Annotated in this window: 60 protein-coding genes and 1 tRNA gene; 36 read left to right on the top strand and 25 right to left on the bottom strand. The window is 67.4% G+C overall.

The annotated features are described in order from the left end of the window. The coding region (locus MK181_06335; GenBank protein ID MCH2419417.1) for a dienelactone hydrolase family protein at positions 1 to 638 on the top strand (638 nt) is incomplete at its 5' end. Between the two features lie 8 nt (positions 639 to 646). On the opposite strand, the gene MK181_06340 is transcribed toward MK181_06335, so the two are convergent. After that, entirely contained in the window at positions 647 to 1306 is a 660-nt protein-coding gene (locus MK181_06340; protein MCH2419418.1) for a Crp/Fnr family transcriptional regulator, read from the bottom strand. 99 nt (positions 1307 to 1405) lie between these two features. Here MK181_06340 and MK181_06345 point away from each other — a divergent pair, with 99 nt between their 5' ends. The 3 genes from MK181_06345 (at position 1406) to rlmB (ending at position 3493) form a co-directional block, all read left to right on the top strand. After that, positions 1406 to 2089 carry a 2-C-methyl-D-erythritol 4-phosphate cytidylyltransferase gene (locus MK181_06345; protein MCH2419419.1) on the top strand — a complete coding sequence of 228 codons (684 nt, stop codon included), beginning with the start codon at positions 1406 to 1408 and terminating at the stop codon, positions 2087 to 2089. Beyond that, positions 2082 to 2570, top strand: a complete 489-nt coding sequence (ispF, locus tag MK181_06350) for a 2-C-methyl-D-erythritol 2,4-cyclodiphosphate synthase (GenBank protein MCH2419420.1) — start codon at positions 2082 to 2084, stop codon at positions 2568 to 2570. Before MK181_06345 ends, ispF begins: the two co-directional genes overlap by 8 nt. 149 nt (positions 2571 to 2719) lie before the next feature. Next, the gene (rlmB, locus tag MK181_06355; GenBank protein ID MCH2419421.1) at positions 2720 to 3493 is read left to right on the top strand and encodes a 23S rRNA (guanosine(2251)-2'-O)-methyltransferase RlmB; all 774 of its coding nucleotides are present in this window, start codon (positions 2720 to 2722) and stop codon (positions 3491 to 3493) included. Here rlmB and MK181_06360 read toward each other — a convergent pair. Next, positions 3493 to 3566 (bottom strand) — tRNA-Thr (locus tag MK181_06360). The two genes, rlmB and MK181_06360, sit on opposite strands and share 1 nt — an antisense overlap. A gap of 138 nt (positions 3567 to 3704) precedes the next feature. On the opposite strand from MK181_06360, the gene MK181_06365 reads away from it, so the two are divergent. The 11 genes from MK181_06365 (at position 3705) to MK181_06415 (ending at position 13615) form a co-directional block, all read left to right on the top strand. Beyond that, positions 3705 to 3965, top strand: coding sequence for a DUF3263 domain-containing protein (locus MK181_06365; GenBank protein ID MCH2419422.1), 261 nt, complete (start codon positions 3705 to 3707; stop codon positions 3963 to 3965). Continuing rightward, positions 3962 to 4606, top strand: a complete 645-nt coding sequence (locus MK181_06370; GenBank protein MCH2419423.1) for a LytR C-terminal domain-containing protein — start codon at positions 3962 to 3964, stop codon at positions 4604 to 4606. The genes MK181_06365 and MK181_06370 overlap by 4 nt, the downstream gene beginning before the upstream one ends. Before the next feature lie 9 nt (positions 4607 to 4615). After that, positions 4616 to 5602, top strand: a complete 987-nt coding sequence (locus tag MK181_06375) for a glycerate kinase (GenBank protein ID MCH2419424.1) — start codon at positions 4616 to 4618, stop codon at positions 5600 to 5602. A gap of 50 nt (positions 5603 to 5652) precedes the next feature. Continuing rightward, positions 5653 to 5928: a MoaD/ThiS family protein gene (locus tag MK181_06380; protein ID MCH2419425.1), complete on the top strand. Its 276-nt coding sequence runs from the start codon at positions 5653 to 5655 to the stop codon at positions 5926 to 5928. A gap of 172 nt (positions 5929 to 6100) precedes the next feature. Then, positions 6101 to 7720, top strand: coding sequence for a chaperonin GroEL (groL, locus tag MK181_06385; GenBank protein ID MCH2419426.1), 1620 nt, complete (start codon positions 6101 to 6103; stop codon positions 7718 to 7720). Between the two features lie 132 nt (positions 7721 to 7852). Beyond that, complete coding sequence (locus MK181_06390; protein MCH2419427.1) at positions 7853 to 8638, top strand: formate dehydrogenase accessory sulfurtransferase FdhD; 786 nt, start codon at positions 7853 to 7855, stop codon at positions 8636 to 8638. Between the two features lie 35 nt (positions 8639 to 8673). Further along, positions 8674 to 9360 (top strand): chlorite dismutase family protein, encoded by a 687-nt coding sequence (locus MK181_06395; GenBank protein ID MCH2419428.1) that lies wholly within the window; start codon positions 8674 to 8676, stop codon positions 9358 to 9360. A gap of 2 nt (positions 9361 to 9362) precedes the next feature. Then, complete coding sequence (gene larE, locus MK181_06400; GenBank protein MCH2419429.1) at positions 9363 to 10181, top strand: ATP-dependent sacrificial sulfur transferase LarE; 819 nt, start codon at positions 9363 to 9365, stop codon at positions 10179 to 10181. Positions 10182 to 10247: 66 nt separating this feature from the next. Further along, positions 10248 to 10544, top strand: a complete 297-nt coding sequence (locus MK181_06405; protein MCH2419430.1) for a hypothetical protein — start codon at positions 10248 to 10250, stop codon at positions 10542 to 10544. Between the two features lie 22 nt (positions 10545 to 10566). Next, on the top strand, positions 10567 to 12867 hold the full coding sequence (locus MK181_06410; protein MCH2419431.1) for a [protein-PII] uridylyltransferase: 2301 nt from the start codon (positions 10567 to 10569) through the stop codon (positions 12865 to 12867). 43 nt (positions 12868 to 12910) lie between these two features. Next, complete coding sequence (locus tag MK181_06415) at positions 12911 to 13615, top strand: NUDIX hydrolase N-terminal domain-containing protein (GenBank protein MCH2419432.1); 705 nt, start codon at positions 12911 to 12913, stop codon at positions 13613 to 13615. A gap of 13 nt (positions 13616 to 13628) precedes the next feature. Here MK181_06415 and MK181_06420 read toward each other — a convergent pair whose 3' ends face one another. After that, the gene (locus MK181_06420) at positions 13629 to 14498 is read right to left on the bottom strand and encodes a PAC2 family protein (GenBank protein ID MCH2419433.1); all 870 of its coding nucleotides are present in this window, start codon (positions 14496 to 14498) and stop codon (positions 13629 to 13631) included. 74 nt (positions 14499 to 14572) lie between these two features. Here MK181_06420 and MK181_06425 point away from each other — a divergent pair, with 74 nt between their 5' ends. The 8 genes from MK181_06425 to MK181_06460 all read left to right on the top strand — a co-directional run bounded on the left by MK181_06425 (position 14573) and on the right by MK181_06460 (position 22360). Continuing rightward, on the top strand, positions 14573 to 15028 hold the full coding sequence (locus tag MK181_06425; protein MCH2419434.1) for a GNAT family N-acetyltransferase: 456 nt from the start codon (positions 14573 to 14575) through the stop codon (positions 15026 to 15028). 31 nt (positions 15029 to 15059) lie between these two features. Further along, positions 15060 to 16205, top strand: coding sequence for a M20 family metallopeptidase (locus tag MK181_06430; protein MCH2419435.1), 1146 nt, complete (start codon positions 15060 to 15062; stop codon positions 16203 to 16205). Between the two features lie 10 nt (positions 16206 to 16215). Next, the gene (locus MK181_06435; protein ID MCH2419436.1) at positions 16216 to 17217 is read left to right on the top strand and encodes an ABC transporter ATP-binding protein; all 1002 of its coding nucleotides are present in this window, start codon (positions 16216 to 16218) and stop codon (positions 17215 to 17217) included. Continuing rightward, positions 17207 to 18244: an ATP-binding cassette domain-containing protein gene (locus MK181_06440; GenBank protein ID MCH2419437.1), complete on the top strand. Its 1038-nt coding sequence runs from the start codon at positions 17207 to 17209 to the stop codon at positions 18242 to 18244. The genes MK181_06435 and MK181_06440 overlap by 11 nt, the downstream gene beginning before the upstream one ends. A 186-nt stretch (positions 18245 to 18430) precedes the next feature. After that, complete coding sequence (locus MK181_06445) at positions 18431 to 18616, top strand: hypothetical protein (GenBank protein MCH2419438.1); 186 nt, start codon at positions 18431 to 18433, stop codon at positions 18614 to 18616. Then, a complete protein-coding gene (locus tag MK181_06450; GenBank protein MCH2419439.1) occupies positions 18613 to 20241 on the top strand; it encodes a peptide ABC transporter substrate-binding protein in 1629 nt (542 codons plus the stop codon). Before MK181_06445 ends, MK181_06450 begins: the two co-directional genes overlap by 4 nt. A gap of 152 nt (positions 20242 to 20393) precedes the next feature. Then, complete coding sequence (locus tag MK181_06455) at positions 20394 to 21404, top strand: ABC transporter permease (protein ID MCH2419440.1); 1011 nt, start codon at positions 20394 to 20396, stop codon at positions 21402 to 21404. Between the two features lie 14 nt (positions 21405 to 21418). After that, positions 21419 to 22360, top strand: coding sequence for an ABC transporter permease (locus MK181_06460; GenBank protein MCH2419441.1), 942 nt, complete (start codon positions 21419 to 21421; stop codon positions 22358 to 22360). Between the two features lie 145 nt (positions 22361 to 22505). Here MK181_06460 and mnhG read toward each other — a convergent pair whose 3' ends face one another. The 7 genes from mnhG to MK181_06495 are packed head-to-tail and all read right to left on the bottom strand — an operon-like array spanning position 22506 to position 28485. Beyond that, positions 22506 to 22859, bottom strand: a complete 354-nt coding sequence (gene mnhG, locus MK181_06465; GenBank protein ID MCH2419442.1) for a monovalent cation/H(+) antiporter subunit G — start codon at positions 22857 to 22859, stop codon at positions 22506 to 22508. Continuing rightward, on the bottom strand, positions 22860 to 23156 hold the full coding sequence (locus tag MK181_06470; GenBank protein MCH2419443.1) for a monovalent cation/H+ antiporter complex subunit F: 297 nt from the start codon (positions 23154 to 23156) through the stop codon (positions 22860 to 22862). Continuing rightward, positions 23150 to 23629, bottom strand: a complete 480-nt coding sequence (locus MK181_06475; protein ID MCH2419444.1) for a Na+/H+ antiporter subunit E — start codon at positions 23627 to 23629, stop codon at positions 23150 to 23152. The genes MK181_06470 and MK181_06475 overlap by 7 nt, the downstream gene beginning before the upstream one ends. Next, positions 23626 to 25182 (bottom strand): Na+/H+ antiporter subunit D, encoded by a 1557-nt coding sequence (locus MK181_06480; protein ID MCH2419445.1) that lies wholly within the window; start codon positions 25180 to 25182, stop codon positions 23626 to 23628. The genes MK181_06475 and MK181_06480 overlap by 4 nt, the downstream gene beginning before the upstream one ends. Continuing rightward, a complete protein-coding gene (locus MK181_06485; protein ID MCH2419446.1) occupies positions 25179 to 25556 on the bottom strand; it encodes an NADH-quinone oxidoreductase subunit K in 378 nt (125 codons plus the stop codon). Before MK181_06485 ends, MK181_06480 begins: the two co-directional genes overlap by 4 nt. Next, positions 25553 to 25972 carry an MnhB domain-containing protein gene (locus MK181_06490; GenBank protein MCH2419447.1) on the bottom strand — a complete coding sequence of 140 codons (420 nt, stop codon included), beginning with the start codon at positions 25970 to 25972 and terminating at the stop codon, positions 25553 to 25555. Before MK181_06490 ends, MK181_06485 begins: the two co-directional genes overlap by 4 nt. 50 nt (positions 25973 to 26022) lie before the next feature. Beyond that, positions 26023 to 28485, bottom strand: a complete 2463-nt coding sequence (locus MK181_06495; protein ID MCH2419448.1) for a DUF4040 domain-containing protein — start codon at positions 28483 to 28485, stop codon at positions 26023 to 26025. A gap of 107 nt (positions 28486 to 28592) precedes the next feature. Between MK181_06495 and MK181_06500 the strand changes: the two genes are divergently transcribed. The 3 genes from MK181_06500 to MK181_06510 are packed head-to-tail and all read left to right on the top strand — an operon-like array spanning position 28593 to position 30586. Then, the gene (locus MK181_06500) at positions 28593 to 29348 is read left to right on the top strand and encodes a class II aldolase/adducin family protein (protein ID MCH2419449.1); all 756 of its coding nucleotides are present in this window, start codon (positions 28593 to 28595) and stop codon (positions 29346 to 29348) included. A gap of 6 nt (positions 29349 to 29354) precedes the next feature. Next, positions 29355 to 29813, top strand: coding sequence for a nuclear transport factor 2 family protein (locus tag MK181_06505; GenBank protein ID MCH2419450.1), 459 nt, complete (start codon positions 29355 to 29357; stop codon positions 29811 to 29813). Beyond that, positions 29810 to 30586 (top strand): Rieske 2Fe-2S domain-containing protein, encoded by a 777-nt coding sequence (locus tag MK181_06510; protein MCH2419451.1) that lies wholly within the window; start codon positions 29810 to 29812, stop codon positions 30584 to 30586. The genes MK181_06505 and MK181_06510 overlap by 4 nt, the downstream gene beginning before the upstream one ends. Before the next feature lie 6 nt (positions 30587 to 30592). On the opposite strand, the gene MK181_06515 is transcribed toward MK181_06510, so the two are convergent. The 4 genes from MK181_06515 to MK181_06530 all read right to left on the bottom strand — a co-directional run bounded on the left by MK181_06515 (position 30593) and on the right by MK181_06530 (position 33331). After that, positions 30593 to 31723 (bottom strand): hypothetical protein, encoded by a 1131-nt coding sequence (locus MK181_06515; protein ID MCH2419452.1) that lies wholly within the window; start codon positions 31721 to 31723, stop codon positions 30593 to 30595. A gap of 28 nt (positions 31724 to 31751) precedes the next feature. Further along, positions 31752 to 32522: an acetoacetate decarboxylase family protein gene (locus MK181_06520; protein ID MCH2419453.1), complete on the bottom strand. Its 771-nt coding sequence runs from the start codon at positions 32520 to 32522 to the stop codon at positions 31752 to 31754. An 85-nt stretch (positions 32523 to 32607) separates the two neighbouring features. Then, on the bottom strand, positions 32608 to 32805 hold the full coding sequence (locus tag MK181_06525; protein MCH2419454.1) for a hypothetical protein: 198 nt from the start codon (positions 32803 to 32805) through the stop codon (positions 32608 to 32610). Between the two features lie 34 nt (positions 32806 to 32839). Beyond that, on the bottom strand, positions 32840 to 33331 hold the full coding sequence (locus MK181_06530; protein MCH2419455.1) for a MarR family transcriptional regulator: 492 nt from the start codon (positions 33329 to 33331) through the stop codon (positions 32840 to 32842). 62 nt (positions 33332 to 33393) lie between these two features. On the opposite strand from MK181_06530, the gene MK181_06535 reads away from it, so the two are divergent. From MK181_06535 to MK181_06555, 5 genes are read left to right on the top strand one after another with little or no spacing between them, the layout of a single operon-like run. Then, complete coding sequence (locus MK181_06535; GenBank protein ID MCH2419456.1) at positions 33394 to 34974, top strand: methylmalonyl-CoA mutase family protein; 1581 nt, start codon at positions 33394 to 33396, stop codon at positions 34972 to 34974. After that, the gene (locus tag MK181_06540; GenBank protein ID MCH2419457.1) at positions 34974 to 35381 is read left to right on the top strand and encodes a cobalamin B12-binding domain-containing protein; all 408 of its coding nucleotides are present in this window, start codon (positions 34974 to 34976) and stop codon (positions 35379 to 35381) included. The genes MK181_06535 and MK181_06540 overlap by 1 nt, the downstream gene beginning before the upstream one ends. A 26-nt stretch (positions 35382 to 35407) precedes the next feature. Then, a complete protein-coding gene (gene meaB / locus MK181_06545; GenBank protein MCH2419458.1) occupies positions 35408 to 36382 on the top strand; it encodes a methylmalonyl Co-A mutase-associated GTPase MeaB in 975 nt (324 codons plus the stop codon). 51 nt (positions 36383 to 36433) lie between these two features. Further along, complete coding sequence (locus tag MK181_06550) at positions 36434 to 36901, top strand: GtrA family protein (GenBank protein MCH2419459.1); 468 nt, start codon at positions 36434 to 36436, stop codon at positions 36899 to 36901. A 3-nt stretch (positions 36902 to 36904) separates the two neighbouring features. Further along, positions 36905 to 37573, top strand: coding sequence for a class I SAM-dependent methyltransferase (locus MK181_06555; GenBank protein ID MCH2419460.1), 669 nt, complete (start codon positions 36905 to 36907; stop codon positions 37571 to 37573). A gap of 21 nt (positions 37574 to 37594) precedes the next feature. Here MK181_06555 and MK181_06560 read toward each other — a convergent pair whose 3' ends face one another. From MK181_06560 to MK181_06570, 3 genes are read right to left on the bottom strand one after another with little or no spacing between them, the layout of a single operon-like run. Next, positions 37595 to 38659 (bottom strand): hypothetical protein, encoded by a 1065-nt coding sequence (locus MK181_06560; protein ID MCH2419461.1) that lies wholly within the window; start codon positions 38657 to 38659, stop codon positions 37595 to 37597. Continuing rightward, positions 38646 to 39422 carry a class I SAM-dependent methyltransferase gene (locus MK181_06565; protein ID MCH2419462.1) on the bottom strand — a complete coding sequence of 259 codons (777 nt, stop codon included), beginning with the start codon at positions 39420 to 39422 and terminating at the stop codon, positions 38646 to 38648. Before MK181_06565 ends, MK181_06560 begins: the two co-directional genes overlap by 14 nt. A gap of 10 nt (positions 39423 to 39432) precedes the next feature. Continuing rightward, positions 39433 to 40740, bottom strand: a complete 1308-nt coding sequence (locus MK181_06570; protein ID MCH2419463.1) for a glycosyltransferase family 4 protein — start codon at positions 40738 to 40740, stop codon at positions 39433 to 39435. An 81-nt stretch (positions 40741 to 40821) separates the two neighbouring features. On the opposite strand from MK181_06570, the gene dtd reads away from it, so the two are divergent. Then, positions 40822 to 41259 carry a D-aminoacyl-tRNA deacylase gene (gene dtd / locus MK181_06575; protein MCH2419464.1) on the top strand — a complete coding sequence of 146 codons (438 nt, stop codon included), beginning with the start codon at positions 40822 to 40824 and terminating at the stop codon, positions 41257 to 41259. A 5-nt stretch (positions 41260 to 41264) separates the two neighbouring features. Next, on the top strand, positions 41265 to 42047 hold the full coding sequence (locus MK181_06580; protein ID MCH2419465.1) for a class I SAM-dependent methyltransferase: 783 nt from the start codon (positions 41265 to 41267) through the stop codon (positions 42045 to 42047). Here MK181_06580 and lnt read toward each other — a convergent pair. The 5 genes from lnt to MK181_06605 all read right to left on the bottom strand — a co-directional run bounded on the left by lnt (position 42024) and on the right by MK181_06605 (position 47617). After that, positions 42024 to 43541 (bottom strand): apolipoprotein N-acyltransferase, encoded by a 1518-nt coding sequence (gene lnt, locus MK181_06585; GenBank protein ID MCH2419466.1) that lies wholly within the window; start codon positions 43539 to 43541, stop codon positions 42024 to 42026. The two genes, MK181_06580 and lnt, sit on opposite strands and share 24 nt — an antisense overlap. Positions 43542 to 43569: 28 nt before the next feature. Further along, positions 43570 to 44154 carry an adenylate/guanylate cyclase domain-containing protein gene (locus MK181_06590; protein ID MCH2419467.1) on the bottom strand — a complete coding sequence of 195 codons (585 nt, stop codon included), beginning with the start codon at positions 44152 to 44154 and terminating at the stop codon, positions 43570 to 43572. Positions 44155 to 44228: 74 nt separating this feature from the next. Further along, positions 44229 to 45608, bottom strand: coding sequence for a protoporphyrinogen oxidase (hemG, locus tag MK181_06595; GenBank protein MCH2419468.1), 1380 nt, complete (start codon positions 45606 to 45608; stop codon positions 44229 to 44231). A 3-nt stretch (positions 45609 to 45611) separates the two neighbouring features. After that, a complete protein-coding gene (gene hemE / locus MK181_06600) occupies positions 45612 to 46652 on the bottom strand; it encodes a uroporphyrinogen decarboxylase (protein ID MCH2419469.1) in 1041 nt (346 codons plus the stop codon). Next, positions 46649 to 47617, bottom strand: coding sequence for a patatin-like phospholipase family protein (locus MK181_06605; protein ID MCH2419470.1), 969 nt, complete (start codon positions 47615 to 47617; stop codon positions 46649 to 46651). The genes hemE and MK181_06605 overlap by 4 nt, the downstream gene beginning before the upstream one ends. Positions 47618 to 47792: 175 nt before the next feature. Here MK181_06605 and MK181_06610 point away from each other — a divergent pair, with 175 nt between their 5' ends. After that, positions 47793 to 49871 (top strand): AAA family ATPase, encoded by a 2079-nt coding sequence (locus tag MK181_06610; protein MCH2419471.1) that lies wholly within the window; start codon positions 47793 to 47795, stop codon positions 49869 to 49871. Between the two features lie 103 nt (positions 49872 to 49974). Here MK181_06610 and MK181_06615 read toward each other — a convergent pair whose 3' ends face one another. Beyond that, on the bottom strand, positions 49975 to 52695 hold the full coding sequence (locus tag MK181_06615) for an FtsX-like permease family protein (protein ID MCH2419472.1): 2721 nt from the start codon (positions 52693 to 52695) through the stop codon (positions 49975 to 49977). A 4-nt stretch (positions 52696 to 52699) separates the two neighbouring features. Continuing rightward, positions 52700 to 53440, bottom strand: coding sequence for an ABC transporter ATP-binding protein (locus MK181_06620; GenBank protein MCH2419473.1), 741 nt, complete (start codon positions 53438 to 53440; stop codon positions 52700 to 52702). A gap of 59 nt (positions 53441 to 53499) precedes the next feature. Here MK181_06620 and MK181_06625 point away from each other — a divergent pair, with 59 nt between their 5' ends. After that, on the top strand, positions 53500 to 54006 hold the full coding sequence (locus MK181_06625; GenBank protein MCH2419474.1) for a GNAT family N-acetyltransferase: 507 nt from the start codon (positions 53500 to 53502) through the stop codon (positions 54004 to 54006). An 8-nt stretch (positions 54007 to 54014) separates the two neighbouring features. Here the strand turns inward: MK181_06625 and MK181_06630 are convergent, their stop codons facing one another. Next, on the bottom strand, positions 54015 to 54221 hold the full coding sequence (locus tag MK181_06630) for a hypothetical protein (GenBank protein ID MCH2419475.1): 207 nt from the start codon (positions 54219 to 54221) through the stop codon (positions 54015 to 54017). A 166-nt stretch (positions 54222 to 54387) separates the two neighbouring features. Here MK181_06630 and MK181_06635 point away from each other — a divergent pair, with 166 nt between their 5' ends. After that, entirely contained in the window at positions 54388 to 54945 is a 558-nt protein-coding gene (locus MK181_06635) for a peptidylprolyl isomerase (GenBank protein MCH2419476.1), read from the top strand. Positions 54946 to 55115 lie beyond the last annotated feature (170 nt).

The raw sequence follows: 55115 nt of genomic DNA on the forward strand, positions 1-55115 counted from the left end.
CTGGGACTGCGGCCGAGTTGGTTCATCCGCCCACCGGAACGTCCACACGGGGGCTGGTCGTGATCCCCGATGTGATGGGTATGCGGCCCCTTTTCGACGAATTGGTGGCTCGCCTGGCCGCCGAGTGGGGGCTGTCGGTGGCCGCTTTCGAGATCTACCCGGGCCGCGAAGATCTGGACGTGGCGGCCCGCCTGGCCGCTGCTGCGACGCTCGCCGACGACCGGGTGCTGGGCGACGCGGTGGCTGCCGCCGATCTCACTGCCGCCGACCGGGTAGGAATCCTGGGGTTCTGTATGGGAGGTATGTACGCGCTGAAGGCGGTGAGCACTGGGCGCTTCGACCGGCACTGTCCCTTCTACGGGATGGTCCGGGTGCCCGAGGCCTGGCAGGGGCCGGGCCAGGGCGAGCCGCTGGATGCTCTGGCCGCCGGCGACGCCTCCACGGTGCTGGCCGTGGTTGGCACCGTGGACGCCTGGACGCCGTCCGACGAAGTCGACGCCCTGGAGGCCACCGGAGCGACCGTCGTAAGGTACGCGGACGCCGACCACGGCTTCGTGCATGACCCGGACCGCCCGGCCCACCGGGCCGACGACGCGGCGGACGCCTGGCGCCGGGTGGAGGCCTGGCTGCACGCCTGAACGGCTGTTCAGCGCGCTCGGATGGTCAGCTGTTCACGGTTGGTGATGCGGTAGGTCCGGTCGACCTGTTCGATCCAGCCCAAGCGGATGAACGAGGCGATGGCCTTGTTGACCCGTTCCCGTGAGGCGCCGACCATGCCGGCCAGTTCTTCCTGGGTGATGGGGAGCGAGAACTCCTCCTCCTCGCCGGCTAGCTCCAGCAGGCGCTTGGCCGTCCGGCCCGTCACGTCCAAGAACACCGAGTCGGCCAGGGCGGCGTCCATGGTCCGTAGGCGACCGGCCAGCATGGCCACCACCCGCCACAGGAGCGTGGGGTCATTCTCGTAGAGGCCACGGACCGGCCCGTAGGGGACCGCGGTGACCACCGACGGTTCCAGGGCCCGGGCCTCAGCCGACCGACCCCGACCGTCAAACAGCCCCATCTCGCCGAACAGGTCGCCCTCCTCCATAAGGGCCACCATGGACTCCCTACCGTCGATTGACTTGTTGGCGATAGCGATGCGCCCTGAGACCACCACGAACAACTCGTCAGGGGCGTCTCCCTCGCGGAACAGGACGTCCCCTCGCCGGAGGTCGAGATCCTGTCCAGCCTCAGTGATCGCGGCCAGGGACCCGTCATCCAGACTGGCGAACAGGGTGGTCTCGCGGAAGAGTGTGGTGTCCGGCATGTCGAGTGGCCATGCTAGTGAGGTGTTCTGCCAGCCACCGCCACCGAGAATTGGTCTTGTTCGCGTCCCGGTTGTCGGGTTCGTCCCTAGGACCTCCGGATGACCGTCCGGGACCGCCGGGTGGTGGTGTGGTCGGTAGTGGTGGCCGCCGGGAGCGGCGAGCGGTTTGGGGGCGACAAGCAGGCCGCCGATCTAGCCGGCCAACCGGTGGTCGTCCGGTCGGTCCGGGCCGCCGCCTCGGTTTCCGACGGGGTCGTGGTCGTGGTGGCCGCTAACCGGCGTTCGGCGGTAGTCGACCTACTGGCCGGCCTGGATGGGGTGGAGGCCGTCGTGGACGGAGGGACCACCCGGTCGGCGTCGGTGCGCTGTGGGCTGGCCGCCGTGCCCGCAGACGCCGAGGTGGTGCTGGTCCACGACGGGGCGAGGCCGCTGGCTACCCCAGATCTGTTTCGTCGGGTTGTCGGGGCGGTGTGTCTCGGAGCCGAAGCTGTCGTCCCCGGCATCCCGGTGACCGACTCGCTACGGTCCGCCGAAGGCCGAGTTATCGAGCGCGATGGGGTGATCACCGTGCAGACGCCACAGGGCTTCGCCGCCGAGGTCCTACGACGAGCCCATGCTGACGGAGGCGAGGCCTCTGACGACGCCACGTTGGTCGAGGCGGCGGGTGTCACAGTGGTGGTCGTGGAAGGGGAACCGGCCAACCTGAAGGTCACCCGGCCGATAGACCTAGCGTTGGCGGCCCTCGAGGTGGCCAGTTCGGCGGAGCGGTCGACCGATGCCTGAGATGCGGGTTGGTCAGGGGTTCGATATCCATCCGTTCAGCGACGACCCGGGACGGCGGCTGGTGCTGGGAGGCGTGGTCTTCGACGGCCAGGGCCTGGCCGGGCACAGCGACGCCGATGTGGTGGCCCACGCCGTGACCGACGCCCTCCTGGGGGCGGCCGGCTTAGGCGACATCGGCCAGCGCTACCCCGATACCGATCCTGTCCATGCTGGGGTCGACAGTATGGGTCTGCTGGCCGACAGCGTCGCCGCCGTTTGGGCCGACGGTTGGGAAGTGGCCAACGTGGACTGCACGGTGGTCTTGGAGGCCCCAAGGTTGGCCTCCCGTCGGACCGAGATGCAAGAGGCCCTGGCAGTCGTGGTCGGCGCGGCGGTCACCGTCAAGGGGAAGCGAGCCGAGGGCCTGGGCGCCATCGGTCGGGAGGAGGGCGTGGCCTGCTTTGCCGTTGCCCTCCTTACCCGGCCCGAGGCGCCCTCGTGAGCGGACCTCGGGGTCCCAAGCGAGGCGACGGCCGGTCCGCGCGGTCGACCGGAGGTGGAGGTCGGGGCGGTAGTCGGTCGGGGCCACCCCGGCGCGGTCCAACCGGCCGGCCCGGTCCCCGGGGTCGCGGCCAGCGGGGGAGCACCCCGATGGGGAACCGTCCGGAGGGCCCACTGAAGGGCCTGGGAGGTGATCAGGTGGAGGGCCGACAGGCGGTCCGGGAGCTGTTGCTGGCCGGAACGCGACGGACCCGGGAGGTCCTGATGGCCGGTGACCTGGACCCCGCCCCGATCCTGGACGACATCATTGACCTGGCCGACGAGGCCAGGGTCACCATCCGGGAGGTGTCTCGGTCCAAGTTCGAGTCGGTGGCACGCACCGATGCCCCCCAGGGGGTGCTGGCCCTGGCCCAGCCGCTCAGCGAACACGAACTGGAGGACCTGCTCCGTCCTGACGCCTCGGGTCATGATCCGTTCCTGCTGCTGCTGGACGGGGTAACCGATCCCGGCAACTTGGGGGCCATCCTCCGGTCGGCCGAGTGCGCCGGGGTTACCGGCGTTGTGCTGCCCCGCCACCGGGCCGCCGGTGTGACAGCAGCGGCCACCAAGTCGGCAGCCGGGGCCATTGAGCACCTACGGATGACCCGAGTGCCGGGACTCCCCAAGGCGCTGGGCCGCTTGGCCGAGGCCGGGGTGTGGTCGGTGGGTCTGGACGTCGGTGGCGACACGGCCATCCATGACCTGGCGGTGGCCGACCAACCGGTGGCCCTCGTCTTGGGTGCCGAGGGTTCGGGCCTGTCACGCCTGGTCCGCGAACGGTGCGACACCATTGCCCATATCCCGCTGGCCGGGGTGCTGGGGTCGCTGAACGTGTCGGTCGCCGCCGCCGTAGCGTTGTTCGAGGTGGCCCGACACCGTCGGTGAGCCCGAGGTCGGATTCGAACCGACGACCTGACGCTTACAAGGCGCCTGCTCTGACCAACTGAGCTACTCGGGCGGAACGACGCTGGTGGTAGCGCCGTACCCACCCGAGGCTACTGAGGCGGGCTGGGCACGTCGCCCGACCCGCCCCGGTAACCGGACCTATGAAGAGGGGGTACTTGAACCACCCCCCGCGGTGGAGGATCATCGGGTCGTGGCACTGACACAGCGGGATCGCGACATCCTGGACTTTGAGCGGTCTTGGTGGACGGCCACCGCACCGAAGGACGTGCAGATCCGGGAACGGTTTGAGCTCTCGGCGACTCGCTACCACCAACTGCTCGGCGAGTTACTCGTTACCACCGACGCCATGGACTACGACCCGCTCGTGGTTCGCCGCCTCCAACGCCAGCGGGATCGCCGTCGGCGAGCCCGCCTCGAGCCACGGGTGGTTGAAGAAGACGGCACCCGATGAACGTGGGCCGCGGCGGCGGAGGGCTCGGCCCCAGCAACGCCGCTGCCGCACCGCGGGCCTTCCTGCTCATTGCGGTGGCTGTGGTGCTGGGCCTGGTCCTGCTCTGGAAGGGTCTGGACGACACCCCGGGGCTTCGCCCGCTGGTCAACGGCGGAGCTGAGACGGCAGTGGACGATGGTTCGGCCGGCGACACAGAGGGCGTGTCGGGAACCATCACCCCCACCTCGACGCAGGCCGTGGGCGGTGACGCGGAGCCTCCGCCGACCACCACGGTTGCTCCCACCACCACCCAGGAACTCTTTCCAACGCCCACCCACGCGCCCAACGAGGTGAAAGTTTTGGTGGCCAACGGCTCCGGGGTCTCCGGTGCCGCCGGCAAGGTCACCGACATGCTCAGCCCGCTCGGGTGGGCCATGGAGTCGCCGGCCAACGCTGAGAAGGCCAGCGCCAGTCGGATTTACTACCGCACCGAATACGTGGCCGACGCCAAGGTCATCGTGGACCACTTCGGAGAGTTCGCGGACATCCTCGAGGCAATGCCGCCCGGCGGCCCGGCCGTACCGCCCAACGCCGAGGAGAGGGTAGCCAACGCCGACATTGTGTTGATCCTGGGCTCGGACCTACGCATCCAGTCCAACTGAGGTTGGCCAGTGCGGGTCGTCGCCGCGCTGGACAAGTTCCGGGGGACCGCCACGGCGGCCCAGGTGGCCTCGGCGGTAGCCCGGGCGGTGGCCGGGCACGGTGGCACCACGGTCGAGGTACCGATGGCCGACGGCGGGGAGGGGCTGCTTGATGTCCTCGGGGGTTCTGACCGAACCAACGAGGTAACCGGACCCCTTGGCGAGCCGGTGTCGGCCGGCTGGCGGCTCTCTGGTGAAACGGCGGTCATCGAGATAGCCCAGGCGGCTGGCCTGGTGCTGGCAGGCGGGGCGGATGGGAACCGGCCGCTGGACGCCACCACGACTGGGGTGGGGGAGTTGATGCACCATGCCGTAGAGCAGGGGGCCCGCCGGATCATCGTGGGTATGGGTGGCTCCGCCTCCACCGACGGTGGCCTGGGAGCAGTGGACGCCATGGGGTCACCGGCCCGGTACCGGGGGGTGGAGTTGTTAGGTGCCTGCGACGTGCGGACCCGGTTTACCGATGCCGCCGAGGTGTTCGGACCACAGAAGGGGGCCTCCGACGCCCACATTCGCCTGCTGACCGGACGCCTGGAGCGCCTGGTCCAGGTGTACGAGGAGCGCTACGGCGTCGACATATCGGCGATGGACCGGGCGGGTGCCGCCGGAGGCCTGGCCGGAGGCCTGGCCGCCCGGGGCGCCCAGCTGGTCGACGGCGTCGACCTGGTGGCCGAAGAGGTGCGGCTTGATGAGCACCTGGCCGGGGCCGACCTGGTGGTCACTGGCGAGGGTCGGTTGGACGCCACCTCGATGGCGGGCAAGGTGGTGGGCGGTGTGGCCGCCTACGCGGCGGCGGCCGGGGTGCCGCTCCTGGTGGTGGTGGGGAGTGCCGATCCGGATGTGATAGTCCCGGGCGACGTGCTCTCCCTGGTCGACCTCTTCGGGCTGGACCGTGCCCAGACCGACACCGGTGCCTGCGTCACCGAGGCGGTGGCCGGGTGGCTGGCGGGGCGGTGACCTCAACAGCGGGTGGGGGCAGGCCGGTCCGCTGGGTAGGTTTTCTGCCCATGGCCGTCACCATCCGCATTCCCACCACGCTTCGCCCCCTGACCGGTGGCCAGCCCGAGGTCGAGGTGGAGGCAGGCACAGTCGCCGACGCCCTCTCCGCCCTAGATGCTGCCCACCCGGGCTTCTCCGAGCGGATCCTGGACGAGGGTGGTTCCCTGCGCCGCTTCGTCAACGTCTTCGTGAGCGACGACGACGTGCGGTTCCTGGACGGCCTGGCCACCGTCGTGCCCGACGGCGACACAGTGGCCATCGTGCCAGCGGTGGCCGGAGGCTGATCCCGCCCTTCTAGTCCGGGCGAGCTTTCGGCGCCGGACGTCGGTCGCAGAACGTGGCCGGCCACGTTGGAAAACCAGCGGTCTGCTGGTTGGATTGGCACTCGCTTGAAGAGAGTGCCAGCGGTCGCGTTCCCGCACCGCTGGACCACCAATCACGGAGAGGTTGCCGCTGATGGCGAAGATCATCACGTTCGACGAGACGGCCCGACGGTCGCTCGAAAAGGGCATGAACCAGCTGGCCGACGCCGTGCGAGTCACGCTGGGCCCGAAGGGCCGAAACGTCGTCCTGGAGAAGAAGTGGGGTGCCCCCACAATCACCAACGACGGCGTCTCCATTGCCAAGGAGATCGACCTAGAGGACCCGTACGAGCGCATCGGGGCCGAGCTGGTCAAGGAAGTGGCCAAGAAGACCGACGATGTGGCCGGTGACGGCACCACCACGGCGACCGTTCTGGCCTGGTCGATGGTCCGCGAAGGTCTGCGAAACGTGGCCGCCGGCGCCAACCCCATGTCGATCAAAAAAGGCATCGAGGCAGCGGTAGCCGCTGCCGTCGACTCGATTCGGGATTCCTCCCTGGACGTGTCCAGTGACAAGGCGCAGATCGCCAACGTGGCCGCTATCTCAGCCGCTGACCCTGAGATCGGCGAGATGATCTCCGACGCCATCGACAAGGTAGGCAAGGACGGCGTCATCACTGTCGAGGAGGGCCAGACGTTCGGTATGGAGATGGACCTCGTCGAGGGCATGCGCTTCGACAAGGGCTACATCTCCCCTTACTTCGTGACCGACCCGGACCGCATGGAGGCCGTTCTTGAGGAGCCTTACGTGCTATTTGTTGGATCCAAGATCAGCGCCGTTCGCGACCTGGTGCCGGCTTTGGAGAAGGTCATGCAGACAAACCGCCCGCTGGTGGTGATCTCCGAGGACGTTGAGGGCGAGGCCCTGGCCACGCTCGTCGTGAACAAGATCCGAGGCACCTTCACCTCGGTGGCTGTCAAGGCCCCGGGCTTCGGCGACCGCCGCAAGGCCATGCTCCAGGACATGGCCATCCTGACCGGCGGCCAGGTGGTGTCCGAGGAGGTCGGCCTCAAGGTTGACGGCGTGACCCTCGACATGCTGGGCCAGGCTCGCAAGATCGTGGTTAGCAAGGACGAGACCACCATCGTCGAGGGAGCGGGTGACGAGGTCGACATCGCCGGCCGCATTGCCCAGATCAAGGGCGAGATTGACAACACCGACTCGGACTACGACCGGGAGAAGCTCCAGGAGCGCCTGGCCAAGCTGTCAGGCGGCGTTGCCGTCCTGAAGGTTGGGGCGGCCACTGAGGTTGAACTCAAGGAGAAGAAACACCGCATCGAGGACGCGGTGAGTACTACCAAGGCGGCCATCGAGGAGGGCGTCGTTGCCGGCGGCGGCGTGACCCTGCTCCGGGCCCAGGATGCGGCGACCGCGGCTGCCGAGGGTCTGTCCCCCGACGAGGCCACCGGCACCCGTATCGTGGCCAAGGCCCTGGAGAGCCCGTTGACCCAGATCGCTGTAAACGCCGGCCTGGAGGGCGGTGTCATCGTTGAGAAGGTGCGCAACCTCGACGGTCCCAACGGCCTCAACGCCGCCACCGGCGAGTACGAGGACCTGGTCGCCGCCGGCATCATCGATGCCGCCAAGGTGACTCGGTCGGCCCTGCAGAACGCCGGCTCCATCGCCGCCCTGTTCCTCACCACGGAGGCCGTCGTCGCCGACGCCCCGGCTGAGGGTGCGGCGGGCGGGGGCATGCCGGACATGGACTTCTAGGCGGGTCGGCGGACACGATCCCCAGACTGGGATTGGACCAATTCGAGCGGGTGCCCTCCGGGGCGTCCACTCCGCTTTTCCCGCTGGGGCGTGTTCACTGGTGGGCATGTCCAGCTTGAAGAGATGCCGACGATGAGCCGCGGTCGGACGTCTCGGGTCTTCACCCGCCGGATTGATGCTGACGGCTCGCGGCGGGTGCCCGACGAGCTCATCGTGGAGGAGCCCCTGGCAATCCGTCTGGACGGCGAGTTGGTGGCTACCACCATGCGCACCCCGGGCGACGACTTCGAGTTGGCGGTCGGCTTCTGCATCACCGAGGGCGTTTTGCACGACGTCCCGATCCGCACCGTGCGGTACTGCGGGGAGGGGTCGGCCGCCCAGGCTGAGTACAACGACGTCACCGTCGACACCGGTGGTCGTGCACCGGCGCCCACGCCCCGCCTGGGACCCGCCTCGTCCTCGTGCGGTATCTGCGGGACGGTGGCCATCGACGACCTCCGGAAACGCCTCCGGCCCCTGGACGTGGAGCCCTTCGAAATCGGGGTGCTGGCTGGCTTGGCCGACCGGATCGACGGCCAGGCCCTCTTCTCGACCACCGGGGCCGTCCACGCCGCGGTGGCCTTCGACCGGGCGGGAATGCCGCAGGTGCTTCGGGAGGACATTGGGCGCCACAATGCCGTCGACAAGGTGGTCGGGCGGCTCCACATGGACGGCCTCCTACCGGCCGGAGATCTAGGCCTGTGGGTTAGCGGCCGGGCCTCGTTTGAGATGGCCCAGAAGGCGTGGGCGGCTGGGTTCGCCTGCCTGGTGGCGGTGAGCGGCCCGTCGGCCCTGGCCGTGGAGACGGCTGCCGTGGCCAACCTGCAGCTGGCCGGGTTCGCCCGGGGCGATCGCCTCAACCTCTACACGGGCGATTGACGGTCCGTCCGAGACCCCTCTCTAGACTCCGTCGGATGAGCGAACCGGTCAGCCCCGTCGTCGGCCTCGGCGTCCTCCACCTGTTCTGCCGGATCCCCGGTTCGGGTGTCGACCGGGAGGCGGTTCGCACCGCCGTCGAGATCGCCACCGCAGCCGGCGACCAGGTGATTTCGGTAGCGATCCTGGGCCACAAGGCCGACCTAGCGTTTATGGGTTTGGGTGACGACCTCTGGCGCCTGCGAGACCTCCAGACCGCCCTGGTGGCCGGCGGCCTACAGGTGGTGGATAGCTACGTGTCGCTGACCGAGATCTCCGAGTACGCCCAAGGCGTGCCGGACGAGATGAAGCAGGCCCGGCTCCACCCAGAGTTACCCCCCGCAGGTAAGCCGGCGTGGTGCTTCTACCCGATGTCCAAGCGACGCAACGTGGGTGCCAATTGGTACCGCCTCCCATACGACGACCGCCACGAACTGATGATGGAGCACGGTGCCTCGGGGCGGAAGTTCGCCGGCCGCATCCTGCAGGTTGTTACCGGATCGACCGGGGTGGACGACCACGAATGGGGGGTCACGCTGTTTGGCGAACACCCCGACGACCTCAAAGACGTCGTCTACACCATGCGCTACGACCGGGCGTCGGCCGACTACGGCGAGTTTGGCACCTTCTACACGGGCATGGTTGATGACCTGGACACCGTCCTGACCCGGGCCGGTTGTGCCTGATCGTGGAACCGATTGTCGTCGACGAGCCGTCGTTGGAGGGCCTCCGGCGGACCCTGCACGATCTGGACCGGGTCGTGGTGGCCTTCTCCGGCGGCGCTGACTCGGCTTTCTTGGCCCGGATGGCCCACGACACCCTGGGTTCCGACCGGGTCCACGTGGTGACCGCCGTGTCACCGTCGCTGGCCGGCGACGAGCGGGCCGATGCGGCCTCTCTGGCCGACGAGTGGGGTCTGCGCTGGTCGGAGGTCGAGACCCACGAGATGGTCGACGCCGCCTACCGGGTCAATGATGCCGACCGATGCGGACGGTGCAAGGACGCTCTCATGGACGTGCTGGACCCCATTGCCGACCGGGAGTCGGCCACCGTCGTCCTGGGCGTTAACGTCGATGACCTCGGTGACCACCGCCCCGGTCAGGCTGTGGCGTCTAAACGAGGAGCCCGGTTCCCCCTCGTGGAAGCCGGTATGACCAAGGCCGATGTCCGCCACCACTCCCGCCGCTTGGGCCTGCGCACGGCCGACAAGCCGGCCGCCGCCTGCCTAGCTTCGAGGATTCCCTACGGCTCCGAGGTCACGATCGATGTCCTGACGACCGTGGAACGCGCCGAGGCCGCCCTGCGTCGGCTGGGGTTCGAGGACCTTCGCGTCCGCCACTACGACGACGCGGCCCGCCTGGAGGTCCCGACCGATCGGCTGGCCGAGGTGGTGGAGCGCCGGACCGAGGTAGTGGCCGCTGTCGCGGCCGCCGGCTACGCCTACGTCACCCTCGACCTGGAGGGGCTGCGGTCCGGGAACCTGAACCGGGCTCTAGACGGTGGGTGACCGGGTACCCATTCAGGTCGGCTCCCGGCAGGTCCTCCGCCGTCGCAGCGTTGCCAAGGACCAGCGGTGAGAGTTGCCGCCCACGTTCCGGACCTCATGGACCGGTCTCGGCTCCGGTCGACCAAGGCCGAGGTGGTCCTGGTAGCAGATCCGGCCGAGCTGGTGGGCCTAGAGGTTGACCTCGTGGTGGTGGACCTATCCCGACCCGGCGTACTTGACGTACTGGGCGACGTCGGTGCCCGCACTGTGGGCTTCGCCGCCCACGTGGACGAGGAGCTGATGGCTACCGCCTCGGCTGCTGGATGTGACGAGGTGCTGGCCCGGTCGGTGTTCTTCCGGCGGTTCCCAGACTTCGTTAGCTGAGCGGCCCACTACCGTCGCGCCGGTGGGCCAACTCGACGTCTCCGACCTGCTGGCCGACCGTCAACTACGGGGTCCGGACTTCTGCGAGGCCCTGACCGAGCGGATCGACGGCTTCCTGACCGGTGTCTATGCGGCGGCCGAGGCCCCGGAGGGAACTTCCCTAGTGGCCGTAGGCGGGTACGGCCGACGAGAGCAGTGTCCGGGCAGCGACGTGGATGTGGTCCTGGTTCACCGCCCCGACACGGACGTTAGGGAGGCCGCCCAGCGGATCTGGTACCCGCTCTGGGACGCCGGCCTAAAGCTGGGCCACCAAGTCGGGACGGTGGCCCAATTGCTGGAGGTGGCGACGGACAGCCTGGAGACAGCGACCAGCCTCCTGGCCGCCCGTCCAGTGGCCGGTGACGGGGAGTTGGCCGACAGGCTGGCCTTTGCCGCCCTGCAGCAGTGGGTTAGCCGGTCCAAGCACCACCTGGACCGGATGAATGCCTCGGTGGCCGAACGCCACGCCCGGTTCGGTGAGGTGGCCTTTCTGTTGGAGCCTGACCTGAAGGAGGCCCGGGGCGGGCTGCGCGACGTTCACAACCTCCTATGGGTGGAACAGGCCACAGTGCCCATCTTGCGTGAGGCCGAGTCGGCTGGCCTGGCCGCCGCCTCGGAGGTCCTGCTGGCCGTCCGGGTGGAGCTCCATCGCCTTACCGGGCAGCGGTCCGACCAGCTGCTACTGGAACTCCAGGAAGAGGTAGCCGACGCCCTCGGCCTGGCCGACTCCGACGTGCTTATGGCCGAGGTCTCGTCCGCCGGAAGGACTATTGCCTGGACGGGGGAAGGGGCGGCCCGCCGGACCCGTCGGGCGGCGCGTCGGCGCGGTCCCCTACGGGTCCTGGCGGGCTCCCGGCATCGAGAGGTAGCGCCCGCCCTGGTCCTGGACGACGGCCGCCTGGAGCTCACCCTGGAGGCTGACCTGGCCGACCCCCTGCTGGTGTTGCGGTGTGCCGTGGTGGCCGCTCGCCACGATGCCTACCTCCAGCGCGGTTCTCTGGAACGGCTAGCCGACCACAGCAGGCCCCTATCCATACCGTGGCCTGCCGAGGCCCGGGACCTGTTCGTGGAACTCCTGGCGTGCGGGCCGGCCGCCGTGCCCGTCATTGAGGACCTGGATCACGTGGGCCTGTTCGTGCTGCTGGTGCCCGAGTGGGAGCCGTGTCGGTCCCGACCCCAGCGCAACGCCTACCACCGGTTCACCGTGGACCGGCACCTCATGGAGACAGCGGCCGAAGCCTCCCGCCTGGTGGACCGAGTAGACCGGCCCGATCTCCTACTGGTCGGGGCCCTGCTTCACGACATCGGCAAGGGCTATCCGGGGGACCACACCGAGGTCGGCGTCGACCTGATGAGGACTATCGGCTCCCGTATGGGATTCAGCGAGGCCGACACGGACCTTCTGGTGGCCATGGTCGAACACCACCTGCTGCTCCCCGACGTGGCCACCCGCCGGGACCTCGACGACGACGGCACCATCCGGTCGGTGGCCGATGCGTTGGGCAGCATCCGCCTGCTGGAACTGCTGGGTGCCCTCACCGAGGCGGACTCCATCGCCACCGGTCCGTCAGCTTGGAGCTCGTGGAAGGGCGACCTGGTACACGACCTGGTAGACCGGACCCGGCATGTCCTGAGCGGTGGCGACGTCGGCGAGGTGCTAGGCGGCTCCTTCCCCGATGCTGGCCAACGGATGCTGTTGGATGAGGGGGAATTCGTGGTCCGGGGCGAGGGCTCGACGCTCACCGTGGTGGCTGACGACCGGCCGGGCACGTTCTCCAAGGTGGCGGGGGTGCTGTCGTTGAACGGCGCTGACGTCCAGGACGCCGCCGCCCATTCGGAGAATGGGCGGGCCCTGTCGGTGTTTCGCGTTGGCCAGGTCCTGGGCGGTACGCCGGACTGGGGCCGGATCGAGGACCAGATCCGACGTGCCCTGTCCGGTCGCCTGGCCCTGGCTGCCCGGTTGGGGGACCGGTCCCGGACCTACCGGCCGATTCGTATGGCCGCCCGCCCGGCCCGGCCCCGAGTGACCGTGGACAACGAAACCTCGACCACCGCCACTGTCCTAGAGGTCACCTGTCCAGACGGTGTGGGTGTGCTGTACCGGATCACCCGGGCCTTCGCCGAACTGGACCTCGACATCGTCCGAGCCCGGGTCCAGACGCTGGGTTCCGACGTTGTCGACGCCTTTTACGTGCGGGACTCGTCGGGGTCCAAGATCACCGATGCAGACCACCTGGCAGAGATCGAGCTCTCAGTGCTGCGCTGGGTGGCTGTCGACTTCTGACCGGACCGGTCCGGGAGCGGATCGGAGCGCCTACGGTGCTGGCGTGACCGAACCACCCGGTGGTCCCCCGATCCGACGGGACCTGTTGCGGTGGGCCGAGGCTCTGGCCGGTTCGGCCCGTACCGGCCTCGGGTTCACTGAGTCGCTCTACGAGCGGGAACGCTACGAGGAGATCCTCCACGTGGCGGCCGAGATCCGGGCCGGGGCAGACGCCCTGGCCGGTCGGGAGGTGGCGGCGGCGGCTCTGGTCGACGAGTGGATGGACACCGTGGGCCGGGGGGTGCCGGGATACATCACCCCCAAGGTGACCGTCGGCGCGGTGGTCGGCAACGACGACGGCGAACTGCTGCTCGTGCAGCGGGCCGACTCCGGGCTCTGGCTCTACCCGACGGGTTGGGCTGACGTCGGCTACTCGGCGGCCGAGGTGGTGGTCAAGGAGGTTCGGGAGGAGACGGGCATCGAGTGCGAGGTGGTACGGCCCATCGCCATTTTGGACGGGATGAGGCTCGGCTTCACGGGCATCCCGCTGTACTCGCTGGTCTTCCACTGTCAGATGACCGGTGGCCAGCTGAAGGCCCATCCGCTGGAGTGCTCCGATGTGGGCTTTTTCGCCGAAGGCCACCTGCCTGACGACACGATCCTTCCCGACCAGTGGGCCGACGACGCCTTTGCGGCGATCCGGGGTGAGCCTCTAGAGGTGCGCTTCGACGTTCCGCGGAACCCAACTTGGCGGGGCAGCGAGGCCTGAGGCCGGCCGATCCTCAGGTACCGGGCTGGTTGCGGAGGAAGTCTTCGACCTCGGCCACCAACTGGTCCGGGTTGTCGGTCGTCTCCTCGTCAAAGTCGGCTTCTAGTTGTTCCACATACTCAACGGTGTCGTCATCCTCGGCCACCAGGTCGCTGACCTGGCGTTCGTAGGCGGCGGCGGCGATCTCTAGGTCAGTTCGGGGGACGTTCACGGCCAGCACATGACAGAGCCGGTCTACAAGGGCCAGGGCGGCCTTGGGCGACGGGGCGTTGGAGACGTAGGACGGGACGCTGGCCCAGAACGAGGCCGTGGTGACTCCCCGCTCGCGGAGCCCGGCCGACAGGACGCCCACGATGCCGGTCGGGCCCTCATAGGTCGACGGCGACAGGGTCAGGCGGGCGGCTAGGACTGGATCGTCGGTCCCGCCGTACACCTGGGTGGGTCGGGTATGGGGTACATCGGTCAGGAGGGCGCCGAGGGTGCACACCATGGTGGCGCCCATTGCCTCGGCGGTAATGGCCAGGTGGTCCACGAAGCTCCGCCACCGCAGTTGGGGTTCGTGGCCGATGGCGCACACCAGGTCGTGCTCGGCGCTGGGGATCCGGGCCACGTGGATGCCCGTCGACGGCCAGACGATCTGGCGAACGTCGTACTCGTCGAGGCGCACGTTGGGTCGAGCCACCGTGAAGTCAAAGAAGTCCTCGGCGTCGATAGTGGCCACGTGCTCAGCCTGGAAATGGTCCCGGACGTAGCGGGCGGCCGTGGAACTGGCCTCCCCGGCGTCGTTCCAGCCCTCGAAGGCGGCGACCAGGATCGGGGACCGCAGGTCAGTCGGGACCTTCTCGACGTTCCAGATGAGGTGTGGGGCGGAGTCAGGGGCCATTGATTTGGAGGCTAGCCAGAGACGTGTCGACGCGCGCCGGGAGGGACCCGGCGCCGGCTCTAGGCTGCGCGGCGATGGGTGACCGAGGATCGGAGTCCGGGATCCGGATTGTCGAGGCGACCGGGGTCGACGACGCCCTAGTGTCCGTCATGGCCCGGCTGGTCCCTCAGCTCTCCCGGTCCAACTCGCCGCCCGATGCTGCCACCCTTGAGGCCATCGTGGGCTCGGAGGCGTCGGCCCTTTTGCTGGCCCTCGACGAGGAGGGGGCTGTAGTGGGGAGCTTGACCCTGGCCGTGTTCCGGATCCCCACCGGCCTGCGAGCCTGGATCGAGGACGTGGTAGTGGACGAGGCGGCGCGGGGACGGGGGGTCGGCGAGGCCCTCAACCGGGAGGCCATAGGCCGGGCTCGGGCCGAGGGGGCGACCACGGTGGACTTGACGTCGCGCCCCTCCCGGGAAGCCGCTAATCGGCTCTACCGGCGCCTCGGCTTCGAGGAGCGGGCCACCAACGTTTACCGGCTGGCTCTCTGAGCTGGCGGACGGCCCTGCTACCGTCCGACCGATGATGAGCAAACAGGTAGCCGAGAAGGCTTTCGCGAAGGTCGAAAACGAACTCCGGGACCTCTCCCGGTGGATGTACGAGAACCCTGAACTCGGATTCGAAGAGTTTGAGGCCTCCGAAAAACTGAGCTCCTTCCTCGGCCGTCAGGGGTTCGAGGTCACCTACCCCTGCCACGGCCTAGACACGGCATTCGAGGCGACGGTCGGAACCGGAGGGCCACGAGTGGTCATCTGCTGCGAGTACGACGCCCTGCCCGAGGTCGGCCACGCCTGCGGCCACAACATCATTGCCACGGCGGCGGCCGGAGCAGGGGTGGCGATGGCCACCCTGGCCGAGGAGTTAGGAATTCGGGTAACGGTGCTCGGTACCCCCGCGGAGGAGGGAGGCGGGGGCAAGGTCGAACTGATCGACGCCGGCGCATTCGAAGACGCTGCCGCGTCGATGATGGTGCACCCCGGCCCCTTCGACGAGCTTGACCCCTCGTTCCAGGCTTGTCAGCACTTCGAAGCGGAGTTCTTCGGTAAGGAGTCGCACGCCGCCTTCGCCCCCGAAGAGGGGATCAACGCCTTGGATGCGTTCGTCCAGGCGTACGTGAACGTGGCCACCCTTAGACAAGCGATGGTCGAGGGTGACCGGGTGCACTGCATGGTCACGCGCGGGGGCGACGCGGTGAACGTGGTGCCCGCCCACACCAGTTCCACGTGGCTGATCCGCTCGTCCAGCGTCGAGAGGCTCGACGAACTAATCCCGAAGGTTCAGGCCTGCTTCGAGGGTGCGGCCACCGCCACCGGCTGTCGCCTGGCCTGGACGCGCACTGACCATCCGTACGACAACATGCGGAACAATCAGGTGATGACCGGCCTGTACTCGACCAACTCGGAGAGCATGGGCCGACCGATGCCTACCGAGGCGGAAATCGGTCGCAGCGGCGGTTCATCCGACATGGGCAACGTCAGCCAGGTGGTCCCGTCGATCCACCCGATGCTCGGAATCCAGTCGGGCGACGCCGTGAACCACCAGCCCGAGTTTGCCGACCACACTGTGTCAACCCACGGGATGCAGGCCATCCGCGATGGGGCGTTGTCGATGGCTTACACGATCATCGACATGGCTGAACAGGACGTCTGGGAACGACTCGGAGAATGACCAGCCGACCGTGAACAGCCCGCAACCGGTCCTTCAGGTCTCCGACCTGACGACCCGGTTCAATACGGAGGATGGCACTGTCCACGCCGTCAACGGCATGTCGTTCGACCTGGCCGATGGCGAGGTGGTCGGCATCGTTGGCGAGAGCGGGTCGGGCAAGAGCGTGTCCATGATGTCGTTGCTCCGCCTGATTCCTATGCCCCCCGGGGAGATCGTCGACGGTGAGGCGATCTTCGAGGACGCCGACCTCCTTTCCATGAGCCTTGACGATCTGCGAAAGGTCCGCGGCGGGAGAATCGGCTTCATCTTCCAGGATCCAATGACATCGCTGAACCCGGTGCTTACCGTCGGCTACCAGATCACAGAGTCTCTGACAGTCCACCAGCCGGGTCGTGCCTCGGAGTTGCGAGAGCGAGCCCTGGATCTCCTAAAACTGGTCGGGATCCCGTCGCCGGAGCAACGCCTACAGAGCTTTCCCCATGAGCTCTCGGGCGGGATGAGGCAGCGGGTGATGATCGCTGTAGCTCTGGCCTGTCGCCCCCGAATCCTGGTCGCCGACGAGCCGACTACGGCCCTCGACGTCACGATCCAGGCCCAGATCCTCGAACTGGTGAAGGACCTGCGCGAGAAGTTGGGCATGGCGGTGATCTGGATCACCCACGATCTGGGTGTAGTAGCTGGCCTCGTAGATCGCGTGCTGGTCATGTACGGCGGCCAGATCGTCGAGGAAGCCCCGGTCGACGAGTTCTACGCTGAACCCCGCCACCCGTACTCCCAGGGGCTCCTGGCCTCGTTGCCGTCGGCTGCCATGCCGGGACAGAGGTTGGTCAACATCGTCGGGCAGCCTCCGGACCTGCGCTCGCCGCCGACAAGCTGTTCTTTCGCCCCGCGGTGCCCTCATGTCTTCGACCGGTGCCTGCAGGAGAACCCGACCCTGGTGCAGGTGTCGGCGACCCGTCGGCTGGCCTGCTGGCTAGACAGCGGCAGGGATGGACCCAATCATGGCCGTTGATACGGGGGCGGCAGTGCCGGTTGCCAGTGTCTCCCGGTCTAAGCCAGTCGGGAACGAGGTGCTGGTCAGCGTCCGGGGGCTGAAGAAGCACTTTCCGGTGACCAAGGGCGTGTTCCGTCGCAAAGTCGGAGCGGTAAGGGCCGTCGACGGTGTGTCGTTCGACATCCGCCGTGGCGAGACCCTCGGGCTGGTCGGAGAGTCCGGGTCCGGTAAGTCCACTATCGGCCGCACCATGCTCCAACTTGAGAAGGCAACCGAGGGGAGTGTGGTGTTTGACGGCATCGAGCTGGTTGGCCTGGCCGCCGGCGCCCTACGCCGCACCCGGCCCCGCATGCAGATGGTGTTCCAGGATCCGCACGCCTCGCTGAACCCCCGGATGACAGTCAGCTCGATTGTCGGCGAGCCCCTACTGGAGCACGGAAAGTCGTCGTCTAGGGAGCGTCAGGAACGAGTGGAAGAACTGCTGGGCCTGGTCGGCCTCGACCCGACGCACGCCAACCGCTATCCACACGAATTCTCGGGTGGACAGCGACAACGGATTGGCATCGCCAGGGCAATCGCCCTGAACCCTGACTTCATCGTCTGCGACGAACCCATCGCCGCACTCGACGTGTCCATCCAAGCCCAGGTTGTCAACCTCATGGAACACCTACAGGACCTCCTGGGCCTCACGTACCTCTTCATCTCCCACGACCTGGGCATGGTCCGCCATATTGCTGACCGGGTGGCCGTCATGTACCTCGGCCACATCATGGAACTGGCCGACGTAGACGACCTGTACGGCGATCCCCGTCATCCCTACACCCGGGCCCTCCAGAGCTCAGCTCCGGTTCCAGATCCCGTGGTAGAGGCGACCCGGGTGAAGATCATCCTTGAGGGTGACATACCCAGCCCGTCCAATCCTCCTCCCGGCTGTCCGTTCAACACCCGCTGCCCGGATGCTGTGGACCGTTGCCACGAGGAAATACCGGCGTGGCGCGAGGTTGCTCCAGGACACGGTGTGGCCTGCCATCTGGCTGACGGCTGACGGCTGACGGCTGACCCGATGGACACCGGGGTGTCCACCAGTGGAGGGATCTACCTGAGGTGTCTATGATCCGGTCCTCATTTGTACACATGGTCGGGAGCGGGATTCCTGCGGCCCGGTCGGAGGGGAAACCTGACATGAAGCGTTTGACAAGGGTGTTGGCGCTGACGCTGACGCTGACGATGGTTGCTGCTGGTTGTGGCAGCGACGACGACGATGCTGCCCCGGCTGCTCCGGCGACAACGGCTGCTCCTGCGACAACGGCTGCTCCTGCGACAACGGCTGCTCCTGCGACGACAGCAGCTCCGGCAACAACTGCTGCTCCGGAGCCGGAGGAGGTTTCGAGTGGTGCTGGTGAGGGCGGTACTGTGACGCTCCTTTACTGGCAGGCCGCATCCACCCTCAACCCGTATCTTTCGGGTGGTTGGAAGGACCGGGACGCTGGTTCGGTCATCCTCGAGCCGTTGGCCGAGTTTGACGACCAGGGCGTCCTCGTTCCTGCGCTTGCCACCGAGATCCCGACGGTTGCCAACGGCGGAGTCGCCGAAGACCTGAAGTCGATCACCTGGCAGCTCCTTGAGGGTGTTCTGTGGTCCGACGGAACGCCGCTCACCTCCGACGACGTGGTGTTCAGCTGGGAGTACTGCTCTCACCCGGACACCGGATGTGCCAATGCGGGTTCCTATGAAGGCGTGACCTCGGTGGAGGCTGTCGACGATCTCACCATCACGGTGAACTTCGCTGAGGCGACACCGTTCCCGTACGTCCCCTTCGTGTCGAACTCGTTGCCGGTCATCCAGCGGGCTCAGTTCGGTAACTGTGTGGGCGCGGCTTCGGCCGAGTGCACCGACCAGAACTTTGCTCCGATCGGCACCGGTCCGTTCAAGATCGAGTCGTTCACCACGAACGACACCGCGGTATACGTGATCAACGAGAACTACCGCGGTGTTCCCGAGGGCGAGCCCTACTTCGGCAGGGTTGTCATCAAGGGCGGTGGCGACGCCCCGGCGACGGCCCGTTCGGTGCTGGAGCTCGGCGAGTCCGACTATGCCTGGAACCTTCAGGTCGAGCCGGAGATCCTCGCTGCCATGGTTGCCGCTGGAAAGGGCACGGTCGTGTCGGCCTTCTCGACCATGGTCGAACGGATCATGGTGAACCAGACCAACCCGGATCCGGCACTCGGCGACGATCGCAGCGAGTACATGGACGGTGGCAACCCGCACCCGTTCCTGACCGACCCGGTGGTAGGTCGTGCGCTGTCGATCGCCATCGACCGCCAGACCCTGGTTGATGTCGGCTACGGCGACGCCGGTCGTCCCACGTGCAACGTGTGGCCCGCTCCGCCAGCCCAGAACTCCACGGCCAACGACGAGTGCCTCACCCAGGACATCGACCTGGCCAACCAGTTGCTGGACGACGCCGGCTACGCCGACACTGATGGAGACGGCGTGCGCGAGTCGCCCGATGGGGTGCCGCTCAAGATCCTCTACCAGACGTCCACCAACACGGTGCGGCAGGCCACCCAGGAGCTGATCAAGCAGGACTGGGCCAAGATCGGTGTGGAGACCGAGCTTCGTAACATCGATGCCTCGGTGTTCTTCGGTGGTGACCCGGCCAGCCCGGACACCTACGGCAAGTTCTACGCCGACATCGAGATGTACACGAACGGCGCGGCCGGCGTGGACTCACAGTCCTACATGGGGAGTTGGACAACCCCGAATATCAGCGGTAAGGACACCAACTGGCAGGGGAGCAACGTCCAGCGCTTCCAGAGCGACGAATACGACGCACTGCACGCGGAGCTAACCCAGACCGCGGACATGGACCGTCGTAACGAAATCACGATTCAGCTCAACGACCTGGTCGTGGGTAACTACTCGATCATCCCGCTGATCCACCGGGGCAGCGTCTCGGCGCATGCCAACTCGCTGACCGGGGTCAAGCTCAACCCGTGGGATGCAGAGTTGTGGAACATCGGGGAGTGGGCACGTAACTAGTCAAGCCAACCTGAACTGATCCAAAGTCGTTCGACCGGAGAGCCTGGCGGCATGATGTGCCGCCAGGCCCTCCGGCCGGTTCGTTTTCAATATCCCTTGAAAGGGGCCCGGCCGGGGCCCACCACCGATCCCGTCCGGGAAGGGAGGCGTAGGTGATCTGGTTCGCCGGTCGGCGGCTGATGGTCGCCGTGCCCACATTGGTGGCGATCAGCCTGGTCATCTTCACCATCCTTGACCTGGCGCCCGGAGATCCGACCTCGTCGCTTCCCCTCACCATCCCCGGTGATGTCCGGGAACAGATACGGGAGTCGATGGGGTTCAACGACCCATTCTTCATCCGGTGGATCCTCTGGGTGAAGCAGATGTTCATCAACGAGCCGCTCAGCATCATTGAGCAGGTTTTCAACATCCAGGTCGGCAGCGGTGATCGGACTCGGGTCCTCTCCTGGCAGTCAAGGGGGCCGGTGGTCGACACCATCATCGAGAGGCTCCCCCAGACCACCTGGGTGATGGGCCTGGCCTTCATCTTCGGCATCCTCATCGCCGTGCCGGTAGGGGTCATCTCGGCCTACCGGCAGTACTCGGTGTTCGACCAGGTCGGCACCTTCGTCTCGATGGTGGGCTACTCGGTTCCCACCTTCTTCACCGGCCTCCTGGCCATCATCATCTTCAGCGTCAAGCTCGGGTGGTTCCCGTCCTACTACGACACCACCCTCGAGGTGACCGACTGGAATTCCTTCGTGGCCCAGATCCGACAGATCGTCCTCCCGGTGGGAGTGCTCTCCATGTTCAACGCAGCGGCGTTGAGCCGGTTCACCCGATCGGCGATGCTGGACAACCTGTCGGCGGACTACGTGAGGACGGCCCGCTCCAAGGGCCTCCGCGAGAAGCGGGTTCTAGTCCGCCACGTCCTACGCAACAGCCTCATCCCGGTGGTGACCCTGATTGCTCTTCAGGTCCCGTTCGTCTTCGCAGGAGCGCTGATCACCGAGCAGATCTTCCGCATCAACGGGATCGGACAACTGATGATCAGTTCAATCCACGGCGGCGACGTCCCAATGGTCCAGACGCTGAGCTTCCTGATTGCCGCCATCACGGTGTTCTTCAACCTCGTGGCGGACATCGTCTACGGGATCCTGGATCCCCGGATCCGATACGAGTGAGACGAGGGATCCGCATGGCGACCAACGACGGGACCATCGTGTCGGGTGATGTCACCCACCCACCCGAGGACTTCCATAAGCACCGTTCCCTGTGGGGGGACGTCTGGCGACAGTTCCGCCGACACAAGGGCGCACTCGCCGGGCTCTTCGTGCTCATCTTTGTGACCGTGGCCAGCTTCCTCGGGCCAATGCTGATGCCCTACGACCCCATGCTGATCGACGTGAAGCTCCGGAACCTCGGGCCGTCCTTCAGCCACCCTCTGGGAACCGACAACCTCGGTCGCGACATGGTGGCGCGGTCCATGGTCGGTGGTCGCATCTCCTTGCTGGTCGCCATCACTGCGATGGCGCTCTCCGTCCTAGTAGGAGTCTCGGTGGGGATCCTGGCCGGCTACTTCCGGCGGCTGGACGGACCGCTCATGCGGATCACCGATACCTTCCTGGCGATACCCCAGCTGCCGGTGCTGATGGTTCTGATCATGCTGTTTCGCGAAAAGCTTCGCGAGGTCTTCGGACCGGAGGTAGGGATCTTCCTGCTGATCATGATCTCCATCGGCGCTCTTAGCTGGATGCAGGCCGCCCGGGTGGTACGCGGTGAAGTGCTGTCCATCAAGCAGCAAGAGTTCGTGGTTGCAGCGCACAGCATCGGGACACGTCAACGCAACGTCATCTTCCGCCACATTTTCCCGAACACGCTCAGCCCGGTCATGGTCGCAGCCGCACTGGGCATGGCCGTCGCCATCATCACGGAGTCGGCGCTGTCCTTCCTGGGGCTCGGGTTCCCGTCGGACTTCCCGACCTGGGGTCGGCTGCTCTACGACGGCAAGGACTTCATCCAGATCACCCCGATGCGTGTCGTGGGGCCAGGGACCCTCATCTCGCTAACGGTGATCAGCATCAACTACATCGGCGATGGCCTGCGTGACGCCCTCGACCCGAAGGCCCGGCGCCGGTAACCGGACCACCCACCCGCTGGTCGGTGGGCATCAACTTGTCGGGCCTCGCTCCCTGCCCTGTCCGCGGTACGTCGACTCTGACCGGCTCCCGCCCCGGTCTACGGAGATGGTTGACATGGGGTGACGTCATCGTGTCGGGCCTCCTCTAGTCCTCCGGGGGGCCGTTTCGCTGGTCGTCGGCCAACTCGTCGGACAGTGTGTGGTCCCACTGGCGGAGCCCCGTGTTGTGGGCCGCCTTGGCCAGGATGTGAGAGCCCACCGGAGTGGCCACCACGGCGAACAGCAGGGTAAGTGCGGCCTTGATGAGTGCGTCGGCCGTCCCTATGTGCACCACAGCGCCAGCCAGCATCCCAAATAGGCCCAACGTCGAGCACTTCGAGGAGGCGTGCAGCCGGTGGTAGGCGTCGGGCAGCCGGACCACCCCCCACGCCCCGATGAGTATGAAGGACAGCCCCGATCCCAACAGGAACACGGTTACCACGTCGCGCACAGTGTCCATCTACGAACCCGCCCGGTCGTCCGGAGGCTCGGTGCCCGAACGGGTCGCGCCAATGAATTGAGCGAAGGCCAGCGTGGAGGCGAAGCCCACGATGGCCACCAGCAGGGCGATGTCCAGCGACAGGGACCGCTGCTGGTCGACGGCTAGGAGGATGACCAGACCGACGACCTCCAGGGACAGGACGTCGGCGGCCAGGACCCGGTCGGCCACCTCGGGGCCCCGAACCATGCGAACCATGGCCATGCCGATCCCGGCTACTAGGGCCACCACGCCCACCTGGACGACGATGCCTACCACGAGAACACCTCGCGTCGCAGCCGGTCTTCCAGCTTCCGAAGGCTATCGATGGCCTTCGTCCGGTCTTCGGCGTACATGCAGTGCACATACAGCCAGCGTCCGTCATCGGATGCGTCCACAACCAGGGTCCCCGGGGTCAGGGTGATGCAGTTGGCCAACACTGTCACCTGGAGGTCGTCCAGATCCTGGACCGGGTACCGGAGGATGCGCGGCGTCTGGTTGAAGCCCGGGGTCAGGATCTCCCGGGCGATCTGGAGGTTGGCCCGTACCAGGATGGCCAGGAAGTAGCCCGCGAACCGGACCATCCGCAGTAGACGCCGGCCGTGGTTGGGGCGGCCGAAGGCCAGGTCGGAGATCGATACGACTGCGAAGCCGACGGCCAGGCCGATCACGAACCCCGGCCAGCCGGGTCCCCCGGCCCACAGCGAGAAGAGTACGGCTACTAGGAAGTCGGCACCGAGGCGGAGGATCATCCGGTGGCACTCCCATTAGCCGCCGCGGCGATCCGTAGCGGGTTCACGGCCTCTATGTAGGCCGTGGGGTCGGTCAGCTGCTGGCCAGCGTGAAAAGCGATGTCGTAGATCGGCTCGGCGGCTAGGCCGATGAACACGGCGGTGGCTACCAGGATCCCGATCCCGGCGTGGGCACCCCGCAGGCTTTTGGCCCGCACGTTGGGGCGCCGGTCGGCGCCGAAGGGCGCCGGTTCAGTCCGCCAGAAGCCCAGGGTCCAGATCTTCAGCATGGATAGCAGGGTCAGGGCACCGGTGGCCAGTGCGAGGGTCGACAGCCACCAGTGAACTGACCACCCCTCGCGGATGATGACCAGTTTGCCGAAGAACCCGCTCAGCGGGGGCAGCCCAACCAGGCTGAGGGCGGCTACGAGGAACGCGGTAGCCAGCCAGCGGTGGCGTCGGGCCAGCCCGCCGATCCCGTCCAGGTCGTCGGTGCCGGCGTGCTGTTCCATGACCCCGCAGCACAGGAACAGCGAGCTCTTCACCACCATGTGCTGGACCATGTAGTAGAGCGCCCCAGCCAGGCCGGCGACCGTCATTAGCGACAGGCCGAACACCATGTACCCCACCTGGCTGATGACGTGGATGGCCAGGATGCGGCGCACCTGGTTCTGGGAGACAGCGCCGAGGACTCCGAGGAACATGGTGAACCCGGCTGAGATGGCCAGCAGAGGAAGCACCACGTCGCGGGCCTCGCCTGCTGCGAACACCAGGGGGAAGGTCCGCAGCACGGCGTACACGCCGATCTTGGTCAGCAGGCCGCTAAACAGGGCGGCAATCGAGACCGGGAACGTGTGGTACGTGTCGGGCAACCAGAACCAGAGAGGGAAGAACGCGCCCTTGAGGCCGAAGACGATGAGGAGAAGGACCGACAGGCCGGTGAAGCCGGTGGGCAGCGGGACCCCGGCTTCGGTCCGCTCGGCCACCATCCGGGCCAGGTCGGCGATGTTCAGCGTGCCCGTCATTCCGTAGACCAAGCCGGCAGTGATGACGAAGACTGTTGAGCCGACGAGGTTTAACAGGAGGTACTTGTAGGCCTGCGCCATCTGCTGGCGGGTGTGGCCGATGGACAGCAGCCCGTACGAGGCCATCAGCATGATCTCGAAGGCCACGAACAGGTTGAAGAGGTCACCAGTCAGGAAACTCTGGTTGACGCCCATGAGCAGTAACTGGACCAGCGGGTGGAAGTATCGCCGCTCGATCTGCGGGTCGACTAGGGAGAAGCCGTGGAGGGAACAGCTGATGGCCACGATCAGGCCGGCGCACAGCAGCAGGCCGGACAGGCTGTCGAAGACCAGCGTGATGCCGAACGGCGCTCGCCAGGACCCCATCTGGGAGACCATCACCTCGCCGCCCCGGATGCGCACCAGCCACGTTAAGGCCAGGGCCAGCATGGCCAGTTGGCTGGTCAGCCCGAGTACCCGTTGGTGGATTGGACGACCTATCAGGGCGACCGACACCACGGCGGCGGCCAGGGGAATCACCACCAGGAGGCCGAGCAGGTCGTTGGTCATCGGTCGTCGCCCTCCACCCCGGGGGTGGAGCGACCCAGGGCGGCTAGCTCATCGACGTTCAGGGTGCCGGTCCGACGTGCCGTCACGATCAGCAGGGTCAGAAGGAAGCCCATCACGGCGAAGTTGATGACGATGGCCGTGAGGATCAGGGCCTGGGGGAGGGCGTCGACCAGGTCCGATGAGCCGATGATGGGTGGGTTCCGCAACCCCCCGCCGGGCAGCACCGGCGACCCGCTCATGGCGAGAATGGCCAGGTTGGCGCCGTGCCCGAGGAGGAACACGCCCATGGCCACCGACTTCAGCTCGCGGGACAGCATCAGGTAGATGCTCACCGTCACGAAGACGGCCACGCATACGGCGAGCACGGTGGTCACCGCTCCGCCTCCTCATCCAGCCGGCTGATCATCCCAATGGCCACGCCGACCACCACCATCAGCACCCCCAGGTCGAAGGCCGTGGACGAGACAAGGTGCAGGTCGGCGTCGCCCAGGTGGACGGAGGTTGCGGTGGACCTCAGCACCGGCTTGCCGGCCGCCAGGGGGAGGGCGGCCACGCCGACAGCCAGGCCCAGGCCGGCGAAGACCAGCCACCGGGGGTGGAGGGGCACCAGACGGTGGAAAGCCCGGTCCCCGTACGCCATCCGGTAGGTACACAGGCCCACAGAGGCCACCAGGCCGGCGATGAAGCCGCCGCCCGGTCCGTTGTGCCCCTTAAGGGCGGCGTAGACGGCGAACAGGAAGGTAAGGGGCAGGATCAGCCGGACCGCCGTACGCAGAATCACTGAGGACATGCCGCCGGTTGGTCCCCCGACCGGCCATCGGGTCCGGCGCAGGAAGGGCCTCACGGTCCGTCCTCCGTGGTGACGGCTGGGACGGGATCGTCCCGTCGCCAGCGACGGCTGGGCAGCATCGACCACACCCCGAGAGCCGCGGTGGCCAGCACCGTGATCTCACCCAGGGTGTCGAAGCCTCGGAAGTCGACAAGGATCACATTCACGATGTTGCGACCCTCTCCGCTCCGCCCGTTGGTGATTACCGACCCCTCCAGGCTGTGATCCTCGAAGAAGGTCCCAAGGGTCGGCGTGTCGTCGGCCCGCTGTTCTGCTGCGTGGCCGGCCAGCAGGGTCATCCAGCCGATAGACAGGCCGACGACGGAGGCCAGGGCCAGGCGGGGCAGGACCCGAACCCGCGGTCGTCGGTCGAGGGGAGGGAGCAGCCGGAGGACCAGCAGGAACAGGATCACTGAGATGATCTCGAACATGAGCTGGGTGAGGGCCAGGTCTGGGGCCTGGTAGAGGATGTAAAGGCCCACGACGGCAAAGCCGCTGGCTCCCAGCACCAGGACCCTGACGACGCGCTCCTCGACAAGGGGCAGGGCGATGGCCGTGGAGCACACCACGGCGCCGAGCAGGAGTCCGGTAGGGGACTCCAAGGGTGACATCGAGTCGGGGGGGCGCAGCATGTCTGGATCAACCCACGCCGCCCAGCCGATCCCCAGTAGCAGGGCCCCGAACACCACCGTCAGATAGAGGCGAAGGTGGCCTGTCTGAACTGTGTGGAAGGCCCGGTGCCCACCGCGGAGGATGCCCCGGTAGGTGGCTGGCCAGAGGCTGCCATGGGGGTCGGCCCGCTCGCCTCGCAAACGGGGCGAGAGTCCGAGGGCCGTCCCACCGACGATGGCCATCGCCGAAAGGAGCAGCGGTAGGCCCGGGTGGAGGAACGGCTCCCACGGCCAGGGGAGCCCATCTGCGAACGCTTCGGCATGCCGGTTCACTTCCAGCGGACGCGCTGCGGCGTTCCAGACCGGAGGGAGAAGCCCTCCGACGTACTGAAGAGCGACCAAGAGGGCTGCTGGTACCCACAGCAGAATCGACCAATGGTCGGTGGTTGGTCCACCGCTGACGGGAGCGCTCGGTGCCCTGTCGGGCTGTAGGCCCGGACCCCGACCAAAGATGGTGGTCGCCAGGCGGACGAAGATGGCCACGTTGCAGGCCGCTGCGACCACCCCAGCTGCACCAACCAGGGCCAGGGCGGGCCGCCCGTCGGCAGCGTGCCGGACGGAGTCGAAGAACAGTTCCTTGGCCACGAAGCTGATGGTCCCGGGCCCCCCGGCCAGGGCGTAGCCGGCGAGCAGCAGGACCACCAATGAGGCCCGGATCCCCCCCCGGGACCGGTGCCAGAGGCCGAACAGGTCGGGAATCCGCCTGGCGCCAGCCAGCACCCCGAGGGCGCCCGCTACAAGAAAGAGGGGCGCCTTGTAGAGGGCGTGGTTGGCAATTTGGGTCAGGTCCCAGTCAATGGCCGGGTCACCGTGGCCGGTGGTGGCACCGCCCATTCCGTAGGCGGCGACCAGGAGGCCCAGCTGGCTGACCGTGGTGTAGGCAAAGATCCTTTTCAGGTCGTGCTGGCGCAGGGCCAGGACGGCCCCCAGGATCATGGTGGTGGCGCCGATCGCTGTCACCAGCGGTACCCAGGCGGCCAGCACACCGAACACCGGGAGCATGCGGCCCACCAGGAACACCCCAGCTTTCACCATGGTGGCCGAGTGGAGGTAGGCCGATACCGGTGTCGGTGCCCGCATGGCTCCTGGCAGCCAGTCGTGCAGGGGCCACTGGGCACTCTTGGCTGCCGCGCCCGCGAACATCATGACGAACGAAGCGGCCACCGCCCCGCTCGGGTCTAGGGTCGCTGCACCCCCGATGACCTCGCTCCACCGCCAGAGATCGGTGGTCCCGCCCAGGAGCAGGACCCCGCCCAGTAAAGACAGGCCGCCCAGGCCGGTAGTGGCGAAGGCCTGTAGGGCTCGGCGTCCTGCCTCGGGGTCGTCGCGGTCCCAGCCGATGAGGAGAAACGAGCTGATTGAGGTCATCTCCCAGAACAGGACGGTCAGCAGGAGGTGGTCGGCCAGAACGATGCCCAGCATGGCGGTGGTGAAGAATCCCAGTGTGGGTAGGAAACGGGCCAGCGCGGTGTCGTCCGGCCCAAAGAACGCGCGGCTGTACAGGACGACCAGGACGCCTACGCCGGCGATGAGGAGAGCGAAGAACGTTCCGAGGCCGTCGACAAGGAAGCTCACGTCGAGGTGGAGGCTGGGGACCCAGGCCAGGGAGTCGGTGGGCGTGCCGTCGGTAGATAGGCCGTGGCGCTGCAGGTGGACGGCCAGCAGTACCAGGGCCAGAACCGGGCCGGCCGCTGCCACGAGGGGCCGGGCAAGCGTCCGGCGACCGGGCAGCACCATGGAGGCCAGGCCGGCCAGGACGGGGGCGCCGACGGCCAGCAGGACCAGAGTCGGAGAGGCCATCATCACGGGGCACATTCTGGGCGCTGGTCCACGTTCGCGCGGGCATCGTTCCGCCCGGCACGTTGGTGCAGACTGGGAGTCAGACGGACACACGCGTTGGGAGTGATCCGATGACCAGCACTGAGACGACCATGGCCCACCTGGACGAGGCTCAGGTGCGCGTCGATCTGGCAGCCTCCTTCCGCCTGGCGGCGGCTATGGAACTCCACGAGTCCGTGGCCAACCACTTCAGCGCCGCCGTGTCTGCTGACGGTCGGCGGTTTCTGTGCAACCCGAGATGGCGTCACTTCAGCCTTGTCCGGGCCAGCGAGCTCATCTTGTTGGACGCCGACGACCCGTCCACCATGGACCGTCCGGATGCCCCGGATCCGTCGGCCTGGTGCATCCACGGGGCCATACATGCCCGGATTCCGACGGCCCGGGCCGTGCTGCACTGCCACCCGCCATACGCTACGGCCCTGTGTGGACTGGCCGACCCGACCATCCCGCCGTTGGACCAGGCCACGGCCCGCTTCTGGGGCCGCACCGTCTACGACCAGGAGATGGCCGGTCCACCAGACGATCCGGCCGAGGGGGCCCGGGTGGCCGAGGCCCTGGTCGGCAACTCTGTGATGATGATGGGAAACCACGGTGTGACGGTGGTTGGGGAGTCGGTGGCCCACGCCTTCGAGGACCTGTATTTCCTGGAGCGGGCGTGTCGGACCGTGGTCCTGGCCCTCAGCACGGGGCGGGAGCTGCGCCCCATGGACGACGATCTGGCCGATTCGGTGGTGCGCATGTGGACCCGGTTCACCGACCAGGGCGTGGCCCACTTCGCCGAGTTGAAGTCTCTGCTCGACCGGGACGACCCCTCCTACCGCGACTGATGGCCCGTGGCTGACGGGGTCGAGAGGCGGGCCGCTAATCGGGCCCTGCTGGAGCACGTCGTCTCGCTCTACGGCACCGACCGGGCCGGGGAGTTGGCCGGTTGCTACACAGAGGACTGGGTCCTGGAGTTGCCTTTCGGCGACCCGCCCCAGCGCCTCGTGGGCGCCGGCGAGATTCGGGACTACCTGGCGGGGCGTTCGGGCGCCTTCGTGTTCACCCTGCGGCTGACCGCCGTGCACGAGTGCGTGGACCCTGACCTCCTGGTGGCCGAGTACGAGAGTGATGGCCACGTTTCCCACAACGGGAGGCCCTACCGCAATACCTACATCGGTCTGTGGCGCTTCCGGGATGGTCGAGTCTGCGGGGTTAAGGAGTTCCCCAACCCGATGGTGGCCGCCGAAGCCCTCGCCCTAGGGCCGGTCGATGAGCGGGGGGACGACCTCCCGGAGGACGAAGAGGAGTGACGGCCCACCGACCGCCGTTCCCGGTCGGATGGTTCGCGGTGGCCGCCCTTGCTGATTTGCCGGTCGGCGCACTGTTGCCATTGGCCGCTTTCGGCCAGGACCTGGCCGTGGGGCGGACCACCGACGGGCGGACGCTGGTCACCCACTCGTTGTGTCCCCACCTAGGAGCCAACCTGGCTGCCGGCGGCCATATCGACGAGGATCAGGTGGTTTGTCCGCAGCACGGGTGGTGCTTTGGTCACGACGGGTCCTGTTTGTGGAGTGCTGGCGAGCCGGCTCCCGACACGGTCCGGTTGCGGGTCTGGCCGACCGTGGTGGCCGCCGGCACAGTGCTGGCCTACCACGGTCGGGATGGCGAAATCCCGTCGACCGGTCCGCCGCCGGTGGCCATGGAGGGTGTGGCGCGCGTCGAGTCCCGACAGGACCATCCGGAGGACATGCTGGTGGGCCTATTGCGGGCCGCCGGAGTGGCCGCCGGCGAGGCCGACGGCGACAGTTGGTCGGCAACGGCTGGTGACGGGAACCCGATCGTGGTCCACGGCCCGGGCACCGTTGAGCACCGTGACGAAGGTGGCGGGGCCTCGGTCGTCTACGTCACCCCGGTCGATGGGTTCTCGGTAGCTGTGCGGTCGGCCGGTCTGGATCCTCCGCCCACTGTCGGTGACGGCGACCTTCCGGGCTTCCGAGACTGGTACCGCCGCTTCGACCGGTCCTCGGCCCCGCGGACCCGGCCCGCCCGGTCAGGTCGTCGGGCCCGGTCACGGGAGGCTTGACCGGGTTCAGCCGGTCCGGCCCACGAAGCCCTCCATGCCGTAAGGGCGGTACGGCCCTACGAGGAGTTGCTCCAGGACGCCCAGGCCCACCCGATCGCCCAGGGTGGCTCGTACCACGTGCTGGCAGTGCTGGTTCTCGAAGGCCTGGTCGTCCACCCCGGCCAGGTCCCACCTTTCGCCAGCCATGGCCAGCTCGCCCTTCCACGCCCCGTGGCCCCACTCGGGGTGGTGGTACCCGATGCCCTTCATCCGGAAGGTGAAGAGCTTCTCCAGGTGGACCTCGTGGCGGCTGCCGTCGTCGACGGCGCTGAACGCCAAGTTGGCCGACCGGACCATCCGGCTGCCCTCCTCGAAATCCAGGTGGTGTTCGTGGGACCGCATATGGCGGGTAGCCGGGTCCTCGATACCGGGGAGGTCGGCCAGCGTGTCGTAAGTAGGCATCAGGGCGCCGACGCTGGACAGGGGTCGGCCTAGGGAGTCTTCGAACAGTTGGTAGTGGAGGCAGAGGTCGTCGAAGTTCAACGGGGCCCACAGGAAGAACAGGCTGTTGCGGGCCGGCGGGGCGGGAGCGCCACGGGAGTCGCCACCGGCCAGTGGTCGGATGCCCCAGGACCGGTCCTTGGTGCCTCGGGTGGTAGCCGGGTCGAACTCCAGACGGCGACCGTCGACGTCGATCCAGCCGCTCCACCGTCCCATCTGGGCGAATCGGGTGGTGTCCATGGTTCGTCGGATAGCACCGCCCCAGTGGTGTCGGGGCTCCTCGACGTTTCCCGTCCGGCCCTCGAATGTGAGGTCGCAGGCAAACCCGGTCTCGTTGGGCTCCAACACCACCTGGCAGGACTTCATGGGTTCCAGCACCTCAAGCCGGAACGGCCCCACCTGCTGGTCGGCCGGGTCCCCTTCGGCCCGACACGAGGCGTGGAAGGCGTGCTGTACGCCGTCGACGATCACGCTCAGGCCGCAGTCTCGGATTCCGAGGTGCGGGTAGTAGGCGGTTCCGATCCCGAAGAACCGGTCGGCGTCGGTCGGGTAGCCGTTAAACCAATAGCGCTCGTATACGTCCTTGTCGCTGGACGCCGGGGTGGCGATGGGGTCCGGGGTTTGGTGGACGGGGTAGTCGTCGAACCTCGAGAGCATGGTGGTGGTCCCGTCCCGGGAGCGTCGGCTAGGCGGCCGACCGGGGGCCACCCCGCTCGCCGGGCCAGCGCGAGCCACCGATCGTGTCGGCGTACGGCCAGAAAGCGTCAGGGTCCAGTGGTCCGGCATTGGTGATCTCCCGCTTCTTGTGCAGGGACGTCACCAGGCGGGCCTCCACGATGTCCTCGACCGGGAGCAGCTCGGTGTACGGGTCCCAGGGGCTCTCCCGAAGTATCAGGTCACCTTCCAGGGCCTCGACATGAACCGGCTCGCTGACCTGTCGCACGTGGACCACGTGAGGCGGGTAGTCCCACTGCCTCTCTGCTCCTCCGACGGCCCGCGAGTACTTGGTCCACCACTCGTTGTGCTCAAGGTCAGTGCCGTCCGTTGGGACCTCTCCGGTGACCGTGCCCCGGTACTCCAGGAACGTGTAGCCCTGGTGGGTGCAGGTGGCCTCAATCCGGTCACCCAGGCGGAAGTAGCGGATGGAGCAAGGGAACTTGGGTTGCCCGTTGGTCTCGGCGCTAATGAAGATGGCCGCCTCCTGGTCGATGCCGATGCCGAGCGAATATTGGCCCACGACGCCGTTCCAGGAGGCGTCGACCTTGGTGGAGACGCCGTACTCGGGCTCACCGCGGATGGGAACACAGTAGATACCGAGGTGGACGTCGGGGCTTCCCACCGGGTCGATTCCCGGCGGGAGGAGGGCGGCTACCCGGTCCGGGTCGGTCCGATAGGTGATGTTCAACTTCGGATGGGCGGCGATCTCGCCGGGTCTGGCGGTAGGGGCGTCGTTCACGGGGTCTCCGGTTGTTAGTCGGGGTGGGCCCACAGCCTGTCCGACCCTCGGGTCCGAGGCCCAATCGGTCCTCAGCCGCCGGCCGTCAGGTGCGTCGGTGCCGCTCCTGCTTGGTGGCCAACTGTTCGGCAATCCGGGCGTCGTTGCGTTGCACGGCCGTCTTGGCCACCACCATGACCAGCTGGACGAAGGTGAAGATGATGGACAGTGCCACCAGGACCGGCCAGCCGAGGACCAGGCCGACTACCAGGGCGAGCAGTCCGGCGGCCGTGGAGACGATCACGGGGCGCACCCTACGGTATGGCTCCGGGCGGCAGTCAGAAGTCGCCGGCTTCCCGGCGGAGGTCGACTAGGGCGCCCTCCGCCCGAGCCAGGTCGGCTGGCGACATCCCCTCCAAGCCGAAGCCGATCTCGGCCAGGGCGTCGGCCGCCTGGACAACTCGACGTCGTCCAGCGGGCGTGATTCGGGCCAGGGTGGTACGCCGGTCCGTGGGGTGGGGGATCCGGTCCACCAGGCCATCGACCTCCAGACGGTCGACAGTGTTGGTGATGCTGGTCGGGTGGACCTGGAGCCGGTCGCCGACCTTGCCCAGGGGCAGCGCCCCCGTACGGCTGAACGCCAGGAGGGCCAGGGCTTCGAACCGGCTAAAGGTGAGGCCGAGCGGCTCAAGGGCGGCGTTGATCCGCCGTAGCAGGATCTGATGGGCCCGGGTGATTGCCGTGGCGGTAGCCATTTGGTTGGTGGCACCCCATTCGTGGGCGTCCCAGTTCCGGCGGGCCTCGGCGATCGGGTCAAAGGGGAGGCGCACGCCGGCCATGCTAGCGAAGTCATCGGTTGGCAGATAGTCGGAAGTCCAAGTATTATGGAACCATGACAGGATGGCCGTTCCAGACCCTGTCGGGCATCCCGGTCGAAGCCGTCTACGGGGACGGACCGCTGCCCGGCGAGTTTCCCTATACCCGGGGCGTGCACCCCGACATGTACCGGTCCCGCCTCTGGACCATGCGCATGTTCGCCGGGTTCGGCACCGCCGAGGACACCAACGCCCGGTTCCGGGAACTCCTGAGATCGGGAGGCACCGGACTGTCTACGGCCTTTGATATGCCCACCCTTATGGGCCGCGACTCGGACCACGATTGGGCCCTGGGCGAGGTGGGGCGGGCCGGCGTCGCTGTGGACACCGTGGAGGACGTGGCTGACCTGTTCGCGGGGATCGACCTAGGGGCCGTCTCCACGTCCATGACCATCAACGGTCCTGCTCCCATCCTGCTGGCCATGTACGTGGTGGTGGCCGAGGAGTCCGGCGTGGAGCGATCCCGCCTGGCCGGCACGCTTCAGAACGACATTTTCAAGGAATACCAGGCCCAGAAGGAGTACCTGTTCCCGCCCCGGCCGTCGGTCCGCCTGGTCACCGACGTCATTCGGTTCACCACGGCCGAGATGCCCCGGTGGAACCCCGTATCGGTCTCCGGCTACCACATCCGGGAAGCCGGCTCCACGGCCGCCCAGGAACTGGCCTTCACTCTGGCCAATGGGTTTGCATACGTGGAGGCGGCCTGTGCTGCTGGTCTTCCGGTGGACTCCTTCGCACCGCGGTTGAGTTTCTTCTTCAATAGCCATGTGGACTTCTTCGAGGAGGTAGGTAAGTTCAGGGCCGCTCGTCGCATCTGGGCCCAGTGGATGCGCGACCGCTATGGAGCCACCGACGAGCGCAGCCTCAAGCTTCGATTCCACACCCAGACGGCCGGGGTGTCGTTGACCGCGCAGCAGCCCGAGGTCAACATTGCCCGGGTGGCGCTCCAAGCGCTGGCCGGGGTGATGGGGGGCACCCAGAGCCTCCACACCGATAGCCACGACGAAGCCCTGGCTCTACCCAGCGCCGAGGCGGCCCGCATCGCCCTGCGTAGCCAGCAAGTCATCGCCCACGAGACCGGCGTGGCCAGCGTGGCCGATCCGCTGGGCGGCTCCCACTACGTGGAGTGGATGACCGACGAGCTGGAACGCCAGGCCGAGGAGGTGTTCGCCCACCTGGACGAACTGGGTGAGGGGTCGCTCCTGGAGGGTGTCTACGCCGCCATCGAGTCTGGGTGGTTCGTCGGCGAGATCGCCGACGCTGCCTACCGCTACGAGCGGGAGGTCAACTCCGGGGACCGGATCGTGGTCGGGGTCAACGCCTTTATGGAGGGCAACGACTCCCGGCAGGCTGACCTGCTGCGCATCGACCAGGAAACCGAAGACCTCCAGCGCCGACGGCTGGACGCCGTCCGTCGGTCCCGAGACGACCGGGCAGTGGTCGCCTCCCTGTCCCGGGTGGCCGCCGCCGCCGCCGAGCCGACCACCAACCTCATGCCCGCCCTTCTGGAGGCCGTCTCAGTTCGGGCCACGTTGGGCGAGGTGGTCGACGTCCTGGAAGGTGTCTTTGGGACCTACGTGGAACGGACCGTGGTCTGATGTCCGGCGATCCCCCGATCCGGGTCGTGCTAGCCAAGCTGGGACTGGATGGGCACGACCGGGGCTTGAAGGTGGTGGCCCGGATACTGCGAGACGCCGGCATGGAGGTCGTCTACCTAGGCCTTCGCCAGACCACCGAGACCATCGTGGACGCTGTGGAGCAGGAGGATGCCGACGTGGTTGGCATCTCCATGCTCAACGCCGGCCACCTAACCCTGGGACCCCGGATAGTCGACGCCCTAGCGGAGGCCGGGCTGGACGTCCCGGTAGTGATCGGCGGGATCGTGCCCGACGAGGACCGTCCGGCACTGGCCGACGCCGGGGTGGCTGGGGTTCTCGGCCCGGGTGCTCCGACCGACGAGGTGGTGGCCGGTATTCGAGGCGCGGTGGCCGCCCGTGGCCGGTGAGCGGGGGATCCTCCCAGGAGCCGCCCGTGGTGGGTGACCGAACCGTTGCCCAGCTGGTCGCTGCCGCACGGGGCGGCGAACGCCGGGCCGCGGCACGGCTCCTTACCCTGGTCGAACAGGGTGGCCAATCGGCCGACGAGGTGGCCGCGGCCACTCACCAATTGGTCGACAATGCCCACGTGGTGGGCGTGACCGGTCCACCGGGGGCCGGGAAGTCCACTCTGACCGCTGCCCTCACCACCCTGCTGGCCGATCGGGGCCGCCGACCGGCGGTACTGGCCGTCGATCCCTCGTCCCCCCTCACCGGGGGCGCCATCCTGGGCGACCGGGTCCGGATGGTCGAGGCCACTACGGCCGGCGTGTTCATTCGTTCCATGGCCACCCGCGGCCACGCCGGGGGGCTGGCCCTCGCCGTTCCCGGCATGGTTCGGGTGCTGGACGCCGCAGGTTTCGACCCGGTGGTGGTGGAGACGGTGGGCGTAGGTCAGGTAGAAGTCGATGTGGCCACAGCGGCTGACACCGTCTTGGTGGTCGTCACCCCGGGCATGGGCGATGCTGTACAAGCCAACAAGGCTGGCCTACTGGAGGTGGCCGACCTGTTCGTCGTCAACAAGTCGGACCGGCCCAAGGCCGCCGACGCCCGTCGTGACTTGGAGCTCATGCTGGACCTCTCCGACCTGACCGGCCACAGACGGGCCGGGTCCCCGGGGCGCCCCGCCATCGTGTCCACTGTGGCCACCACCGGTGGAGGGGTGGAAGAACTGGCTCAGGCCGTGGACGACCACCTGGAGGCTCTTGTCTCCAGCGGGTCCCTGGCTGTCCGGCGACAAGACCGTCGGAGCGCCGAGGTTCGCTCTCGGCTGGACCACCTCCTTCTGGAGGTCTCGGCGGCTGCTGTGGCGTCGGCATCAGCCGACGGATCGGCCGACCGGGAGGCTCCGGGTACGACAGCCCAACGACTGGCCGACCACCTGCTGCGAGGATCCGACTACACAGGGTGAATCCCCCGGAGCACCGTCACGTCCGGGAGGCCGTCGTTAGGCTGGGGCGCCGTGGTCTCCAACCCCCTCTCGCTCCCCGCGCGCCTGTGGCGGGACCACGGCCGGACGCTCCTGCGGTTCTCCAGGGTGTCGATGGTCAACGTCGTCGTCGGCCAAAGCCTGCTCTTCACCTTCCACAGCGTCGTCGGTTGGCCCGGAGCGGTCGCCAACATGGCCGCCGTAGCCATCAGCAGCTGGCCGGCCTACTGGCTGAGCCGGCACTACGTGTGGGAGCAAGACCAGGGAGGACACACGGTCGGCGAGATCGCACCTTTCTGGATTCTCTCCTTTGCCGGACTCTTCCTCTCAACTGCTGTGGTCGGGGTAGTTGACTCCATCTTCGGTGGCGCCCTCTCGGTTCAGTTGGCCAATGCCGGAGCGTTCGCCGCCCTGTGGGTCGTCCGGTACCTGATCTTCCACCACGTGATCTGGGGGGACCGCTCGGGGAAGAAAGACGACGCCGGCTCTGGGGCCGGCTAAGCAGTGTCTGCCGCCGATTCCGGTGGTCGGGTACCGAGCGGTCGCCCGGCCGAGGTACTGGCTCACGCCGAGGCCGCCCGGGGCTTCATGCCCGTCGACGAGGGTCAGGCCCTGTTCCACCAGGCTTCGGCGGTGGACGTGGACGGGCCATTCCTCGAGGTAGGGAGCTACTGCGGCCGCTCGACCTGCTTCCTGGGGGCGGCCGCCGAGGCCCGGGCCCGTCTGCTGTTTGCCGTCGACCACCATCGGGGCTCCGAGGAGAACCAGGTGGGCTGGGAGTGGCACGAGCCTGACCTGGTGGACCCTGCCCTGGAGAGGATCGACACCCTCCCCGCCTTTCGCCGCACCATTCACGACGCCGGTCTAGAGGACACCGTGGTGGCCGTGGTCGGGAACTCGCCCGCTGTGGCCGCTGCCTGGGCCACACCGCTGGCCCTGCTGTTCATTGATGGGGGGCACGGGACCGAGCCGGCACACCGCGACTACGAGGGCTGGGTGCCCCACCTGGCTCCGGGAGGCACGCTCCTGATCCACGACGTGTTTGAGGACCCCGCCGACGGAGGCCGTCCGCCGTACGAGATCTGGTGCCGGGCCGTGGACTCCGGGGCCTTCGCCGAGGTGGACGCTGTGGGCTCGCTAAGGGTTCTACGCCGAACCGGCCCCGGGACCTGATCGGGACGACGGGGTCGGGGGTCAGTCGACCTCGCGGACGCGGGGCTCCACGTCGATGACGTCGGGCAGGGCCGAGTGGTCAACGAACAGGCTTGACGCTGGGCTTGCCCCGCTGAGGGCGTCGGCGGCCAGGACCACTGCCGCAGCCGTGTACGTCGAGCACTCTTCGTCTGGGAAGGTCACCCGGTCCGGGTAGACGATCCCGGTCAGATAGCGCCCGTCTGGTCGACGCATGGCCAGGGTGGAGTGAAACAGGTCCAGTGCCGTTCTCCGGTCGTCAACCAGAAGGTGGGCCATGGCGCACTCGCTGGTTTCGGCCGCCGTAGCCCAGTCCTTGTTGCCCACGCAGCGCACGCCGCGGCCCTCCATCACGAACTCGTGGTACCGGTCGGCAAGGTGGTAGCGCGCCTCGTCGCCAGTGACGGCACCACCCAGCACCGGGTAGTACCAGTCCATGGCCCAACGGTCCTTGGGGGCGAACGCCCCGTCGGGCCGGGTCCGGATCACGTGGGTCAGATGGCCCAACGAAAGCTCCCAGTCAGGTCGCTCGTGGCCCAGTTCCTCAGCCAGCGCCACCGCACAGCGCAGGCTGTGGCAAATGCTGGACGACCCGGTCAGCAGGGCAAACGACCACGGGGTGCCGTCCGGGTGACGTGCCCACAGAACCTCGCCCCGCGGCGTCTGCAGGTCTAGGACGAAGTCGATGGCTCGCTCCACAACTGGCCACAGGGCTTCCAGGAAACTCCGGTCGCTGGTCAGCAGCCAGTGGTGCCACACGCCGGTGGCCACGTAGGCGGTGACGTTGGCGTCGAACTTGGCGTCCTCGATCCCGCCGGCCAGGTAGAACCGGTGCCAGGCGCCGCTCTCGTGCTGGTTTCCGACCAGCCAGCGATAGGCGGCCTCGGCCTCGTCCAGATGACCGGTGACGGCCAGAGCCATAGCCGCCTCTACGTGGTTCCACGGGTCGGCGTGACCACCCGGAAACCAGGGAATCATCCCGTCGGGCAGCTGCCATTCGGCGATGGTTCCCGCCGTGCACCGCAGGTCCGCCGCCGAGACCAGGCCGGGCACCTCAGGCAGCGACACTTGAGGCCTCCAGCTGGGCTGCTGGCCGGTCGGCGACCGTCCCGGGTCGGCGTGCGTAGATCACCAGGCTCTTGCCCAGCACCGGGGCCAGGAGCCGTTCGATCACCCGGGTGGTACGCGGTGCCCGGACGATGTCCCAGGTTAGAAACCGGTGGTACCAGCGCACCAGCCGGTTGTCCTCGACTGGGCGGTTCGGTCCCACGACGCATCGGAGCCACCAGTAGGGACTGTGCAGGGCGTGGACCCGGTGGTCGTCCTCCGGGTCCAGCCCGGCGGCCACCATCTTCCGTTGGAGTTCGCCGTTGCTGTAGATGCGGACGTGGCCCCCTGGCTGGTTGGGCGCGTGGTAGTCCGCTGACAGCGCCCAGCAGACGCGCTCCGGAAGATGGGCTGGGATGGTCACCGCCAACGTGCCGCCCGGACGGAGAACCCGGGCCAGCTCGACTAGGGCACCCTCGTCGTCGTCGATGTGTTCCAGCACTTCCGAGGCAATGACCCGGTCAAAGGAGTCGTCGGCGAACGGTAGGCGGGTGGCGTCACCATTGGCTGTCTCCAGGACCACCCCCTCGGGTACCTCACCGTCGCCGTACATCACGGCACCGATGGCCCGTACCTCCCGGAGCTCGTCGAGGCCCAGATCGCAGGCCACTACGTGAGTCCCCCGGCGCAACGCCTCGTAGGCGTGGCGGCCGAAGCCACAGCCCAGGTCGAGCATCCGCTCTCCGGCCCGGAGTCCGAGGCGGTCGTAGTCGGCGGTCAGCACGGGTTTGGGTTCATCGGGTTGCTACCTCGTCCAGCAACTCGCGGTACTGCTCGACGGTCCGCAGGGCCGTGTGGCGCCAACTCCACTGGTCGATGACCCGTTGACGGCCGGCGGCTCCAACCCGGGCCCGGGCGTCCGGGTCGTCCAGCACTGTGCGCAGCGTGGCCGCCAGCGCGTCGCTGTCGGCGGGCGGCACCTGGAAGCAGGTCTCGCCGTGCCGGCCGGTTACCTCAGGGAGGGCGCCACCGGTGGTCGCCACCAGCGGCACGCCGCATGACATTGCCTCGATAGCAGGGAGAGAAAAGCCCTCGTAGAGCGACGGTACGCAGGCCACCTCGGCTTCGCTGTAGAGCTCGACGATGCGTTCGTCGGGCACGTCGTAGACGTAGGTCACGCAGTTGGTCAAGCCAAGTTCCTCAAACACGGTGGTCGAGGTGCTGTCCTCCCGGGGTCGGCCGATAATGACCAGCTCCACATGGCGCTCGGTTCGTAACTTGGCTACCGCCTCCAGCAGGTACTTCAGGCCCTTCATGGCCACGTCGGCGCTGGCCGTCGTGACGATGCGCCCCGGAGCGCGCTCCACGCCGGGGATGGGCAGGAACAGGTCGGGGTCCACCCCGACCGGGACTACGTGGATGCGGTCGGGGTCTACCCGGTGGTCGGCCGCTATGTCGGTGGCTGACGATTTCGAAACCGTCATCACCCGGGGCATCCGCCGGGCCACTCGGGTCTGCATCCGGGTGAAGGCGTACCAGCGGCGCTTCCCGAACTCCTCCCAGCGGGTCCGGGCGTGCTGGATTTCCAACCTCCGGTCCACGGTGATGGGGTGGTGAATGGTTGACAGGATGGGAAGTTTCTCCCGGGACTGCAGGAGCAGGAGCCCCCAGCCCAGGCACTGGTTGTCGTGGACCAGATCGAACTGCCCGGGTCGCCCCCGGAGGTGGTCCCAGGCCCGCATGCTGAACGCCATCGGTTCTGAGAAGTTGCCGGTGTTGAACGAAACGGTCTCGGCGACGTCCCATCGGGTCTTGAGCTCCCAGATGCGGGGCTTCCGCATCGGGAAGTGGTCGTTGTAAAGCTGCAGGCTGGGTAGTTCGACCAGAGGTACCCGCTCGTCCAGCTCCGGGTAGGGCGGGCCGGCGAGCACTTCGACGTGGTGGCCCAGGTCCACTAGGGCACGGGTCAGGTGGCGCGTATAGACACCCTGTCCCCCGCAGTGTGGCTTGCCGCGATAGGCGAGATAAGCAATCCGTAGGGGATCGTCGGCGCCGGAAAGACTCCGGCGGACGTCGCCGGGGCCGACTGGGGGGGTGGGCATCTGACAAGTCTGGCGGTCCATCCGGTAGATCCCTCCACCGGGCTGCGGTGCTGCATGCTCGAGCCCCCTAGGGTCGCCGGGGTGCGGGCGCTGGTCCAAAGGGTTTCGCGAGCCTCGGTCGTGGCGGAAGACGAGTTGGTGGGCGAGATCGGGATGGGCCTGTGCGTGTTCGTCGGAGTCACCCACGATGACGGTCCGGCACAGGCCGACCGTCTAGTTGACAAGTTGGCTGACCTGCGCCTCATGGACGACGCCGCCGGGGTGATGAACCGGTCGGTGGTCGACGTGGGCGGTGCGGTGTTGGTGGTCAGCCAGTTCACCCTTTACGGCGACACCTCGAAGGGCCGCCGGCCTACCTGGATGGCCGCCGCCCCACCCGATCGGGCAGAGCCCCTGGTCGAACGGGTGGTGGCCGGCCTGCGGGAGCGGGGCCTAGAGGTGGCCACTGGCCGCTTTCAGGCCGACATGGTGGTCGACCTTGCCAACGAGGGTCCTGCCACCCTGATGCTCGAGGTCTGACGGCTGTGGGTTCGCCGGGCGTCCACGGTGACCGGTTCGGGTCGGCGGCCGACGACTACGCGCGGCATCGGGCCGACTTCCCGGCGGCTGGTATCGACCGGATGGTGGCCCTAGGCGTTGGTACGCCGGGTCAGCGACTACTCGATCTGGGCTGCGGGACCGGTACCCTCGCCCGCCAGTTCGCGGCCCGGGGGTGCACCGTCATCGGTGCCGACGTGGATACCCGGATGCTCGCGGCTGCCCGCTCGCTGGCCGCTGCCGCCGGCCTGCAGGTGGCGTGGCGGGAGTGCTCTGCCGAGGACACCGGCCTCCCGTCGGCGTCGTTCGACGTGGTCACCGCTGCACAGTGCTGGCACTGGTTCGATGGCGAGGCGGCGGCAGGAGAGGTCCGGCGCCTGCTCGTTTCCGGTGGTCTGGTGGCCGTGTGCGGGTTCGACTGGCTGCCGCTGCCCGACACGGTGTCGGGGGTAACCGAGGCGCTCATCCAGGCCCACAACCCGTCCTGGAACCTGGGTGGCATACGGGACCCGGGCCCGGAGGCCCGTCGCCACCTGTCTGGTGCCGGCTTCGTGGTGGTCGAGACGTTCACCTTCGACGTGGACGTTCCCTATTCCGTGGATTCCTGGCGACTGCGGATTCGAGCCAGTGCGGCGATCCTCGACCTGAACACCGCTGGGGCGGCGGCGTTCGAGGCCGAGTTGGCCGGGGTTATGGCTGACCGGTTCCCAGGCGACTCCCTGATGGCCCCCCACCGGGTGTGGGCCTCAGTGGCCGTAGCGCCGTCCTGACCAGGGAGACCCGACCCAGCAGGCGACCCATGCCACTAGAGCGAGGACGACCATCGGTCGGGACCCACTCCGGCTGGCCCACGTGAGGCCCCGGCGCATCTCCACCCGGTGGTGGAGCACGGCCTGCTCGCTCACGGCAGTGCGTTTCAGAACTCGGCCCCCTTCGTCGACCACAGCGCTGAAGCCGGTCGGCGCTACCTGGAGCACCCAGCGACCCGTTTCCAGGGCTCGGAGGCGGCTGGAGGCCACCTGCTGGGTTTGGACCTGGGTCAGCCAGTAGCTGGCCCCGTTCGTCGGGTTGAGGATGACCTCCGCCCCGTGGAGGACCGCGTCCCGTGACCGGTGATCGAAGAAAACCTCCCAGGAGATAGTCACGCCGAGGGTCCCCACCGATGTCTCCAGGATCGCCGGCTCGGTTCCGGGGCGCAGGTCGCGGGCCGGGAGCATGTCGGCGGCCACCCGCTCCACCAGACCCCGGAGGGGCACGAACTCACCAAACGGGACTATCCGGACCTTGTCGTACCGGTCGGCAACCATGCCGTCAGGCTCGATGGCCGTCTGGTAGTTGAGGTTGACCGTTGGGTCGTCGTTGGCTCGGTGGAACCACCCGGGCACCAGCACGGCATCCAGACGAGCCGCCTCGGCGGCCAGCACGGCGGAGGCGTCATCAGCGTATAGGTGGTCCTGGCGGCGCCACTCGCCGGTGGCCGGCAGCGGAACCGGGTTGACCACGTTCTCCGGCCATACCACCAGGTCGACAGGAGCCTCCACCAACTGGTTGGCCGCCACCTGGTTCGCGAACACCTGCGCCGCTCCGGTGGGCGTGGCCCGGGTGCGCTGGGGCCCTCCGCCTTGCACGAGGGCCACGTCCAGGGTGCCGACCGTCGTGCCGGTCGGTGCCACGGCGGTCAGAACGGCGGCGGCCGCCAACAGTCCGGCCACCACGGCGATTGTGGTCGCCGAGGCCCCGTCGGCCCTCCGCCCGTCAGCCAGGGCTGACAGTCCGACGCCAATGGCCACGGTGAGGGCCACCAGCAGGAGGGGTCCAGCCACCCGGACCACGGGGGCCAGGGGTCCGCCGGCCTGCCCCATAGCGATGGTGGCCAGAGGAACCCCGCCGAACGGCACGGTCCACCGGACAAGCTCAGCCAGGGTCACCGTGCCGACCAGACCCAGGCGTCGCCATCGACCGGACGGTACGAGAGCGGTGGCCAGGCCCAGCCACAGCCCGTGGAGCAGGGAGGCGATGGCCCAGCCGGGTGGCGTCAGGTCGACCATCCAGAACATGGAGGGAAGAGCCCAGGCCAGGCCGGCCACCAGGCCCCGGCCGAAGCGACGGCCCGCCGGCCGGTCGGCCAGCGACCGGTCGAGGAGGGCAATCCCACAGTAAGCGGCCGGCCACCAACCCCACGGCGGGACCGACGAGGCAATCAGTAGCCCGGCTAGCGGGGCGGAGGCCGAGGAACGCAGACGGGGGTGGATCGCCAGGGACATGGGAAGGGAAGCCGGCAGGCCGGATCCGTCAGCGGACGGAGACCCCAAGGCGCAAGATGCCGTCGATCGCTCCTACGCCCCGGATGTTCACCTCGCCGACTTTCCGCACGTGGATCCACGCGGGGAGGTCGTCTGGTTCGCAACTGGCCAGGATCTCTCCTGGCTGGGCCACGGTGCACAACTTGGCGGCCAGGTTCACCGGCTCGCCGATGTAGTCGTCGCCCTCAAACAGCAGGGCTGGACCAGTGGCCATACCGATCCGCATGTCCAATTCAGCGACGTCCCCGAAGTGGTCGATCATGTGGCCGCCCCAGGCGATGATCGGGGTGGACTCCGTGCCGACCAGCATGACGCCATCTCCCAGCCACTTAGACACCCTGACGCCCCGCTTGGCGGCTACATCACGGGACACGGCGCGGAACTCCTCAAGAAGGGAGACAGCAGCGTGGGGTCCGTTTTCCCGGGTGTAGCGGGTGAAGCCGGTCAGGTCGGCGAAGCAGAACGTGCGAACGATCGACAGGTGGGCGGTGTCCGGCAGATCGTCGGGGTGCTCGGAACCGCTGCCCTGTCGAGCCTCGGACCATTCGCGTGCGGGGGTCGTCTCGGGAGCCACGGCCCCATCGAACCACGCCGAGCAGGAGAACGAGCGGTTGGTTCGAGGATTTCCCTGATGTCGCGAGAGGGCGGTCAGGAGCAGTGGGCGGCGGCAGCGGTCGCCGCCTCGGTTCCCGAACGGATGCAGGCCGGGATGCCCACGCCGTAGCGGGCCGCCCCGGCCAACACCACCCCGGGTGCCCGATCGGACAGGTCGCGGTCTACCTCGGCCATCCGTCCAGCGTGCCCGACCGGGAACTGGACTAGAGAACGCGGCCATCGAGAGATTCGGAGGGCAGACGGCGGGGCATCGGTGCCCAGCGTGGTTGCCAGGTCAGTCAGGAGGGCCTCGCGCAACGACCGGTCATCGAGGTCGACGGGTCGGTCGTCGTCGACCCGGCCGCACGAGATCCGCAGGACCGTGTGGTCCCCGTGGTCCAGGTGGGGCCACTTGCGGTCGGCAAAGGAGCAGGCGGTAATCAGAAGGCCCTCCGAGCGGCCAACCAGAAACCCACTCCGGTCTTCGGGCACCGCCAGGTCGGCCCGCCGGAAGGCCACGGTGGTCAGTACCACCGAGGCGTGTACGAGCTTGGCCAAGATCTCGGCGCTATCGGGGGCCACCGGGGCCAACTGTGTGGCCGCCGCGTGGGCCGGCGTGGCCACCACCACGGCATCGGCGGCCACTGTCCCGCCGCCGGCCGTGCCGACCGCCCAGCCGTCAGACACCCGGTTGAGGGATACCACCGGCGTATTTCGGCGGACCCGGTCGCCGAGGCGCCGGGCTAGGGCAGTAGCCAGCTGCCCCATGCCATCCCGGGGGGCGTTGAACACGGGGGCCGTCGGATCGACTGACCGGTGAGCGGCCCGCAGTGAACCCAGTAGGCCGTCGTGAGACCGGGCGGCAGCCAGTAGTTGGGGCGCCATGATGGTGCAGCTGAGGTCATCGGCCCGTCCGGCATTCACCCCGCCCAGGAGCGGGTCCACCAGTCGTTCATGGACGGCGTCACCTACGCAGGCACGGACCACGGCACCCACGCTGAGGTCACCGTCGGGGAGTGGGACGTCGGGATGGCCAGTACCGGTCAACCGGTCTAAGTCGGCTTCCTCCAGGATGCCCGGGGCCACGGTCGACGGGTCCAGCGGAAGGCCGAGCACGTTGGGCATCGGGAGAGGTCGCAGGGCTCCGTCCAACCACAGAGAGGCCTGTCGGACTCTGGGGGCCACCAGCTCGTCGCCCAGACCCAGCTCGGTGCACAGTTCGGTCGCCCACGGCACCCGGACCAGGAAGGCATCGGCTCCCTCATCGACCTCTAAGCCGGTCCCCTCCAGGGGGCTAGTGACTAGGGCACCACCCACCCGCGGGCCAGCCTCCAGCACAGTGACAGCCAGATCGGGGTGGTCAGCGACAAGGCGGTAGGCAGTGGTCAAGCCGGAGATTCCGGCACCCACCACCACGACCCGGCGACCGGCCACCGTTCAGCCGCCGATCGGGTGGGCATGGACCTGTTCTACGACCCGTTCCAGGATCGCCGGGTCGGTCTCCGGGAGCACCCCGTGGCCCAGGTTGAACACGTGGCCCGGGTGTCCGCCGTTGCGGCGCAGGACGTCGGCTACCTCGGCCTCCACTACCTCGGCCGGCCCTAGGCACACCGCGGGGTCCAGGTTGCCCTGCAGGACAGCGTCGGGACCGAGCCGGCGGCGGGCCTCGTCCAGGGGGACCCGCCAGTCCACCCCGATCACGTCAGCTCCGGCAGTAGCCATGAGCGGGAGGATCTCCCCGGTACCGACCCCGAAGTGGATACTGGGTACGTCCAGGTCGTCGAGCCCCTCGAAGATCCGGCGGCTGAAGGGCAACACGTAGCGTTCGTAGGCTGGCGGACTCAGGGCCCCAGCCCAGCTGTCGAAGAGTTGTACGGCCGATGCGCCGCTGGCCACCTGGGACCTCAGCGAGGCAAGGGCCATGTCGGCCAACCGGTCCAGGAGGGCGTGCCACAGCCCGGGGTCGCCCAGCATCAGGGCCTTGGTGCGGCCGTATGTCCGCGACGGTGCCCCCTCGATTAGGTACGAGGCCACGGTGAATGGCGCCCCGGCGAAGCCGATCAGCGGAACCGACCCCTCGGCCACCACCCGGCGGACCGTCTCCAGTACGTAGGGGGTGTCCTCCTCGGGCTCCAAGGGCCGCAGGCGCTGGAGGTCGGCGGCCTTCTCGAAGGGCCGGTCAACGACCGGTCCGATTCCCGGGTGGACCTCCACGCCGAAGCCCACGGCATGGGCCGGAACCACGATGTCGGAGTAGAGAATGGCGGCGTCGACCCCGTAGCGCCGGACCGGCTGGAGGGTGATCTCGGCCGACAGGTCGGCGTCGGCGATGGCGTCCAGGATGCTTCCCGTTCCCCGGACAGCCCTGTACTCGGGAAGTGACCTTCCGGCCTGGCGCATGAACCACACCGGCGTCCACTGGTGGGGCTCGGCCCGACAGGCAGCGAGGAACGGCGAGTCGGCCTGCGGTGAGCTCACGGGGCGACGCTATCCAGCAGCCGTCGGGCGGCCGCTGCCTCAGGTAGGGCGAGGCGGGCCAGAGTCGAAATACGGGCCGCCTCGCACACCTCGGCCAGCCCGACATCAGCCCGGTCGTCTACCGGACGTCGGGCCAAGTCGGTGACCGTGGGCTCCAGGACCAAGACGGCCGCCCCCCGTCGCCTGACCGCCTCCACCTCCCGTCGCAGGGTCCGGCCGTGCCAGGCCCGAGCCAGCGATCCGTCCCCGCCTGCCGACCCGGCTATTCCGCCTACCGTCTTGGACGAAGCCACCACGACCACGTCCAGGGCCAGAGCGGCCACCAGGTCGGCGTTGGTGGTGGAGTGCACCCCACCGTCGACCAAACGCCGGCCGTCGACCTCCACGGGGACGAACCACCCGGGGACAGCCGAGGACGCCTGAACGGCGGAACCGACATCGGTGTCGACGTCGTCGCGACCGAGCACCACCCGACGGCCCGAGTCCAGGTCCACAGCACAGATCCAGGTTGGGTGGTCGGGCCAGCGGTCGGAGTGCATCTCGCGCATTCGGTCGGCCAGGGAGGAACCGTCGTGGGTACCGATGGGGAGCAACCCGGCCAGGGAAACCACCGGCCGGGGCCGTCCGGTAGACAACAGCTCGCGGACGACCAGCATCGGGTTGGCCGGAAGCCGCCGGGCCGGTTGGTCGGAGGGGTTCTTGAGGTCTAACGGGGTCGTCACCCGGCTAACCAGGGCCTGCCCCTCGGCGGACAGCGGCGTGCGAGAATAGTAGGAGCGGTGATCGGCCGCCGAGAGCCCGGCCCGGAGGCTGACCGCAGTGGTGGCCCCAGCCGAGGTTCCGACGACGACGTCGGCCGTCCGGGGATCCCAGCCCGTGGCCTCGGCGAGCGCGGCGAGGGTTCCAGCGTGATGGGCAGCGGCGTGCAGGCCGCCGGCCCCGAGTACGAGCCCGATCGTGGTCACGGCGGCCATCGTCGCATGTCGGGAGCGAATTCCCGACCCGGCGGCGGGTTGGCGTCCTTTGAGGCCTCCGAGGTCAGGTGTCCTCCACCCGCTAGGATCGATCTTCGGCCGATTTCGGGGTTTCGGCCCCGGGGTAGCCAAGAGACACGGTCCACCGTCCTCCATAGGCTCGCTGATGACCACCGAACACCCCGAGATGGACGTCGAACAGGCCTACGTCGACCACGCCTATGCGTGTCTCGAGTCCGCCCGCGACCGGGCCCTGGAGCTGACTGCCATGGTCGAGGTGGGTCAGGGGGGCACCAACCAGGCTCGCTTCGAGCGCGAGGCCATCTGGGACTCGGTAGCCGCTCGTCTGGGGCAGCTGGACATGGGCGACGCCGCGCTGGTCTTCGGTCGCATCGACCAGGAGGCCGAGGCCGGCGCCGGCCGCTTTTACATCGGTCGGGTCGGGGTCTGGGACGTCGACCAAGATCCGGTGGTCGTGGACTGGCGCGCCCCAGTCGCCGAGGCTTTCTACCGGGCCACCGGTCCGGTGCCCATGGGCCTGGAAAGGCGCCGGCACCTGGTCAGCCGCGGCCGGGTCGTGGTGGGAATCGAGGACGAGTTGTTTGGCGACCCGGAGCGGTTCCGGGACGGCGACGGAAACCGCCTGAAGGGAGAGGGAGCCTTGATCGCCGCCCTCGAGACGGCCCGCACCGGTCGGCTGGGCGACATCATCGGGACGATCCAAGCTGAGCAGGACGACATTATCCGGGCACCGTTGTCCGGCGTCCACGCCGTGCAGGGCGGGCCAGGAACCGGAAAGACCGTGGTGGCCCTGCACCGGGCCGCCTACCTCCTGTACACCCACCGGTTCCCGCTGGAGGGGCAGGGTGTCCTGGTGCTCGGGCCCAACAGGCTCTTCCTGGCCTACATCGAGCAGGTGCTGCCGTCACTCGGGGAGGCCGGGGTCCAGATGGCCACCCTGGGGGATGTAGTAGGGGGCGTTCGGGTGGACGACCGTCGGGAGCAGGCCGAGGTGGGGCGCCTCAAGGGCGACCTTCGTATGGTGCGGTTCATCACCCGGGCCGTCCGGACCCGCCAGCGGCCGCTGCGGGCCGACCTTCGCATCGGCCACGGCCTGCAGTGGCTGGTCCTCCCGGTAGAGGAGTCCCGGCGAATCGTCGACCAGGCCCGGCGCCGGTACCGGACCCACAACGCGGCTCGAAAGTTCGTGGAGGCCGAGTTCTACGGGGCCCTGGTGGCCAGCGGCCGGGGCGATCTCGACCCCGAAGCCCTACGCGAGCGCCTACGGGGTGAGTTGTCGGTCCGCGAGGCCCTGGAGTGGATGTGGCCAGTGCTGACTCCGGCCCAGTTGCTCAACGACCTACTCGGATCCCGGGCCCTGATCCGGTCCGCCGACCCGTCGCTGACCACCGAGCAGGTTGACGCCCTGTACCGGGAGCGGGTGAGCCAGCCCGACGACCTCCTGTGGACAGCGTCCGACGCTCCGCTACTGGACGAGGCCCGAGCCGTCCTCGGGGCCCGCCCGGGGCGCCGCGAGGAGGACACCGTACGAACCTACGGACACATCGTGGTCGACGAGGTCCAGGACCTGTCCCCGATGGACCTCCGAATGCTGGACCGCCGTTCCCTGAACGGCTCGATGACGGTGGTTGGAGACATCGCCCAGGCCACGGGCGCTTGGGCCCACGACAACTGGGAAGGGATCCTGCGTCACCTACCGGATCGACGCCCGCCCGAGCGCCATGAGCTGACCGTGGGTTACCGAATCCCTGGACCGTTGATGGACGTGGCAGCCAGGGTCCTGGCCGTCGCCGCACCGGACCTGGCCCCACCCCGGTCGGTTCGTGGTGACGGCGACCCCCCACGGTTCGTGGCCCTAACCGGCGAACAGGCCGAGAAGCTGGACGGGCTGGCTGAGGTGGTCCGCAGCGAACTGGAGGCCGTGGGCGCCGGGAACCTGGCTGTCGTTACGACCGACTCGCAGGCCGCCGACGTCGAGGATGCCCTGGAACGGGCCGGAATCGCCTACGGCCGTCCGACCCGTCAGGGCCTGGACGCCCAAGTGGCCGTCGTCCCCGTCGGCCTGGTCAAGGGTCTGGAGGTCGACGGGGCCGTGGTTGTGGAACCGGCCCGTATGGTGCGGGAACACGCCCAGGGCATGCGGGCCCTTTATGTTGCTCTGACCCGGGCCACCAGGCGGGTGGCCATCGTTCACGCCGAGCCACTACCCCCAGTTTTGGAATAACCGGATTCCACCAAAGGGTGGAGAGCAGGTCTGTTCCCAACCGGAGCCTTCTAAGCCACTGGCGATTCTCGGTTGTGGCTGTTCCTCAAGAGAGGAGAGGCTGTTATTCGTGGGATATGGCGTCCAGCACGTTCAACCTTGAGGCACGTCTGGCCGGCAGGATGGCGGCGAGCATCCCGAACAGGCCGGACACCAGCAGGTAGCCAAACAAGCTTGTGTAGGGGATCGACACGATGTCGACGAACGTCTCGGGTAGGGCAGCGATCACTGCTAAGCCAAAGAGGACACCCATGGCCACGCCAAGCAGGCCACCGAAGAGGGCAATGATGACGGCCTCCCAGCGGATCATCCGTCGGAGTTGTCGGCGGGTCATGCCGATGGCCCGCAAGAGGCCAAGTTCTCGCGTCCGCTCATAGACCGACAAGGCCATCGTGTTAGTGATGCCCAACACGGCGATCACCAGTGACAGACCAAGGAACACCTGAATTATCGACAGCAACTGGTCAAGTTGCTTCTCCTGCGAATCGCGGAATTCGGATCGATTCTCTACAACGACCTGCGGGTAGGCATCGGTGTAGACCTCGATAGCAGTTCGAGAGGCATCGTTGTCAGCGCCGACTGGGAAAAGCACCGAGATCCAGCCAAGAGGCGCGGTTGGAAGGTGCGAGTCAAAGACCGAGACGTCGACTACCCAGTTCCCTAGAAGGGTTGAATCTTCAAAGATCGCTGCCACGGTCAACTCGATCGTCCGATTACCTGGGAATTCGGCGGTGACTGAATCGCCGATGGTGAGCCCCAGATCGGTCGCCGAGTCAAGATGGACCAGCACCCCATTGGTCCCGGCGTGGAACTCGGAGCCCTCGATCACCTGCAGGTTCATGTGCGCGTTGAGGACTGCGAGCTCGGCGGCCACCACGTCCTTGTAGCCGTCACCGATTTTCACTCCACCCAAAGTCCAGCGCATCGTCATTACCGACTTGACGAGATCGGGTCTTTGAACAGCCATCTTCTGTAGGTCGGCCCCGAGTTCAGTGGAGAAGCCAGCCTGTGGGTTAAACGTGTCCCCATATACGAAGAGATCCGCCTCGACACTCTGTTCCATAGTGCTCAGAAAGGTCGCTTTCAAAGAGTCGCTCACCACTGCGGCGAGGCTCACTAAGGCGAGCCCGATGGTCAGTGCGGCGGCGGTTGCGGCGGTGCGGCGCGGCGAGCGGCGAGCGTTGTCGGTCGCTAATCGGCCGGGTACTCGGTACACCTTGCGGATGGGCCACCCGAGCACGGTCGCAACCTGCCCGGTTATCGCAGGACTAAGCAGATATACGCCTATGAATGCAGCGAGAGCGCCTCCTCCAATCGCGACCAGGATCAAGCGGGTGGACATTTCGATGGTCATACCCGCGGCGAGGGCGCCGATACCGGCGACTGCCACTGCACCACCTACCAAGAGGCGACGCCGTAGACCCGTAGGGGTAAGTCGAAGGTCGTCTCGTAGGGCAGCGACCGGTGGGATTTTCCGAACGCGTCGTGATGGTCCTATCGAGGAGAGGAGAGTGGCGCCTACTCCGACCACCGAGGCCACAACGATGGTCCGGGGTCGGATCGGTATCGAGCCGGGCAAATCTCCGAAACCGATCTTGACAAGCACCCAACGGAGCAGAGCGGCCAGTAGGTAGCCGGCTATTAGACCGAGTGCGCTCGCGACCACACCTATTACAACTGCCTCCAGCCTTACCGATCGGCTGATCTGACGGCCTGTGGCCCCCAGCGCTCGGAGCAGGGCCAGTTCGCGAACTCGCTGCCCGATCACGATCGAGAACGTGTTGTTGATGATGAAGGCACTAACCACTACGGCGATAACCGAGAAACCCAGAAGGACTGAGGAGATGATGTTTAGAAATTGGTCGAAGTCGCTCTGGTCCTCGGCGATCTTGGTGGCTGCTGTCACCACCTCTAACTCGGCGCCTGCGAATACCGCTAGCTGGTTCTGTTGGTCCTCTGGAAGGGTTGAGAGGAAGGCGCGGAATTCGGCTGTCGCTATGTCGAGGCGATCCCGGATTGCGGTCATTACCGCAACCTCGTTCGCATCGTCCACCAGGGCGATGGCGATCTCGTCGTATACGCCAACCTTGTTGGCGACCTCCTGGGCAGTCTCTTCGTCGAATGCGCTGATGTTGGCGCCGATGTTCTTGTTTTCGTCCGGGTCGCCGAAGTTGGCCGTTCCTACGAGGACGAATTGGCGGTTACCGATAGGTGCGCTGACCGTGTACGTCTTGCCAATGGTGAACCCGTATTCGTCGGCTGTCATGTTGTCGAGCATGAACTCACCGACGATGTCCGGGTCTGATATCGATTCGGTGCGCAGTGGGGCCCTACCGTCCGTGATGAAGAGCTGGCTTAGGTCCTCCAATACGTTCCCGTAGTCGGCCCCGTCCGGTACTCCGTAGTTGAAGCCGAACTGTGGCGCTCCGCCGTTGGTGCCGATTGCTGTGAGTTCGCCGTTGTCGTCGGTGTACAGGGGGACCACATTCCATCCCACGACTGACGGTCCCACGGATCGGATGCCAGGGACGTCCTGCAAGAACCCAAGGACCTCCTCCGGTACGGGGAGCCGGTTGATTCGGTCGGCTCCTTCGTCGATCGACGCCCGGACGACCAGGTCCAACTCGCCACTGATGTCGGTAGCGAGCTCGTCAAAAGTGTCTCGGAGCCGGTCCGTGAGGAAGAACGACGTCGACAGGAATGCGACGCCCAACACCACGGCCAGGGTCGTGAGGGCGAACCGCAGCTTGCGGCGCGTGATGTTCCGGAAAGTGAGTCGGAACACTTAGTCAGCCGCCGATGGCCTTGATTCGATCGAGAATACGGTCAGCGTCGGGGTCGGTCATCTCGTCGACAATCCGCCCGTCAGCCAAAAACAGCACCCGATCGGCCATCGCCGCTGCCCCGGCATCGTGAGTGACCACTACGAGCGTTTGGCCAAGGTCGTCTACGGCCCCTCGCAGAAAGTCGAGAACCTCGCCGCCAGTTACCGAATCGAGGTTGCCGGTTGGCTCATCGGCAAAGACGATGTCTGGTCTACTCACCAACGCCCGGGCCACGGCGACCCGTTGCTGTTGGCCTCCCGACAACTCGTCCGGCCGGTGTCGGAGACGGTCTTGAAGGCCAACCGTCTCGATGATGTTGACCATCCACGAGGTATCGGGCCTTCGGCCTGCCAGGTTCAGGGGCAACGTGAGGTTCTCTTCGGCGGTCAGAGTGGGTATCAGGTTGTACGCCTGGAAAACGAACCCAACCTTGTCCCGTCGCAAAAGGGTGAGGTCGCGCTCGGAGAGACTGCCGAGTTCCACGTCGCCGATGTGGACCGTGCCCGACGTCAGGTCGTCGAGGCCTGCCGAGCAGTGCATGAGGGTGGACTTGCCGGAGCCCGACGGTCCCATGATGGCGGTAAATCTGCCCTGCTCGAATTCGACGTCTACACCGTCCAGGGCGCGAACTTCGGTGTCCCCGGTTCCATAGATCTTTGAGCCGCTCGACATGCGGGCTGCTGACACGATGGTCTGACTGGTCATGGGTTGGACCCTAGGGTCGGATCCGTGGCATGGGACTGTTGTGCGGCGGTGCAGGGGCCGTGAATTCTGTCACCGGTCCGGGTATTCGTCCTGCCGAATCCGATGACCTGGCCCGCCTGGTCGAGCTGAACAACGCCGCTGTTCCGGCTGTCAACCACCTCACTCTGGACGAGATGGCTTGGTTCCTTCAGGTGGCCCACCTGTGCCTGGTGGCAGAGGTTCCCGAGGACGGCACCGTAGTGGCTTTCCTTGTCGGTCTGGACGGTCCCGAGTGTTCCTACGGCAGTCTCAACTACGAGTATTTCTGTGACCGCTATGACCGATTCCTCTATGTCGACCGGGTAGTTGTTGATTCAGTGGCCTGGGGGCGGGGTCTAGGTCAAGGCTTCTATCGGGCCTTCATCGCCTCCGCAGCTGGGCACACTCACCTATGTGCTGAGGTCAACACGGTGCCGCGCAACGAACGGTCTCTGGACTTTCATCAACAGTTCGGCTTCAAGGCCATAGGGGAGCGATCTGACGGAGGCACTGGCAAGACCGTCCGGATGTTTGCCCTGGAGATTTGAGGAGACGGTTAGTCGCGGACCACGGTGGTGCCGGCAGGCCGACTTCCCCGTGACCCGCAGGACCAGCACGGCTCGTCGGGGTCGCCCCGCCAAGCCACCTCGCAGCCGGAGCACACCAGGCCAACCCAGTGGGCTGGCTCGACGGGGGCTACGGGGGCCGAGGACCGGAGCGGAGGGACGCTGCGTAGCGGATGGTCGAGAGACGGCTCGCCCATGCCTTGCTCCGGGGACCGAGACAATGGCCGTGGTGCCATGCGCGGCACCGTAGCGAAGGCTCGCGCGCCGCTGGGTGACCCTGGCCACGCGGCCCGTAGCCTGCCTGCGGCGACCAACCGGTGCCCGCGCACCACCCATCCGATCCGGGTCGCCAAGGAGATCCTGATGTCGGACCCGATCCCGAACCCCGATGGCTCCAGCGAGCGCCGTACCTCTTTCCCGGAGGCCCCGCCCATGGTCATCGACACGGCGAAGACGTACTCCGCCGAGATGGTGACATCGATGGGCACTATGACCATCCACCTGGATCCGATCGCTGCCCCTCAGACGGTCAACAACTTTGTGTACCTGGCCCGCTGGCACTACTACGACGGCTTGGTGTTCCACCGGGTGATCAACGGTTTCGTGATTCAGGGCGGCTGTCCGGAGGGGTCGGGTCGGGGCGGTCCCGGCTACCGGTTTGCAGACGAGCTGCCCAAGCCCGGTCGGTATGAGGTCGGTTCGTTGGTCATGGCCAACGCCGGGCCGGACACCAACGGCAGCCAGTTCTTCGTCGTTACCGGCCCGAGTGGTGTCGGCCTACCGCCCGCCTATGCGCTGTTCGGAAAGGTCATCAAGGGCGTCGAGGTGGCCACGGCCATCCAGGAGGTCCGGACGGGCCCCGGCGATCGCCCGGTGGAGGACGTGGTCATCGAGTCGGTCACCGTGACCGAGTTGGACTGAAGCGGGTCGTTCGAGAGACGGGAACCAGGAGGAGCGATGGTTATCAAGCGTGTCGGAGTTGTGGGCGGCGGGCAGATGGGTGGGGGCGTAGCCGAGTTGACGGCCAAGGCCGGCCTACCCACCGTGGTCCGTGAGGTGACTCCTGAGGTTGCCGAGCGGAGCCGAGCCGG

Source organism: Acidimicrobiales bacterium (genome assembly GCA_022452035.1).
Taxonomy (GTDB): domain Bacteria; phylum Actinomycetota; class Acidimicrobiia; order Acidimicrobiales; family MedAcidi-G1; genus UBA9410.

Bases quoted from the DNA above. Each gene is read 5' to 3' on its own strand.
- MK181_06340 (MCH2419418.1), bottom strand. From the start codon at position 1,306: ATGCCGGACACCACACTCTTCCGCGAGACCACCCTGTTCGCCAGTCTG.
- MK181_06345 (MCH2419419.1), top strand. From the start codon at position 1,406: ATGACCGTCCGGGACCGCCGGGTGGTGGTGTGGTCGGTAGTGGTGGCC.
- ispF (MCH2419420.1), top strand. From the start codon at position 2,082: ATGCCTGAGATGCGGGTTGGTCAGGGGTTCGATATCCATCCGTTCAGC.
- rlmB (MCH2419421.1), top strand. From the start codon at position 2,720: ATGGGGAACCGTCCGGAGGGCCCACTGAAGGGCCTGGGAGGTGATCAG.
- MK181_06370 (MCH2419423.1), top strand. From the start codon at position 3,962: ATGAACGTGGGCCGCGGCGGCGGAGGGCTCGGCCCCAGCAACGCCGCT.
- MK181_06380 (MCH2419425.1), top strand. From the start codon at position 5,653: ATGGCCGTCACCATCCGCATTCCCACCACGCTTCGCCCCCTGACCGGT.
- groL (MCH2419426.1), top strand. From the start codon at position 6,101: ATGGCGAAGATCATCACGTTCGACGAGACGGCCCGACGGTCGCTCGAA.
- MK181_06390 (MCH2419427.1), top strand. From the start codon at position 7,853: ATGAGCCGCGGTCGGACGTCTCGGGTCTTCACCCGCCGGATTGATGCT.
- MK181_06395 (MCH2419428.1), top strand. From the start codon at position 8,674: ATGAGCGAACCGGTCAGCCCCGTCGTCGGCCTCGGCGTCCTCCACCTG.
- MK181_06420 (MCH2419433.1), bottom strand. From the start codon at position 14,498: ATGGCCCCTGACTCCGCCCCACACCTCATCTGGAACGTCGAGAAGGTC.
- MK181_06425 (MCH2419434.1), top strand. From the start codon at position 14,573: ATGGGTGACCGAGGATCGGAGTCCGGGATCCGGATTGTCGAGGCGACC.
- MK181_06430 (MCH2419435.1), top strand. From the start codon at position 15,060: ATGATGAGCAAACAGGTAGCCGAGAAGGCTTTCGCGAAGGTCGAAAAC.
- MK181_06440 (MCH2419437.1), top strand. From the start codon at position 17,207: ATGGCCGTTGATACGGGGGCGGCAGTGCCGGTTGCCAGTGTCTCCCGG.
- MK181_06460 (MCH2419441.1), top strand. From the start codon at position 21,419: ATGGCGACCAACGACGGGACCATCGTGTCGGGTGATGTCACCCACCCA.
- mnhG (MCH2419442.1), bottom strand. From the start codon at position 22,859: ATGGACACTGTGCGCGACGTGGTAACCGTGTTCCTGTTGGGATCGGGG.
- MK181_06475 (MCH2419444.1), bottom strand. From the start codon at position 23,629: ATGATCCTCCGCCTCGGTGCCGACTTCCTAGTAGCCGTACTCTTCTCG.
- MK181_06480 (MCH2419445.1), bottom strand. From the start codon at position 25,182: ATGACCAACGACCTGCTCGGCCTCCTGGTGGTGATTCCCCTGGCCGCC.
- MK181_06490 (MCH2419447.1), bottom strand. From the start codon at position 25,972: ATGTCCTCAGTGATTCTGCGTACGGCGGTCCGGCTGATCCTGCCCCTT.
- MK181_06495 (MCH2419448.1), bottom strand. From the start codon at position 28,485: ATGATGGCCTCTCCGACTCTGGTCCTGCTGGCCGTCGGCGCCCCCGTC.
- MK181_06500 (MCH2419449.1), top strand. From the start codon at position 28,593: ATGACCAGCACTGAGACGACCATGGCCCACCTGGACGAGGCTCAGGTG.
- MK181_06515 (MCH2419452.1), bottom strand. From the start codon at position 31,723: ATGCTCTCGAGGTTCGACGACTACCCCGTCCACCAAACCCCGGACCCC.
- MK181_06535 (MCH2419456.1), top strand. From the start codon at position 33,394: ATGACAGGATGGCCGTTCCAGACCCTGTCGGGCATCCCGGTCGAAGCC.
- MK181_06540 (MCH2419457.1), top strand. From the start codon at position 34,974: ATGTCCGGCGATCCCCCGATCCGGGTCGTGCTAGCCAAGCTGGGACTG.
- MK181_06570 (MCH2419463.1), bottom strand. From the start codon at position 40,740: ATGCCCACCCCCCCAGTCGGCCCCGGCGACGTCCGCCGGAGTCTTTCC.
- lnt (MCH2419466.1), bottom strand. From the start codon at position 43,541: ATGTCCCTGGCGATCCACCCCCGTCTGCGTTCCTCGGCCTCCGCCCCG.
- MK181_06610 (MCH2419471.1), top strand. From the start codon at position 47,793: ATGACCACCGAACACCCCGAGATGGACGTCGAACAGGCCTACGTCGAC.
- MK181_06620 (MCH2419473.1), bottom strand. From the start codon at position 53,440: ATGACCAGTCAGACCATCGTGTCAGCAGCCCGCATGTCGAGCGGCTCA.
- MK181_06630 (MCH2419475.1), bottom strand. From the start codon at position 54,221: ATGGGCGAGCCGTCTCTCGACCATCCGCTACGCAGCGTCCCTCCGCTC.
- MK181_06635 (MCH2419476.1), top strand. From the start codon at position 54,388: ATGTCGGACCCGATCCCGAACCCCGATGGCTCCAGCGAGCGCCGTACC.